This is a genomic window from Neobacillus niacini (assembly GCF_023715785.1).
In the GTDB taxonomy this organism is placed as follows: Bacteria; Bacillota; Bacilli; order Bacillales; family Cytobacillaceae; genus Neobacillus; species Neobacillus niacini_E.
The window spans coordinates 1-52,451 of record NZ_JAMBOX010000024.1; the positions used below are offsets into that span (position 1 = coordinate 1).

Sequence of the window (52,451 nt, forward strand, 5' to 3'; positions counted from 1 at the left end):
CCTGATATTGAATTTTGGTACAGCTTGTACAGGATAGGTAGGAGCCTGAGAAGCCGGAGCGCCAGCTTCGGTGGAGGCGTCGGTGGGATACTACCCTGGCTGTATTGAAATTCTAACCCGCACCCCTGATCGGGGTGGGAGACAGTGTCAGGTGGGCAGTTTGACTGGGGCGGTCGCCTCCCAAAGAGTAACGGAGGCGCCCAAAGGTTCCCTCAGAATGGTTGGAAATCATTCGTAGAGTGTAAAGGCACAAGGGAGCTTGACTGCGAGACCTACAAGTCGAGCAGGGACGAAAGTCGGGCTTAGTGATCCGGTGGTTCCGCATGGAAGGGCCATCGCTCAACGGATAAAAGCTACCCCGGGGATAACAGGCTTATCTCCCCCAAGAGTCCACATCGACGGGGAGGTTTGGCACCTCGATGTCGGCTCATCGCATCCTGGGGCTGTAGTCGGTCCCAAGGGTTGGGCTGTTCGCCCATTAAAGCGGTACGCGAGCTGGGTTCAGAACGTCGTGAGACAGTTCGGTCCCTATCCGTCGTGGGCGCAGGAAATTTGAGAGGAGCTGTCCTTAGTACGAGAGGACCGGGATGGACGCACCGCTGGTGTACCAGTTGTCTTGCCAAAGGCATCGCTGGGTAGCTATGTGCGGACGGGATAAGTGCTGAAAGCATCTAAGCATGAAGCCCCCCTCAAGATGAGATTTCCCATAGCGTCAAGCTAGTAAGATCCCTGAAAGATGATCAGGTTGATAGGTCAGAGGTGGAAGCGTGGCGACATGTGGAGCTGACTGATACTAATCGATCGAGGACTTAACCAAATCATATTTTATGAATAAGCGAAACTCGTTTTTACTACTTCTTCTGCATTATCTAGTTTTGAGGGAATGAACCCTTTAAAATAAATAGTCCGGTAACTATGGCGAGAAGGTCACACCCGTTCCCATCCCGAACACGGAAGTTAAGCTTCTCAGCGCCGATGGTAGTTGGGGCGAAAGCCCCTGTGAGAGTAGGACGTTGCCGGGCCAGCGAAAGACAACCTGAAAAATGGTTGTCTTTTTTGCGTTTTTAAAAGGGTCATTGGCTTTAAAAATGGGGCATCGCAGATATATTGGGATGATCGCAGATATAATTAATTTATCGCAGATATAACTCAAATTACCGCGGATATATCCGGATTATCGCAGATATATAGTGAAACACCGCAGATATAATTTTCTTAGGGCCAAATTGGTGAACAGAATGCCGAAAATTCACCATAAAACTACGCCAATGGGATCCATTTGAGCAGTAAATGCCGAAATTTCGTCCGAAAACCACGCCAATACGGCCGATTCGAACAGTAAACCACTAATTTTCAGCCTCAAACTGCGTCAGTCGGCCATATTGGAGCAGTAAAGTGCAGATTCCACGTTCTCACCACGCCAATCCAGTCAATGAAAGCAGTCCCACCCCGAAATTCACGTTTCCATTGCGCCAATCCACCTCATTGAAACAACAGCCCCCAAATTTCCACCCTACCGACTGCCCTAATCCCGAAAAAAGTACGAATTGTTCGCAAAGAATTCACCAATAGACATACACCCAAACGAAAATAGGAACATAAAATATAACTGAGGCCGAGACGAAAATTCTAAAAATTGTATACAAATGGTATTTGTCGGACAGAATGGGTGTATGGAGGTGGAGAGACTTGAGTTTGTATGCACATAATCATTTTGAAGAAAAATGCGTGATCTGTGAGAATCTTAAACCAAAAGGCATACATCTATACACTTCTTTTATTTGTACGGAGTGTGAACATGATTTAATCCAAACCGAAACAAGTGACCCTAGGTATAAATACTTTTTAAAACAACTAAAAAAAATTACTACACCGGAAATTTTTTCATGATAAGTCCTTTAAGGGCTTTATTTTTTTTGCTTAAAACGAGAAAATAGATAAGACTCTTAAAAGGATGTATTTACATGAATAAGCAAATAAATGTACCTTTATATAATGCCTTGGCAGAACACGCCCGAAAGGAGCCAATCTCGTTCCATGTCCCCGGACATAAATATGGACGTGTTATGGACGCTAGTGAGGATGGCTTTTTTCAAAATATCTTGATGCTTGATGCGACCGAGTTATCAGGTTTAGATGACCTTCATTCGCCGGAAGGGGCGATTTTAGAGGCCCAAACTCTTTTGGCTGGACTATACCAGGCAGCCAAAAGTTATTTCCTGATCAATGGCTCCACCGTTGGTAATTTGGCAATGATCATGGCTGTCTGTTCCGAAGATGACATAGTGCTGGTTCAAAGAAATTGTCACAAGTCAGTGTTAAATGCAGTAAGCCTGGCTAAGGCAAGGCCGATTTTCCTTGAGCCGGAATATAACGAAGAATGGAAAGTGGCCGGCGGCGTATGTCCTGCAACGGTAAAAGAGGCCATACGTCGCTATCCTGAAGCCAAAGCGGTCATAGTAACCTATCCGAATTACTATGGAATGGTTAATGACCTGCAGGCCATTGTGGAGCATGCACACCTGCATAACATTCCTGTATTGGTGGACGAAGCCCATGGTGCCCACCTCGTTATTGGCGGCCCATTCCCGGCTTCTGCCGTTTCTTTGGGCGCAGACATAGTTGTCCAATCAGCCCATAAAACGCTCCCGGCGATGACAATGGGGTCGTTTTTGCATGTTAAAAGTAGGCTGATTGATATGGACAAGCTGGGGGAGTATCTGGCGATGTTCCAGTCCAGCAGCCCTTCTTACCCCATCATGGCATCGCTTGATTTGGCAAGGGGCTATTTGGAGACATACAATGGGAATGATTTGTCCTTTATGATGGATGAAATTTCCCGCTTTAAAGAGGAATTGAACAGTATCCCGACAATTAAGGTGCTGGACTTTCCTGACGGCCGGGGCGACTTACTAAAAGTCACAATCCAATCGCGCTGCAGTTTAACCGGGTTTGAGCTGCAAAAGCGATTGGAGGATTATTCCATCTATACGGAGTTGGCTGACCCGTATAATGTCCTGTTTGTGTTGCCGTTATTACAAGCTGGGCAAGCATATCCTTTTGCTGAAACCGCAGCTAAAATAAAGCAGTCTTTAGAGACAGAAACGATTTTCAATAAAGCCGATTACGTCCGTTTGGATCCGGAGCATAAAATTTCAGGTTTGGCTCTCGGATACAAAGTAATAGATAACTTGGAAACAGAGGAAACAACCCTAGAAACAGCATTGGAACGTGTTTGTGCGGAAACAATTATTCCCTATCCGCCAGGAATCCCGTTGCTGCTAAAAGGAGAATACATAACGAGGGATAAATTGGAACAGCTGCAACTGTTGTTGACCAGGGGAGCGCGGTTTCAGGGAGGATCTATGATAAAACAAGGTTTGCTGAAAGTTTTTCGGGCACCTTAAGAAATGACAGATTTGGAGGTACATAAAATGAACGGAGTATTTATTACATTTGAAGGGCCGGACGGTGCAGGGAAAACGACCATCCTTGGCATGGTAGCGGAGCGACTGCAAAATGTCCTTGTGACAAGAGAGCCGGGTGGCATTGATATTGCCGAGCAAATCCGTCGGGTGATTCTAGCCAAGGAAAATACGGCAATGGACCCTCGCACAGAAGCATTGCTTTATGCCGCCGCCAGACGGCAGCATTTGGCCGAGCGGGTCAAGCCCGCCTTGAAAGAGGGGAAAATTGTCCTGTGTGACCGGTTTGTTGATAGTTCATTGGCCTACCAGGGCTATGCCCGCGGATTAGGGATTGAAGAGGTCTGGTCGATCAATCAATTCGCGATCGAGAATATGCTGCCTGAACTGACAGTTTATTTTGATATTGAACCGGAGCTGGGGCTGCAGCGCATCAATAAAAATAAAGGCAGAGAAATCAATCGCCTGGACCTGGAAAAGCTAGAGTTTCATCAAAAAGTGAGAGAAGGATATCATATCCTAATGGAAAGGTTTCCGGACAGAATCGTTAAAATAGATGCTTCAGGAGCAATCGATGAGGTTTTTCAAAGAACCCTGGAGCTGGTTCAAACAAAATTAGCCGAAAAAAAGCCTGCGTTGTAGGGCTTTTTTTTATAAAAATAACAATCTTCTAGTTATTGCAAATGAACGTAAGCCAAGAAACTGTTATAATATAGAAAAACACTATAGTATCGGAAAAACTCGAAGGAGAGGGTGGTTTTGATGAAGTTAATTATCGCTGTAGTTCAAGACCAGGATAGCAACCGGTTATCAAAGGCATTGGTGGAAAATAATTTTCGGGCAACGAAGCTGGCTAGTACAGGAGGGTTTCTCAAATCGGGAAACACCACATTCATTATCGGTACCGAGGACATTCGCGTCGACCGAGCCCTACAGATCATCAAGGACAACTGCAGGGCCCGCGAACAGCTGGTTTCCCCCGTATCGCCAATGGGCGGCAACGCTGACTCCTACGTCCCCTATCCTGTCGAGGTAGAAGTTGGGGGAGCAACCGTCTTCGTGTTGCCAATTGAGCAATTTTTGCATTTTTAAAATAAAGGTTAGTGAGTGATAATGCGTGGTTAAAACATGGGATCAACTTGAGGAGCTGCAGCCGGCTGTTCTCCGGATGTTAAAAAATAGCATAGTAAAAAATCGGGTGGCCCATGCCTACCTTCTTGAAGGCCAAAGAGGGACCGGCAAAAAGGAAATAGCGTTATTGCTCACACGCGCCCTGTTTTGCCAATCTCGAATCGACGGCTATAAACCGTGCGAAGCCTGCCATAATTGCCGGCGGATTCAAAGCGGGAATCATCCTGACGTCCATCTTGTCGAGCCTGACGGACAATCCATCAAGGTGGATCAAATTCGTGCCCTGCAGGCGGAGTTTTCCAAAAAAGGTGTAGAATCTTTACGTAAGGTTTACCTGCTGGTTCATGCTGATAAAATGAGCATAAGTGCCTCCAACAGTTTGCTAAAGTTCTTGGAGGAACCTAATGCGGAAACAACAGCTTTTTTATTGACCGAGCAGCCGCAGCAGATGCTGCCGACCATTCTATCAAGATGTCAAACCTTATCGTTTCAGCCGCTCCCGCCACAAAAATTGGTAAAACAATTAATTGAAAACGGTGTGGAGCCAAAAAAGGCGCCGCTCTTGGCGCAATTGACCAACAGTCTCGATGAAGCGCTCGCATTAAATGTCGATGAATGGTTTGCACAAGCCCAAAAAATAGTGGTAAAATTATATGAGGTGTTGGAAAAGAATCATCTTGAGGCGTTGGTCATGCTTCAGACGGAATGGTTCCAGCATTTTAAAGAGAAAGAACAGCAATATCGTGGTTTAGATCTATTACTTCTTATTTTTAAAGATTTACTATATATTCAACTGGATAAAGAGGAGCAAATTGTTTTTAAGGGAGAGAGCGATCGGTTAAAGCAATTTGCCCTGCGAACATCTGGACGGCGCCTAACGGCTCAAATGTCAGCTATTCTTGACGCAAACAAGAAGCTTTCAGCGAACATGAATCCTCAGCTGATGATGGAACAGCTTGTGTTAAAATTGCAGGAGGGATCTTGAATTTGTATGATGTTGTAGGAGTACGCTTTAAAAAAGCGGGGAAAATCTATTATTTCGATCCCGGAGACCTCCCAATTCAAAAGGATGACTTTGTCATTGTCGAAACCGTTCGCGGCGTGGAATACGGCAGAGCTGTGGTTGCCAAAAAACAGGTAGCCGAGAACGATGTTGTCCTGCCGTTAAAAAAGGTTGTCAGAATTGCGGATCCAAAGGATCGGATGATTGTTGAGGAAAATAAGCAGGCGGCCCGGGAAGCATATGAAGTATGCAATGAAAAAGTAATGGAACATCAACTGGATATGAAACTGGTGGATGTTGAGTATACATTTGATCGAAATAAAATAATCTTCTACTTTACAGCGGACGGAAGGGTGGATTTTCGCGAGCTTGTAAAGGATCTGGCGGCGATTTTCCGCACGAGGATTGAGTTGCGGCAAATCGGTGTCCGCGATGAGGCAAAAATGCTCGGCGGTATCGGCCCATGTGGGAGAATGCTATGCTGCTCCACGTTTTTGGGTGACTTTGACCCGGTTTCAATCAAAATGGCGAAGGACCAAAATTTATCGCTTAACCCTACGAAAATCTCTGGTTTATGCGGCAGGCTGATGTGTTGCTTAAAGTATGAAAATGATGAATATGAATCTGCCAAAGAGCAGCTGCCTGATTTGGGAGAGATACTCGAAACACCAAATGGGATGGGAAAAGTAGTGGGCTTAAATATTTTGGAGCGTGTTCTGCAAGTGGAACTAGTAGGACAAGATCGGGTTCTGGAGTATACTTTGGATGAAATCATTAAAGAAGGTGCCTTTTCGATCCAATCCACAGATTAAGAGGTGTTAGACGTGGATAAAAAAGAAATATTTGAATCAGTAAGTAATATGGAAACACAAATTGGCCATCTTTACCAACAGCTCGGGGAATTAAAGGAGCATTTAGCCGAAATACTAGAAGAAAATCATAGTTTAAAGTTGGAAAATGAACATTTAAGGCGCCGTTTAGATGTAACCACGGAAGTAGACAGGAAGGATGGCAAGAAAAAACTTGGGCAAGGCACCGGGGAAACCGCAAGTCAAGCTCCTGGCGCCAAACCGTTTGATGTCGGTGAAGGCTATGACAATTTGGCCCGCCTGTATCATGAGGGTTTCCATATTTGCAATCTGCATTTCGGAAGCTTGCGCAAGGAAGGCGATTGTTTATTTTGTTTATCTTTTCTAAATAAAAAATAATCTGAGGAGGCTGATGACGTCAGCCTCCATTTTCATACATATTGGTAAAGGGGCGGAGCAATAGTGGTCAACTTGAAGGGTGATGAGCGGCTTGATTACCTACTGGCGGAAAATTTGCGGATTATCCAGAGCCCGTCTGTGTTTGCTTTTTCGCTTGATGCCGTTTTGCTGGCAAGGTTTGTTTATGTTCCAATTCAAAAAGGCAATTTAATCGACCTGTGCAGCGGAAATGGGGTCATACCGTTATTTTTAAGTGCAAGGACAAAAGGGAATATTACTGGAGTCGAAATCCAGGAACGACTTTACGATATGGCTGTTCGCAGCATTGAATACAATGGGCTGGAAAACCGCCTGATGATGATCCATGGAGACATTAAAGAGATGCCGAAGAGGTTAGGCTATGGCAAGTTTGACGTGGTCACCTGCAATCCGCCTTACTTTAAAACGCCGGAAAAAAGCGAAATGAATCCAAATGAACATCTGGCCATCGCCCGCCATGAAATTCTCTGTACACTGGAGGATGCCATCAAGGCTTCCAGTGATTTAGTGAGACAGGGGGGGAAGGTCGCCTTCGTGCACCGTCCGGGCAGGCTGCTCGATATTATCACGTTAATGCGCCAGTACCGGCTCGAACCAAAGCGCATTCAATTTGTTTACCCAAAGCTTGGGAAGGAAGCCAATACGATATTGGTTGAGGCGATCAAGGACGGTAATCCGGATATAAAGATTCTTCCACCGATCATTGTCTATAATGAAGATGATGAATATACAAAACAGATCAGAGAGATTTTATATGGAGAGTAGCGGACATTTTTTCTATGTATTGACCTGTGCAGACGGCAGCCTTTACGGCGGCTACACAAATAATCTCGACCGAAGAATCAAACTGCATAATGAAGGCAAGGGTGCCAAGTATACACGAGGCAGAGGCCCGGTTAAACTGACCTATTATAAAAGTTATGATAACAAAAGCGAAGCGATGAGTGCGGAGTACCACTTCAAACGGCTGCCCCGCAAGCAGAAGCTGGAATTTATTGCAATGGAAAAAGGTGATGACGATGTGGCAGCAAAAGAGCTTTGAGAATGAGGAACAAAAGGGGATTCTTTATCTTGTCCCGACGCCGATTGGCAATTTGGAGGATATGAGCTTCCGGGCGGTCCGAATTTTGAAGGAAGCCGACCTGATTGCTGCCGAGGACACAAGGAACACCAAAAAGCTGTTAAATTACTTTGAAATTGACAATCCCATTGTCAGCTATCATGAACATAATAAAGCGAGCAGCGGGGAAAAACTACTGCAAAAATTGCGGGATGGCCAAAAAATTGCCTTGGTCAGCGATGCTGGGACACCGGCGATCTCAGATCCCGGGTACGAGCTTGTTTCCCAGGCGATTCAAGAGCAGTTAACAGTAGTTCCGCTGCCCGGAGCCAATGCGGCACTGACAGCCTTAATTGCTTCTGGTCTTGTTTGTCAGCCGTTTTATTTTTACGGCTTCCTCCACCGCAATAAAAAGGATAAGCGTGAAGAATTGGAGGGATTGAAGCATGAAACGGCGACGATGATTTTTTATGAATCACCCCATCGCCTAAAGGAAACCTTGACCTTGATGGCAGAGGTACTAGGGAACCGCAGGATTGCGTTATGCCGGGAATTGACAAAGAAATTTGAAGAGTTTATCAGATGCAGTCTTGAGGAAGCTGTTTTATGGGCAAGCCAGGAGGAAATCCGCGGTGAGTTTTGCCTCATTGTCGAAGGAGGCGAGGCCAAGGACGAGGACACCGAAAACTGGTGGACTCCAATGACAGTGGAAGAACATGTTGCCCATTATATTTCCGAAAAGAATATGGCCTCAAAAGACGCCATCAAACAAACCGCCAAAGACCGGGGCCTCAATAAACGTGATGTATACCAGGCATACCATATTGATTAGCCAAAAAAAGAGGACTCCGAGAGCCCTCTTTTTTTTATATATCTATCATTACTTTGCAGTTTCAAAATTGCTTTGGATTTCCTTGATTAATTGCTCTGCACCTTCACGGCTAAGAATTAATTTCCCGCCTGCAAGTGCCAAGTTATCATCAGAAACTTCGCCAGTGATAGCGCAAGTCATATTTGGCTTATATTTTTTTAAGATAATGCGATCGTCATCAACATAAATTTCAAGCGCATCTTTCTCAGCGATTCCAAGAGTACGTCTTAATTCAATCGGAATAACCACGCGTCCTAATTCATCAACTTTACGAACAATACCAGTAGATTTCATTTTAAAATCTCCTCTCATAAATTATCTTTCTTTATCTCTATTATAATTCGCCATTATTCGACAAATTTCTTAATCCTAATAATACCAGCCTTTCCCATATTCGTCAATTATTTTATTTTGAAAAATAATTGATAATTTTTTCCTGGGACTAAACTACTGATTAGATAGCGTTTTCTTCTTAAAATCCCAATAAAAACAGGTTTTTAATATTATTGTAATGTTAACTATTAAATCAAGGTTTTGTCGGTGGATTCGACAAATTTCTACATCAATATTTGTTTTTATCCAAAATATAGTTCGAGAGATGATTGTCATTTATGGGTGTAAAAGGTAAAAATTTTTAAAAACTGGAACCCGAAAAAGGTGGTTTCTTGCACTTAAACGCAATTTTAGGTATATTTTGATGATATAGGAGGGAAAAAAACAGGCAATACTGTTTAGGTGGGATTGCTTGCGAATTGCCTTAAGGGAGGGCTTAAAGATGGCAGAAAACGCTAAGACTTTTTACATTACCACACCGATTTATTATCCTAGTGGAAATTTACATATTGGACATGCCTATACAACCGTGGCAGGCGATGCGATGGCCCGATATAAGCGAATGCGCGGGTTTGATGTCCGCTATTTGACAGGAACGGACGAGCATGGGCAAAAAATTCAGCGCAAAGCCGAAGAAAAAGGGGTAACGCCTCAAGCCTACGTCGATGAAATTGTCTCAGGAATCAAGGAACTTTGGAACAAGCTGGAGATTTCCTATGACGATTTTATTCGGACTACCGAGGACAGACATAAACACGTTGTTGAAAAAATCTTTGCGAGGCTTCTGGAGCAGGGTGATATTTATCTTGATCAGTATGAAGGCTGGTATTGTACGCCATGTGAATCGTTTTATACCGATCGACAGCTTGTTGAAGGAAATTGTCCCGATTGCGGCCGCCCGGTAGAAAAGGTAAAAGAAGAGTCCTATTTTTTCAAAATGAGCAAATATGTGGATCGTCTCCTGCAATATTACGAGGAAAATCCTGAATTCATTCAACCGGAGTCACGCAAAAATGAGATGATCAATAACTTTATTAAACCGGGACTGGAAGATTTGGCTGTATCCCGGACAACATTTGACTGGGGAATCAAGGTGCCGGGAGATCCGAAGCATGTTATCTATGTGTGGATTGACGCATTATCCAATTATATTACGGCCCTTGGGTACGGTACAGAGGATGACTCCAACTATTTAAAATACTGGCCGGCCGATGTTCATCTGGTAGGGAAGGAAATCGTTCGCTTCCACACAATTTATTGGCCGATTATGTTAATGGCTCTCGATGTGCCGCTGCCAAAGAAAGTGTTTGCCCATGGCTGGCTGTTGATGAAGGATGGGAAAATGTCGAAGTCCAAGGGCAACGTTGTTGACCCGGTAACATTAATCGACCGCTATGGCCTGGATGCATTGCGCTATTACTTGTTAAGAGAAGTGCCATTTGGGGCCGACGGTGTGTTCACTCCGGAAGGATTTGTTGAAAGAATCAATTTTGACCTTGCCAATGACCTCGGAAACCTATTAAACCGTACTGTTGCAATGATTGAAAAGTATTTTGCCGGCGTGATTCCCGATTATGCCGGTTCACTCGGTGAATTTGACGAATTGCTCCTTGCGGTAAATCGGGAAACCATCACAAAGTATGAGGAAGCAATGGAGAAAATGGAATTTTCCGTTGCCTTGACGGCAATTTGGCAGTTAGTTAGCCGAACCAATAAGTATATTGATGAAACACAGCCATGGACGTTGGCCAAGGATGAGGCTCGTAAAGCTGAATTGGCCAGCGTGATGGTCCATTTGGCTGAATCGTTGCGACGGATTGCGATTCTGCTACAGCCGTTCCTAACGAGAACCCCAAATGGGATCTTTCAACAATTAGGTGTTCAGGATGAAGCATTAAAGACTTGGGAAAGCCTTGAAACCTTTGGTGCGATTCCAAGCGGAACAAAGGTGGAAAAATCTGCACCGTTGTTCCCAAGACTAGAAATTACTGATGAAGTAGAGTTTATTAAAACAAAAATGCAAGGGGGCAGCGCTCCAGTGGAAACGCCGGCAGTGGAAGAAAAGCAGGATGAAAAACGGGAGGAACTCGCGGAAATTTCCATTGATGATTTCATGAAAATTGATTTGCGGGTGGCTGAGGTCGTGGAGTGCGAGCCGGTCAAGAAAGCAGATAAATTGTTAAAGCTGCAGCTTGATCTTGGTTACGAGAGACGTCAGGTAGTTTCCGGGATTGCCCAATACTATAAGCCGGAGGAGCTGGTCGGCCGCAAAGTCATCTGTATTACGAACCTCAAGCCGGTTAAGCTTCGCGGCGAATTGTCGCAAGGAATGATCCTTGCCGGTTCAAAAGACGGTAAGCTTTCTGTGGCAACAGTGGACCAATCGCTTCCGAACGGATCAAAAGTGAAATAGGACGAAAGGGGAATGTTCCACGTGTAACAATTTTCGTGGAATTTCCCCTTTTTTTGTGTAGATTTTTTAAAATATGTAATACCATGAAGAAAAAGAAAGAAGGTTAGGATATGTTATTCGACACCCATGTGCATTTAAATGCGGAGCAGTATAATGATGACCTGGAAGAGGTGATCGAAAGGGCGCAGAATGAGGGAGTGTCCCATATGGTTGTGGTCGGTTTTGACCGGCCGACCATCGAAAAAGCGATGGAGTTGGCTGAAACATACGAGTTTATTTATGCTTGCGTCGGTTGGCACCCTGTCGATGCCATCGACATGACGGATGAGGATTTGCTCTGGATTGAAGAGTTGGCGGCACATCCGAAGGTAGTGGCGCTGGGCGAAATGGGACTTGACTATCATTGGGACAAGTCGCCAAAGGAGATTCAAAAAGAGGTATTTCGCAGGCAAATCCGGCTGGCCAAAAAAGTGCAGCTGCCGATTGTCATTCATAATCGGGAAGCGACGGCAGATATCGTGGAGATACTCAAAGAAGAGGGTGCAGAAGAAGTGGGAGGAATCATGCATTGCTTCAGCGGCAGTCCCGACACAGCGAAGGAATGCGTGAAAATGAATTTCTATATTTCTCTTGGCGGTCCGGTAACCTTTAAAAATGCCAAAAAACCGAAAGAGGTTGCAGCTGAAGTACCATTGGACAAGCTGTTAATTGAAACAGATTGCCCGTATCTGGCACCGCATCCTTATCGCGGAAAGCGGAATGAGCCAAGTTATGTAAAGCTCGTGGCTGAGCAAATTGCCGAAATAAAGGGATTAACGTATGAAGAGGTAGCGGAAGCCACGACACGAAATGCTAAAAATTTATTCGCCATAAACTGATAAAGGAATTTGTCGAAAGGCTAAGAAGCTTGTCCAAATTTTTTCTAATAACAAAAAGTTCTACATGTCTCCTTTTCAACATAGGATAACCGTGTCGATAAGTTTTTCTTTGCAAAATTTCCAGTATTGTGCATAATTAGGAATATGTTCTCAGGGTATGCAAAGGTTGACAGCCGACAGCAAGGTTATTAAATATCTCCCCTAAGAAAAGGAGGCGTTTTTCATCGTATTCAAAAACATGAAAAGCCTGTTTTTCGAGTCCTTGAGCGGAAGAAATTTGATCATTGTGTTTGCTAGTTTCGTAGTTTTGCTGACAGCTCTCGGGGTTCTTCTCTATGAGGGATCCAAGAAGACGGTAGCAATCACGCTAAACGGCGAGCCAATGGTCTATAAGACACACGCAGATACCGTAAAAGAAATATTGGATGAACAAGATGTAACCATCCGCGACCAGGACTACTTGCATCCGAAGGCCGATACCAAGGTGACAGATGACCTTGAGGTTGTTTGGAGGCAGGCGAAACAGGTAACCATTGTCAAGGACAACGAGAAGAAAACGATTTGGACAACAGCTGGGACTGTAGCAGAAGCTTTAAAGGCAGAGAATATTATCTTGAACGACCATGATAAAATTTACCCTGACCCGCAGACGGCAATAAAGGAAAAGATGAAAATCGGCATTCAATTGGCCTTTCGTCTGAGTCTTGTAGACGGTGGAAAAGAGCAAGATGTTTGGTCCACTTCGACTACGGTCGCTGACTTTTTGAAACAGCAGGGCATCGAACTCAACGAATTAGACCGAGTTGAACCGTCATTAACAGAAACCATCGCAGTGAATGGTGTAGTTAACGTCATTCGAGTAGAAAAAGTCACCGATGTAGTGGAAGAACCTGTTGAATTTGCCGTTATCACAAAAAAGGATGAAGGCTTGGAAAAAGGGAAAGAAAGAACAGTAACTCAAGGTAAACCGGGACTCATTTCCAAGCAATACGAGGTCGTGTTGGAAAATGGGAAAGAGGTCTCAAGAAAAGTAATAAGCGAACAGGTACTTAGAGAAAAGCAGGATCAGGTTGTGGCTGTCGGAACGAAAGACTTGGCGTTACAGGTATCACGCGGTGCAGAAGAAACAGGAACGGAGTATTATGTTACAGCTACGGCCTATACAGCATATTGCAACGGCTGTTCAGGGCGAACTGCCACCGGTTTCGACCTCCGTGCTAACCCAAACGCGAAGATTATTGCAGTTGATCCAAGAGTAATCCCGCTTGGAACCAAGGTTTATGTAGAAGGGTATGGCTATGCTGTTGCGGCTGATACAGGCGGTGCCATTAAAGGGAATAAAATCGATGTATTCATGTCTTCGAAAGCGGATGCATACCGTTGGGGACGAAAAAAGGTAAAAATCAAGATACTTCAATAGCAATTTTGTCATGCAGGGGGCGTACCTCTGCATTTTGCTTTTTTGCAAAATTTCTTTATACTTAACAGCAAATACATACTTGCTCTTTACCATTAATGTATGAGTGTGTTTGTTAATATAGACGATGAAGATTACAAAAATGTTTCAGTTTTTTTTCAGATTTATTTTAAAAGTATTTGGAGGAGCAATGAGAATTAAAGAATTTATTGTTGTTGAAGGCAAGGACGATACAACGGCCATTAAGCGGGCAGTCGATGCCGATACAATTGAGACAAACGGGTCCGCCGTGAATCAGGCTACAATTGAAAAAATAAAGCGGGCTCATAGTACAAGAGGCGTGATCATTTTTACGGATCCCGATTATCCGGGGGAAAAAATCCGGAAGACAGTCGCAGCAAGCGTCCCCGGCTGCAAGCATGCTTTTTTGACAAAAGAAGCGGCATTGGCCAAAGGCGATAAAGGAATCGGCGTCGAGCATGCCAGTCCGGATGCCATCAGGGAAGCGCTAAAGGATGCCCAGTTCATGCAAGAGACGCTTATGGAAGAAATCACCCAAGAGGATTTACTTGATGCCGGACTGATTGGCGGCAGCGGCGCGAAGGAAAGGCGGTCTCGACTGGGTGAGCTTTTAAAAATTGGCTATACAAATGGAAAACAGCTGCATAAACGTCTGATGATGTTTCAAATCGGCAAACAGGAGTTTGCTGAAGCGCTAGCTGTTGTCCTTCAGGAGGAAAACCATGAATAAAGATATAGCGACCCCGGTGCGAACCAGGGCCATTCTGGAGAAATACGGTTTTTCATTTAAGAAAAGCCTGGGGCAGAATTTCTTAATCGATACGAATATATTAAAAAAAATCGTCAGTTTTGCCGAATTGACCGAAGACTCTGGAGCAATCGAAATCGGGCCGGGAATCGGCGCGTTAACCGAACAACTGGCCCGTTCTAGTAAAAAGGTGATAGCGTTTGAGATCGACCAGCGGCTGTTACCGATATTGGAAGATACGCTGTCCCCTTATGGAAACGTAAAAATTATTCATAATGATGTGTTAAAAGCCGATGTCCACTCCGTAATTGCCGAGGAATTCAGCGGGTTTGACGACCTAATGGTGGTAGCCAATCTGCCTTACTATGTGACAACCCCCATCATCATGAAACTGCTTGAGGAACATTTGCCGATTAGCGGAATTGTCTGCATGCTGCAAAAGGAAGTGGCTGACCGGATTTCCGCCAAGCCGGGAACAAAGGATTACGGCTCGCTCTCGATTGCCGTACAGTATTATACCGAGGCCGAGACCGTGATGATCGTTCCAAAAACGGTATTCGTGCCACAGCCTAATGTCGATTCGGCTGTAATCAGGCTGACAAAACGGAAAGAGCCGGCAGTGACGGTGAAGGACGAGAACTTCTTTTTCCAGGTGACAAAGGCAAGTTTTGCCCAGCGCCGGAAAACCCTGCTCAACAACCTGACAAGCCAGCTTCCGGACGGAAAAGCAAAGAAAGACGAAATCCTCGCTGCCCTGGAAGCCAGCGGCATCGAGCCGTCACGGCGGGGCGAAACACTCTCAATCGAGGAATTTGGCCGGCTTAGTGATCAATTATATCCGTATTTTAAATAGACCTTTTAGGAGGTCTATTTTTTTTCACCAGGACGACCCACAATGCATAGCCTAAAAAGAAACCTATTTATAGGCCATATTTGCCGGTCTAATTGGAGTGACGACAGTGGATATAAAAATAAATGATATTGTCGGCAGGCGTTCGTATAATAGTGATATTCTTTTTCGTGTCATTGACATACAGAAACAAAACGGCCAGACGATGGCGATTCTTTTTGGCGAGGATTTTCGCCTGGTAGCGGATGCCCCTTATCAAGATCTGGTTGTCCTCGATCAAAATGAGCGCATAAAGCATTCCGAGGAGTACCGAACTCTTGAAGAACAGTCATTAAAGCTATTTACCCAGGATGTGGATTTATTGAGGGAGAGGCAGGAATACGCGGCTACAGGAGGCTATTCCAAGCCTAGCAAATATTTTCAGATACCCGGAAGAGTCCTGCATTTAGATGGCGACCCATCCTATTTAAAAAAATGCATGTCGCTTTATGAAAAAATCGGTGTTCCTGTTCTGGGCATTCATTGCAGCGAAAAGGAGATGCCGCAGAAAATTGGGGGTCTGATTGATTATTACCGCCCTGATATCCTAGTGATCACCGGCCACGATGCCTATTCAAAGGCAAAAGGGAAAATAACCGACATCAACGCCTACCGCCATTCAAAGCATTTCGTGCAAACCGTCAGAGAGGCACGGAGAAAAGTCCCTCATTTGGACCAATTGGTCATCTTCGCCGGCGCATGCCAGTCGCATTTTGAATCGCTAATTTACGCGGGGGCAAACTTTGCCAGTTCCCCATCCAGAATCAACATTCACGCCCTTGACCCGGTCTATATTGTCGCCAAAATCAGCTTTACTCCATTCATGGAACGAATTAACGTTTGGGATGTGCTGCGAAACACGTTGACAGGAGAGAAGGGTCTTGGAGGAATAGATACCAAGGGTGTCCTTAGAACCGGTATGCCTTACCCACCTGTACAGGAAGAAGAATAAGCCAATGATTCTGGGCTTATTTTTTTCCATACATATTCCCCGCCCAATAAGGCAACGCTAGAAATGTTGAAATTTAGCAAAAAAAATGGAATGAAATATATTGACAATCATTTTGTTGGACTGATATAATTTATTATTTTGTTTGACAAAACTATGTCAGTGTGATATACTTAACATAGTGAGGTGGATCGAATGACAAAATCCTTGGCGGATATTAAAAAATCCCTCGATTCAAATTTAGGGAAAAGGTTGTTACTAAAGGCAAACGGAGGTCGGCGAAAAACGATTGAGCGCTCCGGGATCCTTGCTGAGACGTACCCATCTGTTTTCGTGATTGAATTGGACCAGGACGAAAATGCATTTGAACGTGTTTCCTACAGCTATGCAGACGTACTGACAGAAACTGTGCAAATTACCTTCTATGAAGATACAGCAGGAAGTGTAGCTTTAAGCTAAATTGTTATATAGCAATAGATAGCAGTAAACCTAGGTTTACTGCTTTTTGCTGTCTTTAAAAATCTTTCCATTAATCCATACTAACGATAATGCGGTGTGGAAAGGGGTTGTTTTGATGGGTAGAAGAAGAGGAATCATGTCCAGTCAGTTTAAAGAAGAGCTTGCCAAAGATCTTGGTTTTTATGATGTCGTCCAAAAGGAAGGATGGGGCGGCATTCGGGCAAAAGATGCAGGGAACATGGTAAAGCGAGCCATAGAACTGGCGGAACAGCAATTAGCCGGCCGGGGCCGGCAATAGTTCTTAAAAGCTGATTACGCTTATGCCTTAAACAAACAATCGCCGCAGCAAAGCCGGGCAAATGACCGCGAAATGGTCAAATGTCCGGCTTTTTATCTATTTTTTAATAGAGAATCATGATAAAATTATGAAATTTGATAGGATATATTCATACCTACGTCTTACATTTATCAAATTGTGGTAAAATAGGACAATATATGAATCGGAACAGGACAGCCTGGCACTTAAAGAGGCGGGCAATGGATATTTTTAAAAGTAGGTGGACGAGCGTGAAGCTGCTAGTAAAAGCGCCGGCTAAAATTAATTTGGCCTTGGATGTTTTACATAAACGTCCCGACGGCTATCATGAAGTGGAAATGATCATGACCACCATTGATTTGGCCGATCGGGTAGAACTGACCTTATTACAGGAGGACAAAATACATATTCTTTCTCATAACCGTTATGTACCGGATGACCATCGCAATTTGGCCTATCAAGCTGCGCAGCTTTTAAAAGGGCGATTTAATGTAAAACAGGGCGTAACCATATCGATTGAAAAAACAATACCAGTAGCGGCCGGTTTGGCCGGGGGCAGCAGTGACGCAGCCGCTGCATTAAGAGGCTTAAATAAATTATGGGACCTCGGTTTGACACTGGATGAACTGGCTGAAATCGGCAGCGAGATTGGCTCGGACGTCTCCTTTTGTGTTTATGGCGGAACGGCACTCGCTAAAGGAAGGGGAGAAATGATTACTGAACTTCCGGCACCGCCGACATGCTGGGTGATTTTGGCCAAGCCGTTTATCGGCGTGTCAACAGCAGATGTCTATCGTCAGCTCAATTTATCGGGAATGCACCACCCGAACATTGGTAAAATGATTGAGGCAATCAATCACAATGACTATCAACGGGTATGCGGCAATGTAGGCAATGTCCTTGAGGACGTTACCTTAAAGCTGCATCCGGAGGTTGCCCAAATCAAAGAGCAAATGAAACGCTTTGGTGCCGATGCTGTTTTGATGAGCGGAAGCGGGCCGACCGTTTTTGGCCTGGTCCAGCATGATTCAAGGATGCACCGCATTTACAATGGGCTTAGGGGATTTTGTGATCAGGTATTTGCGGTAAGAATGCTGGGCGGCCGGCACTCTCTTGATTAAAGGCGCACATTAGTAGTATTCTTAATATAGAATATTCGGTTTTGGAGGTAATTATGAAATTTCGCCGCAGTGAACGTTTGATAGATATGACAAGTTATTTGCTGGACCATCCTCGCCAGCTTGTGCCGCTGACATTTTTCGCTGACCGGTATGACTCAGCTAAGTCCTCCATCAGTGAGGATTTGGCCATTGTCAAGGAAACCTTTGAACAACGGGGAATCGGCACCCTGCAAACCGTTCCGGGAGCAGCCGGAGGTGTAAAGTTTTTTGTCAATGTAAGCAAAGAAAAAGCCGAACCGTTTGTGAATGAACTTTGTGAACTAATAGCCGATTCGGAAAGGCTGCTGCCAGGTGGATATCTGTATTTAACGGATATTTTAGGAAGTCCGCAGATTGTTCAGAAGGCGGGAAGAATTATTGCCTCTGCTTATGCCGATGCCAAAATTGATGTGGTTATGACGATTGCCACAAAAGGGATTACGCTCGCCTATGCGGTGGCGAGCCAATTAAATGTCCCTGTTGTCGTTGTCCGGCGGGACAGCAAAGTGACGGAAGGGCCGACCGTCAGCATTAATTATGTATCAGGTTCTGCAAAGCGGATCCAGACAATGGTGCTTTCGAAACGGAGCATGAAGCAGGGGGCTAAGGTCCTGATTGTCGATGATTTTATGAAGGCGGGGGGAACCGTAATCGGCATGATCAGCATGCTGGAGGAATTTAATGCGGAGGTTGCCGGCATTGCCGTCCTTGTGGAAGCGGAAAAAACCGAAGAACGGCTTGTTGACGATTATATTTCTCTTGTAAAATTATCTAATGTAGATGTAAAGGATAAAACAATAAAAGTGGAAGTTGGAAACTATTTCCAAAAACGAGGAGGAATTTAAGTGAAAGTGGTTCAAACTAATGGGGCACCTGCGGCCATCGGCCCATACTCGCAAGGCATTGTTGTAAATAATATGTTCTACAGCTCTGGCCAGATTCCGTTAACATCCGAAGGAACGATGGTAACGGGGGATATTAAAGATCAAACACATCAGGTATTCCGCAATTTGCAGGCTGTGCTGAAGGAAGCAGGAGCATCTTTGGAAACTGTCGTAAAAGCGACCGTTTTCATTAAAAATATGGATGATTTTGCTGCCGTCAATGAAGTGTACGGCGAATATTTCTCTGTCCATAAACCGGCACGTTCCTGTGTCGAGGTAGCCCGTCTGCCAAAAGACGCATTGGTTGAAATTGAAGTAGTTGCGCTCGTTAAATGAAAACTCGCCGATTGGCAAGTCCGTTAGGACGTAGACAGAGGCGTAGTTGAATTTATGCGTTAAAAAAGTCTAAAATTGGAGACAATTTTAGACTTTTTTATTAGCCAAATAAGACGAGCAACTTTTTTACTGAAAGAAATTCACTAATTCGCCCAAATTTTTCAAAAAAGTTTTTAAATAAAGAAGGATTATGCAAAATCCTGTTGAATTATTTAACTAACATTGAAAAAAGGGTGTGAGCACATGGAAGTAACTGACGTAAGACTGCGCCGCGTCAATACCGACGGTCGAATGAGAGCGATTGCATCAATTACATTAGATAACGAATTCGTTGTCCACGACATTCGCGTTATTGACGGAAACAACGGTTTATTTGTCGCTATGCCAAGCAAGCGGACTCCAGATGGAGAATTTCGTGACATTGCGCATCCAATCAACTCCGGAACTCGCGGGAAAATTCAAGAAGCGGTATTGGCTGAGTACCACCGTTTAGGTGAATTGGAAATAGAATTTGAAGAAGCCGGAGCTTCATGAGGATTAAAACAACTAGGGCCTTTCTTCTCAGTAAGGCTCTTTTTTATTGCAAAAGAACCCCCTCATCCCCAACTAAATCCCCACTGCCCTAAAATATCCAAAATTTAGACATTAGACACAAATCCATCAATTCTTGAAATGCAACCCCATTTACGTTAATATTTTTATGGGATAGAGTGATTAAATAAATGGAGGACTGTCCATGTCTAATCGTTACGCTGTGATTTTAGCCGCCGGACAAGGAACACGGATGAAATCAAAGCTATATAAGGTACTACACCCTGTATGTGGGAAACCAATGGTTCAACACGTTGTCGACCAGGTTAACAAGCTCGATACGAAGGAAATTGTTACGATTATCGGCCACGGTGCGGAAAAGGTAAAAGCTCAGTTAGGCAATGTCTGCCACTATGCCCTTCAGGAGCAGCAGCTTGGCACTGCCCATGCGGTGATGCAGGCGAAAGAAATGCTTGAGGGCAAATCAGGTGTAACGCTTGTGGTTTGCGGGGACACTCCGTTAATTAAAGCGGAAACGATAGAAGCATTGTTTAAGCAGCATGTGGAAACAAATGCAAAAGCGACGGTACTCACGGCCAGAATTGAGAACCCTGCAGGCTATGGCCGCATTGTTCGCAATGAAGCCGGATTTGTTGAAAAAATTGTCGAGCATAAAGATGCCAGTGAAGCAGAACGGAAAATCAAGGAAATTAATACAGGAACCTACTGTTTTGATAATATTGCGTTATTTGAAGCATTGAAGAATGTTTCCAATGATAATGTTCAAGGTGAATACTACCTCCCTGATGTAATCGAAATCCTTAAAAATCAGGGTGAGATTGTCACTGCCTACCAAACGAATGATTTGGATGAAACGCTTGGGGTCAACGACCGTGTCGCATTGGCAGAAGCCGAGCGGATCATGCGCGCCCGCATAAATGAAGTACAAATGCGCAATGGTGTAACGATTATCGACCCGCAAAACACTTATATTGAAGCGGACGTTAAGATCGGGGCAGATACGATCATCCTGCCGGGAACCATGCTGAAAGGCAATACGACGATAGGTGCCGACTGTACGATTGGCCCTCATTCGGAAATTGTGTCCTGCCAAATTGGCGATGGAACGGTGGTACGGCAATCAGTCGCCCATAATAGTTCAATTGGTTCAAAGGTTAACATTGGCCCATTTGCTCATATTCGTCCGGAGTCAAATATTAATGATGATGTGAAAATCGGCAACTTCGTTGAAATCAAGAAGGCTGTCTTTGGCAAAGGAAGCAAGGCGTCGCATCTTAGCTATATCGGTGATGCTGAGGTGGGCAGCGATGTAAATATCGGCTGCGGTTCGATCACCGTGAATTATGATGGTAAAAATAAATTTTTAACAAAAATAGAAGATGAAGTGTTCATTGGCTGTAATTCCAATTTAGTTGCCCCTGTCACGATTGGAAAAGGAGCCTATGTTGCCGCCGGCTCCACGATCACGAAGGACGTACCTGGCAACGCTTTATCAATTGCGCGAGCACATCAAGTCAATAAAGAAAATTACGTCGATAAGCTTAATTTGAAAAAATAGGCGAATTTAATGGAGGGCCCTCATGTCGAATCAATATTTAGATCCTAATTTAAAAGTGTTTAGTTTAAATTCCAATCTTCCCCTTGCCCAAGAAATTGCTAAGGTCATTGGAGTCGAGCTCGGAAAATGTTCGGTCAACAGATTTAGTGACGGAGAAATTCAAATCAATATTGAAGAAAGTATCCGCGGCTGTGATGTTTTCGTGATCCAATCAACGAGCCAGCCTGTAAATGACAATATTATGGAATTATTAATCATGATTGATGCGTTGAAAAGAGCATCAGCCAAAACGATTAATATTGTCATGCCGTATTATGGTTATGCCCGTCAAGACAGAAAAGCGCGCGCCCGCGAACCTATTACCGCAAAATTGGTGGCCAACCTGCTGGAAACAGCCGGGGCAACACGTGTGCTGACCCTTGATTTACATGCGCCACAGATTCAAGGTTTCTTTGATATTCCGGTTGACCAATTAATGGGTGTTCCGATCCTTTCAGATTACTTTAAGGACAAAGCGTTGGATGGAGATATTGTCATTGTTTCCCCAGACCATGGTGGGGTTACGAGAGCCAGAAAGATGGCCGAGCGCCTAAAAGCGCCAATTGCGATTATTGATAAACGCCGTCCAAGACCGAATGTGGCTGAAGTTATGAATATCGTCGGTAATATTGAAGGAAAAGTCGCCATTTTAATCGATGACATTATTGATACAGCAGGTACAATTACCCTTGCTGCCAACGCTTTAGTGGAAAATGGGGCAAAAGAAGTGTACGCGTCCTGTACCCACCCAGTGCTATCCGGACCGGCGATTGAGCGGATTCAAAATTCCAAAATCAAAGAGTTGGTTGTAACAAACTCTATATCACTTCCGGAAGAGAAGAAAATTGAAAAAATCGTTGGCCTTTCGGTGGCACCGCTCATAGGAGAAGCGATTATCCGCATCCACGAAGAACAATCAGTCAGCACCTTATTTGATTAATAAACACCACCTGAAAAATGTTTAAACCTTCCTGTTTTAGGGCATTTTTATTACAGATGACTAAATAGGAAGGTGATCATAAATGAGTGCTGTTTTACAAGCAACGGAGCGAAAGGAAATTCCTCGCTCGGAGTTAAAAAAAATGAGGAACAATGGCCAGATCCCGGCTGTTATCTATGGGGCAAAGGTAGAGAACAGGCCGGTGTTTATCAGCTCGGCTGATTTAACCAAAACACTTCGTTCTGTCGGTAGAAATGGCGTGTTTTCGCTCGATATGGACGGCTCAAAACAGGATGTTATACTATCGGATTATCAAGAGGATGTTATGAAGAAAGAAATCATTCATGTTGATTTTCTAGCGGTTGATAAATCCTCGAAGATTACTGTTGATGTCAGACTGGCGCTAGTCGGATACGCTGCCGGCGTCAAGGACGGTGGAGTCATGCAACAGCCGCTTCATCAACTTTCGGTAACGACGACAGCGGAGAATATTCCACCCCAAATCGAAGTCGACGTGACCAATCTGCAGGTGGGCGAGACACTCTATGTTAGGGATATTCCGACAATGGGAATGACCATTAACCACGAGGAAAGCGAAGTGGTTGCCTCGATTCTGCCGCCTAAAGTTGAAGAGGAAATCAATGCAGGCGAACAGCAGGAAGGCGGCCATCCTGATAATGAAGAAGGCAGAGAAACAGAGCCCGAGGGCAAAGAATAGTATATAGACGTAACCTAGTTTGGTTACGTCTTTTATTGCATTAAAGAAAATGGGAGAAAACGATGTTTACGAAACTTTTTAAAAAGCGGGCTAAGCAAGAAGAGGAGGGCGGACCACATATGAAGGTGATTGTTGGTTTGGGAAACCCGGGGAAACAGTATGAGCACACAAGGCATAACATTGGCTTTGAAGTCGTTGACGAACTGGCCAGCCGTTGGAATGTCCCGCTGAATCAAGCAAAGCATAAAGGGGTATACGGAATCGGTTTTGCCGGCGGGGAAAAGGTCCTGCTGCTAAAGCCCCTAACCTATATGAATTTATCCGGGGAGTCCATCCGGGCGGTAATCGATTATTATCAAATAGACTTGGAGAATCTGGTTGTCATCTATGACGACCTTGACTTACCAGTCGGAAAAATCCGGCTGCGTCAGAAGGGAAGTCCCGGCGGCCACAATGGGATAAAGTCAACCGTCCAGCATCTGGGTACACAGGAGTTTAACCGGATCCGAATCGGAATCGACCGGCCTAATCCGCCGGGTATGAGTGTTCCTGACTATGTACTTGGCAAATTTCGCCCTGACGAACAGGAGCCGGTAAAAGAAGCGGTGTTGAAGAGTGCTGATGCTTGTGAGGCATGGTTAAAAAAGCCATTCTTACAAGTAATGAACGAATATAATCAGTAATGATACAGGCTTATGCTTAATAGACTAAAGGAAAGTAACTTCTAAGCAGGTCGTCATGAATAAGTTCCCTTGCTGCGGTTCATACTAATAATGAATTGCAAACTAGGGAGGGACAGGCGTGGCCATCCATTATCATTGCCGTCATTGTGGCACCAAAATTGGCTCTATTGAGGAAGCATCCATTCATGCGGAGGCACTCGGCCTTCACAAATTATCCGATCAGGAAAGACAGGATATGGTTTCCTATGAGACCACAGGGGATATTAATATTAAGGCGATTTGTGAAGATTGCCAAGAAGCATTGGAACGGAATCCGGATTATCATCAATACGATTTTTTGATCCATTAAGTGCGCTTTGGAATGACTCCAAAGCATTTTTCTGTTTAAAAAATGCAGCAATATAAAAATAAAGCTTTAAAGGGAGGAGGAGAAGCCTTGAATGGTTTAAAATCGTTATTCCTGCAGCAGGAAGATGTCCAGTCCGTTCTGGCTGGAATTAACGAAAATTTGCGGGAACAGCTGATATCCGGGTTATCGGGTTCTTCAAGGACTGTTTTTACCGCGGCTATTTACGAAAAATTAAACAGGCCGATTATGGTCGTTACCCATAATCTATTACAAGCACAAAAACTCTATGATGATCTTTCCAATCTAGTAAACGAAACGGAAGTATTTCTATTTCCAGCAAACGAATTAATTGCTGCTGAACTCAGTGTTGCTAGTCCGGAATTAAAAGCCCAGCGTATGGATGCACTAAATTACTGGAGTCAGCATAATAAAGGAATTTTGATTGTGCCGATTGCCGGGTTGAAAAAAATTCTCCCTCCCAAAACGATCTGGCAGCGATACCAGCTAGCAGTAAAAATGGGGGAAGATTTGGAGATTGAGACATTCCTGAAAACATTGGTCAACATGGGCTATGTTCGCGGTGAAATGGTGACGACTCCCGGTGAGTTCAGTGTAAGAGGCGGTATTATTGATATTTACCCGCTTACTGAAGAAAACCCGTTAAGAATAGAGCTGTTTGATACCGAAATCGATTCAATCCGTTATTTCTCACTCGAAGACCAGCGTTCAAAAGGAAAGGTGACAGAGGCTGTCATCGGCCCTGCAACAGAATTCCTGCTTGAGCCGGAAAATTATCGCCAGATGGCTGAAAGATTGGAAGGCGGCTTGGCCAAAAGCTTAAAAAAATTAAAGGACGATAAGGCCAAACTGCAGCTTACACAAAATATCAGTCATGAGCTGGAACAATTAAAAAATGGCCAGAAGCCGGATGAAGTCTACAAATACCTGTCCTTAGCCTATGAATCGCCTAGCAGTCTACTAGACTATCTGCCTAAAGACGGCTTGGTGTTTATTGATGAAATCAGCCGGGTTCAAGAAATGAATGAATCGCTTGTAAAAGAGGAGGCAGAATGGTATACCGCCTTGCTTGGCGAAGGGAAGATCATCCATGATTTGCATATTTCTCATGACTTGCAGGCGTTTTTAATCAAAAAGGAGTTTCCGATTATATATATGTCGTTGTTCTTGCGGCATGTAGCCAATACCAATCCTCAGAACATCATTAATGTTTCCTGCAAGCCGATGCAGAACTTCCACGGACAAATGCATCTGCTAAAAGCGGAGATTGACAGATGGAAAAAAAGCAATTATTGTATTCTATTTTTAGGGCCGGACGGGGAAAGAGTCAAAAAGCTGGAACGTGTTCTAGAAGATTATGAAGTGGATGCCAGTGTCATCTCTGACCATCAGCAGCCGCTGCCAGGCAGAACCCAGATTATGAAAGGAAGCCTGCAAACCGGTTTTGAGCTGTCAATTCAAAAAATTGCCGTCATTACCGAGGAAGAGCTGTTTAATAAGCGGGTGAAAAAGTCTTCCAGCCGGCAAAAGCTCTCCAACGCCGAACGGATTAAGAGCTATTCAGAGCTAAAAACTGGCGATTATGTTGTCCATGTGAATCATGGAATCGGAAAATATTTAGGAATTGAAACCCTGGTCATTAACGGAATACATAAGGATTACCTTCATATCCGCTACCAGGGGACAGATAAGCTTTATGTGCCGGTTGAACAAATTGACCTAGTCCAGAAATATGTTGGTTCTGAGGGGAAAGAGCCGAAAATCTATAAGCTTGGCGGCAGTGATTGGAAGAAGGTCAAGAAAAAGGTCCAATCATCAGTTGAAGATATTGCCGACGACCTTATTAAGCTTTATGCCGAACGGGAGGCGGCAGTTGGTTATGCATTCTCGCCGGACGGTGACATGCAGCGGGAATTTGAAACCTCATTCGCCTACCGTGAAACGGAAGACCAGCTTCGTTCCATCCATGAAATCAAAAAGGATATGGAACAGCCGCGGCCGATGGACCGTTTGCTTTGCGGCGATGTCGGCTATGGAAAAACAGAGGTGGCAATCCGGGCGGCGTTTAAAGCAATTGCTGACGGCAAGCAGGTTGCCTTCTTGGTACCGACAACCATTTTGGCCCAGCAGCATTACGAGACCATCCGTGAGAGATTTCAGGACTTTCCAATCAATATCGGCATGTTAAGCAGATTCCGGACGAAAAAGCAGCAAACCGAAACGATCAAAGGCTTAAAGGCCGGTACGGTTGATATTGTCGTCGGAACGCATCGGCTGTTGTCCAAGGATATTGTTTACCATGATTTGGGCCTCTTAATTATTGATGAGGAGCAGCGGTTTGGCGTTACCCACAAGGAAAAAATTAAAAGACTAAAAACGAATATTGATGTGTTAACGTTGACCGCAACGCCAATACCGAGAACACTGCATATGTCGATGCTCGGGGTCCGTGATTTATCAGTCATTGAGACACCACCGGAAAACCGTTTCCCGGTGCAAACCTATGTGATGGAATACAATGGAAGCCTTGTCAGGGAGGCGATTGAGCGGGAGCTTGCCCGCGACGGACAAGTCTACTTCCTATATAACCGCGTTGAGGATATTGAGCGCAAGGCCGAAGAAATCCGCATGCTTGTGCCGGACGCACGGGTAACCTATGCTCACGGCCAAATGACGGAAAATGAATTGGAGTCCGTGATGCTCAGCTTTCTCGCGGGCGAATCCGATGTGTTGGTGAGCACGACAATTATTGAGACAGGTGTCGATATTCCTAACGTAAATACATTGATTGTCCACGATGCCGACCGCATGGGTCTGTCCCAGCTGTATCAGCTTCGCGGCCGAGTCGGCAGGTCAAATCGCGTCGCCTATGCGTATTTTACTTATCGCAAGGACAAAGTGTTAACGGAAGTGGCTGAAAAACGCCTTGAAACCATCAAGGAGTTTACCGAGTTAGGCTCAGGCTTTAAAATCGCCATGCGGGACCTGTCAATTAGAGGAGCGGGCAATTTATTGGGCGCTCAGCAGCATGGCTTTATCGATTCAGTGGGATTCGACCTTTATTCGCAAATGCTGAAGGAAGCGATTGAAGAGCGTAAGGGCGACCTTAAGGCGGCACCGAAGCCAACGGTTGAAATCGATCTGGAAATTGATGCCTACATTCCTGATACCTATATTAAAGATGGCCATCAAAAAATTGAGATGTATAAGCGGTTCAGAGGAGCCCAGACGCTCGAGGATATTGAAGAATTGCAGGCGGAAATGCTAGACCGGTTTGGTGAGTATCCTGATGAGGTCGCCTATCTGTTCCAAATTGCCGAGATGAAGGTATTTGCGATCAATAATGGCGTGGAACAAATTAAACAGGTTAAGCAGGATGTCACAATTCTATTGGATGAGGCCGTAACTAACACGCTTGATGGAAGTAAGCTTTTCCACTTAGGCAGCAAGTTTGGCCGTGCAGTCACCCCTGGCATGGAGGGGAAAAAATTAAAAATTGTCATTAAAACCAAGGACTTCGACACCTCCGCTTGGCTCAATATCATTTTTGAAATGGTCAAAGGCATTCCATTGGCGAAAAAAGAGCAAGGTAATCCAGTGAACTGATTTTTAAATAAAGAGGGAGCCTCACTTTCCAACGTTCCGGAATTGGCAGCAGTTCCTGAATATGTGAAAAAAATGTGACGTTTGTGTATAGAACTTTCCAGTTGAAAGATACTAAATTCAAAGTTGGCGAAGATTTCAATTACAGGAAAATAAGTTATTGTCGAGCTGCAGCGCCTAGGCGCTCGGGGTCATAAGCCAATCCGTCAAGAAGGCTAAAAGGCAGCCTTCTGGCCGGCTCGTCTTATGCCTGTCGCCCCTGGGCAAGGCGCTTCCGCTTTTCTATTCGCCAAGTTATTAAATCATCAGATGAAAGTGAGGCAACATTGGATGAAAGCAACTGGAATAGTTCGTCGAATCGATGATTTGGGTCGTGTTGTAATTCCTAAAGAAATACGCAGAACCCTGCGTATCCGTGAAGGGGATCCGTTAGAGATCTTTGTTGACCGGGATGGGGAAGTCATTTTAAAAAAGTATTCACCAATCAGCGAGTTAAGCGATTTTGCCAAAGAATATGCTGAAGCCCTATTTGACAGCCTCGGTAACCCTGTTCTGATTTGTGATAGAGATACTTACATTGCAGTAGCAGGTGGATCAAAAAAGGATTATTTAAATAAAAATATTAGTGAATTAGTTGAAAAAACGATGGAAGATCGCAATTCAGTGCTCATTACCCAGCAAGGCGATGTCGCCTTGGTAGAAGGCAATGATGAGACGGTGACATCTTACACAATTGGGCCGATTATCGCAAATGGTGACCCCATTGGAGCGGTGATTATTTTTTCAAAAGAGGGAACACTTGGGGAGGTCGAACAAAAGGCTGTGGAAACAGCAGCAGGCTTCCTCGCCCGACAAATGGAGCAGTAAACCGAAATGCGGAAGCCCCTAGGCGCTGAAGCTGGACAATTTTACTAAAAAGGCAGCCCTGGCTGCCTTTTTTAATGCTATAATGGAAGGCGCTTATGCGTTTCGAGGCAGGTGAACTATGTGAATCCATCAAAGGCTTTGTTTAAAGGGGCCTTTATTTTAACCATTGCAGCAATCATTACGAAGATTTTAAGTGCCTTTTACCGGATCCCCTTTCAAAATATCGTGGGCGATATCGGTTTTTACATATACCAGCAGGTGTATCCGTTTTATGGGATGGCTGTCGTGCTATCAACAACAGGCTTTCCGGTCGTGATTTCCAAGCTTTATGCGGAACAAAAGGAAAATGGAGAAGTCGGGAAATCCCGCCTGCTGCTCTTTGTGTCGTTCCTATACTTACAACTATTTGGCCTAATCTGCTTTCTGGTCCTTTATTTCGGGGCAGACCTAATCGCCAGATGGATGCACGACCCCGGCCTTTCAGTCTTAATAAGGGTAGTTTCGATCGTCTTTTTAACATTCCCGTTTATGGCCACGCTGCGCGGGTTTTACCAGGGAATCGGAGATATGACGCCAACGGCTTTATCACAAGTAGGTGAGCAGACTGTCCGGGTGTTGACGATTCTCTTCCTGTCCTATCTGCTGATGCAAAAGGGTGTCTCCTTATACCTAGTCGGCGGGGGAGCGATGTTTGGTTCCATTACCGGAAGCATCGTTTCCGGAATCATTTTGTTTATGTTTATTTGGATTCGTAAAGAATGGAGAATAATGGCGCCGGGGTATGGGCTTCTTCGAAAGGGTAAATCCTGGATAAGGCCGATTGTAAAAGCGCTCACGTTTCATGGCCTGGCGATTTGCATCAGCGGGATGCTAATGATATTTATCCAATTGGCCGACTCGTTAAATCTATATTCATTGCTTGTGAAATCAGGTATCGGACCGGACCCGGCTAAAACCCTAAAAGGGATCTATGACCGCGGGCAGCCGTTAATTCAATTGGGAACGGTTGCGGCATCGTCGATATCCCTTACACTTGTACCGTTAATTACTCGTGATCGTCTAGCAGCCAGGCCAGAATTTTTATATCATAAAATCCAACTGGCGATTAAAGTAAGCCTCGTCATTGGACTGGGTGCTGCGTTCGGGCTGGCGGCAATTATCAATCCGACCAATATTATGCTGTTTGAGAATGACCTTGGTTCCTCTGTTTTGGGCGTTCTCAGTTTTGTTATTTTGTTTACATCGATTATTTCTATTGTAATGGCAGTTTTGCAGGGACTGGGGAGTCTCATGACCCCCGCATTGGCGACGGTAAGTTTGTTCCCAGTCAAATACATGCTGAATATGGTGTTGGTTCCTGTATATGGAACAATGGGAGCTGCGATTTCAACACTTATTTCATTAGGCATTGTCACCATTATTTTGTTAGTAAAATTAAAAAAAATGGTGCCCATTTCCTTGGTGCCATTGCGGTTTTTAGCAACCGTTTCTGTTGCTGCCTTGGCGATGATTTTATCTTTAAAAGGCTATTTTTTCTTAATTGATAACCTGGCTGGCTCGCATGCTGGCAGCCGGACAGGAGCAGCGTTGCAAGCGTTATCGGCTGTTGGCTTTGGCGGACTTGTCTTTAGCTTCATTGTGATTAGAGGAAAAGTATTCAGAGAGGATGAGCTGGCACTTTTTCCGTTTGGCAGTAAATTCATCTATTTAATGGCTCGAAAGGATCGGAATTAATATGGCTAAAAAAATTGAGATTGTTGGTTTGGGTGCCGGAGACTTGGAGCAACTGCAAGTCGGTGTTTATCGAAAATTAATCAAGGCTGACCATGTCTACTTAAGAACAAAAGAGCATCCTGTTGTAGCGGACTTGGCACATGAAGGAATGACCTTTACTTCGTTTGATGATGTTTATGAACAGCATGATCAATTTGATGAAGTTTATGAGGAAATTGCCTCCATCCTGCTCGAAAAGGCGGACACTGAAGACGTCATCTATGCAGTGCCGGGTCATCCACTTGTGGCAGAGCGATCGGTCCAGCTTCTGTTTGAAAAAGGGCCAACGGCGGGAGTGAATATTGTTGTCGGCGGCGGGCAAAGCTTTATTGACGAGACCTTTGCGTCCTTAAGAATCGATCCGATCGACGGATTTCAGCTGTTGGATGGCACCTCGATTCATGCTGGCGGACTTCAAATGGACCAGCATATTATCATCAGCCAGGTATATGATCAGTTTGTTGCCTCCGATGTCAAATTAACGCTAATGGAGAGATATCCGGATGACTACGAGGTTTGGATTGTCACAGCGGCCGGCAGCAAACAGGAAGTCATCGAGAAGGTACCACTATATGAATTGGATCGCAATATATCAATTAATAATCTGACCTCTGTGTATGTTCCGCCTGTAAAGGATGAGGAGATCCTTTGGAAAACCTTTGCAAAGCTGCGCGCTATTATTGCTGAGTTAAGAGGGCCAAATGGCTGCCCGTGGGATAAGGAGCAAACCCATGAATCATTAAAAAGATATTTAATCGAAGAAACCTATGAAGTGATTGAAGCAATCAACGAAGGCGATATTGACCATTTGATCGAAGAACTTGGGGATGTTTTGCTTCAGGTGATGCTTCATGCACAAATTGGCGAGGATGATGGTTATTTTTCTATCGATGATGTAATGGAAGGGCTGTCGGCAAAAATGGTCCGCCGCCATCCGCATGTATTTGGGGAAGGCAAGGCAGCAAATGCCGAGGAGGTTGTTCAAAATTGGCAGCAGATTAAGGAGCAAGAAAAAGGCGGAAGTCATGCGCAAAACTCGCTGCTTGACGGAGTTTCCAAAGGACTTCCTAATTTGCTGAGAGCCTATGAATTGCAAAAGAAAGCGGCTAAGGTGGGCTTTGACTGGCAGGAAATTACCCCGGCTTTGGAGAAATTGAAAGAAGAGCTGGAGGAATTCACTGCTGAATTAAATGGAACCGACGGAAGCAAGGACCGGGCGGAAAAGGAATTCGGCGACTTATTATTTGCATTTGTCAATGTGGCAAGGTTCCTTAAAATTCATCCGGAAGAGGCACTTTTTCAAACAAACGAAAAATTTGTTCGCCGGTTTCACTACATTGAACAGCAGGTAAATAAGAGTGGCAAGGGCTTTGCTGACTATACGCTTGAAGAGCTTGACCATTATTGGGATGAAGCAAAACAAAAAGGATTATAGATTGGGGGAGAGCAGAAGATGCGTTTGGATAAGTTTTTAAAAGTCTCAAGATTAATTAAACGCAGAACCTTAGCTAAGGAGGTTTCCGACCAGGGCCGGATTGAGCTTAACGGCAAAGAGGCCAAGGCCAGCTCGACGGTAAAAGTGGGCGATGAACTGACACTTAGGCTTGGACAAAGGAAAGTCACCGTCAGAATCGAGCGGATTCAGGAAACGACCCGCAAGGAAGAAGCGGCGGAAATGTACACGATCGTTAAAGAGGAAAAGGTAAGTTATTCAGACGAAGGTTTATAGTAAAGCTCGTTCTATTTTTCTTGTCCCTAACATAAAAATGTTGTAGCGAGACAAATGATTGTGGGGGATGAGAATGAGCCAACAATATTACGATAATCATTCAACGAAAAGTAATATTCCAGACCATGATGTAATGATGAGAGGAAGAAAGCTTCTTGATATTACCGGCGTAAAGCAGGTGGAAAGCTTTGATAATGAGGAATTTTTGCTGGAGACATCGATGGGATTCTTGGCCATTAAGGGACAAAATTTGCAAATGAAAAACCTCGATGTCGAAAAAGGGATTGTGTCGATTAAAGGGAAAATCTTTGATCTCGTCTACTTGGATGAACATCACGGGGAGAAAGCTAAAGGGTTCTTTAGCAAGTTGTTCCGATGAGCCTTTCGACTCAATTTCTCACAATGCTTTCCATGATCGGAATGGGGTCGCTATTTGGGGCCCTTTTTGATACGTATCAAAGATTTTTGGACAGGCCCAAGCGAAAGGCCTGGATTGTATTCGTCAATGATTTGCTGTTTTGGATGATTCAGGCAATGCTTATCTTTTATGCATTGTTTTTAGTCAATAACGGCGAATTAAGGTTTTATATTTTTATTGCCCTTTTGTGCGGATTTGCCGCCTATCAAAGCTTGTTGAAAACAACGTACCTTAGGCTCCTTGAGCTAGCCATCAGGACGGTCATTTCGTTGGCGAGATTTATTAAAAGGACTTTTATGATGCTTATTTACAAACCGATTGTCGGGTTGATTCAGCTAGTTATTGTCATCGTTATGACCGTTGGCAGGGGACTGTTATCCCTGGCAAAATTTATTTGGAGTGTGATCCTATATATAATTAGGATGATTTTTGGCATAGTAAAACAGATTTTGCTAATATTGTGGAAACTTTTGCCGAAAAGCCTTAAAAAATCCGTCGAGAAGTTATATAATAAAACGGCAGGAAAATTTAAGGCAATCTGGAATTATATAAACAAGTGGATTGAAAAGTGGAAAAAAACAAAAGAGTAAGGTAGGGTATGGGAAATGGGAGCTGAACGTCAAAAAAATGTATCCAGAATCCAAACGCCGTATATCAGACAGCAGGAATATGCGGAAATCGCTTCAGCCAGGAAACGGAAGCTGTTAATTAGACGGCTGTCCTTGTTTTTTGTGTTTGCTGCTTTCCTGTCTTATTTGTTGATTTCCAGCCTGATTTCCCAAAATGCCAAGCTTGAGGCAAAAATGGCCGAGCATGAGAAGCTTAAAATCGAGCTCGCCCAACTGAAAAAGCAGGAAGATATTTTAAACGAAAATATCATAAAATTAAACGATGACGAGTATATTGCCAAGCTGGCCAGGAAAGAATACTTTTTCTCGGAGAAAAACGAAATTATCTTTAATATCCCTGAAGAAAAGAAGGAAAAATGAACCAATAGGGCGTATTATTGACACTCAAATTTCCCTTTCTGTATAATATATAGTAAGTTTGATTTTTTATATTTTTAAGGAGGAACATTTTTTTTATGTCAATCGAAGTAGGCAGCAAGTTACAAGGAAAGGTGACAGGAATTACAAATTTCGGAGCGTTTGTGGAGCTGCCGGATGGTTCAACAGGACTTGTCCACATCAGTGAGGTTGCTGACAATTATGTAAAAGATATTAATGATCATCTTAAAGTCGGCGACCAAGTTGAGGTCAAGGTTCTTAATGTTGAAAAGGATGGAAAGATTGGACTATCCATTAAAAAGGCCAAAGATAGACCAGAACAGCCGGAAAGAGAACGAAAATATTCAAACCAACGTCCTCGTCAGGGCAGATCAAACGATCGTAATCATTCTAGACCAGAGAACTTTGAAACAAAAATGGCGAAATTTTTAAAGGATAGCGAGGATCGTTTATCTTCCCTAAAGCGGCACACAGAGTCCAAGCGTGGAGGAAGAGGGGCCAGACGGGGTTAACTTGCTGCTGACTTTTACTCGGATAAAGCAGGTATCACTGTACTATCTAATAGATTAAAGACAAGTCATAATGGCTTGTCTTTTTTGTGTAAAAAAAGAAACCGACTAAACAGTCGATTTCTACTTCGCTTAATGTCTAGCTCCAGCGCCTAGGGGTTGGAGCATTTCAGTATAGCGGCGGAGGGGATCGAACCCCCGACCTTACGGGTATGAACCGTACGCTCTAGCCAGCTGAGCTACACCGCCAAATTAAAAACACAAATAATATAATACAAACACCGATATAGAAAGTCAATATAAACTTTACTTTACACAAGGCAAACGTCATCTATTCGGGATAGGTACTATTATTTGGATGAATATAGTGAAAACAGTCGAACGATTTTTTTAACTTGTTCACTAATTTGACAAACTTTTAAATCTATCAACTCTATAATAGTTTTCAACTAAAACTATCAGGGAGTGAGAAAAAATGGAGAAGCCAAACGCAAGTTTAGTAGAGCCGATCGGAGAAGTAAACCTTCACTCTCCAAAGTGGAATTTTGGAAATGGGTTAAAAAAATTTCAATTTATGCTGGAATCCTTTTTTATCAAAAAAGGGATCCTTTTATTAATTGTCGGCTTTCTGTTAGGACGTGCGTTAATCCTGGCAAAGCTGGCCCCGTTTAGTCTGCCTTTTTTTGCAGCGGTTTATTTAATTAAACGGGACCGGGCACCCATTGCTTTAATCGGGCTCATTTCGGGTGCGGCGACCCTATCGCTGGCAAACGCCGCCCTAACCTTCATCATTACCGTTTGCTTTATCATTATCTATCGAATCAGCCAAAAATGGATTGATAATGAAATGAAGGCGCTGCCATTTTTTGTCGGAGGTATCTTGGGGCTAGGAAAACTGGCGGAATCCTATTATTTTTCGGACCAGCTTACAATCTACGACGGGATGATGGTCGGTGTCCAGGCAAGTCTTGCCTTTATCCTCACGCTGATTTTCCTGCAAAGCATTCCGCTGCTAACCTTCAATAAACGCAGACAATTGCTAAAAACCGAGGAAATAGTCTGCTTGATTATTATGCTCGCCTCCATCATGACGGGAACAATTGGCTGGAAAGTCTATGACCTATCGGTGGAGCATATTTTATCCCGTTACCTTGTGTTAATATTTTCGTTTATTGCCGGAGCGACAATCGGGTCGACCGTGGGGGTCGTGACCGGGTTGATTTTCAGTCTAGCCAGTGTCTCCAGTTTTTATCATATGAGCTTGCTTGCTTTTTCAGGCGTATTAGGCGGATTGATGAAGGAAGGGAAAAAAATCGGCGTGTCCATCGGTTTGTTTATTGCCACACTATTAATCGCCATGTACGGGGAAGGCGGCGGCTCTATTAAGGTGACAATACTTGAATCGGCTGCTGCCATTTCTCTATTTTTATTAACTCCGCATATGCTGACATCGAGATTGGCCAAATATATTCCCGGCACGCCGGAGCATACGGCCGAACAGCAAAAATATATGAGGAAAATGCGCGATGTGACTGCACAGCGGGTTTCCCAGTTTTCCAGCGTGTTTCATGCCTTATCCAAAAGCTTTTCCCAGCTTGATAGAGAAGAGCCGGACGGTGAAGAGAGCATTCGCGAGATGGATTACTTTATGAGCCATGTAACCGAAAAGACATGCCAAACCTGCTTTAAGAAGGAACAATGCTGGGCGAAGAATTTTAGTACAACCTATGCCTATTTGGAAGAAATTATTCATGAAATGGATCAAAATGATGGAAATGTTTCCTTAAAACTGGCTCGGGAATGGGAAAAGCTATGTACCCGTTCGAAAAAGGTCTATGAAACGATTGGCACAGAGTTGACCTTCTATCAAGCCAATCAAAAATTGAAGAAAAAGGTTCAAGAGAGCCGGAATCTGGTAGCCGACCAGTTGATGGGCGTCTCCGAGGTGATGGATAACTTCGCCAAGGAAATTCAGCGGGAACGCGAAAATTATTACAAACAGGAAGAACAAATTATGGAAGCAATGCAGGGGTTTGGCATTCATATTGAGCAGGTGGAAATCTACAGCCTTGAACCGGGCAATGTCGATATTGAGATGTCCATCCCATATTGCAACGGGCGAGGTGAGTGTGAGAAGCTGATTGCTCCGATGTTGTCCGATATTCTAGGTGAAACGATTTTGGTGAACAGGGAGGAATGCGCTGCCTATCCAAACGGATATTGTCACGTCGTATTCAGGTCCTCCAAGGCATATACCGTTGAAACAGGAGTGGCCCATGCCGCTAAAGATGGGGGGCTTGTATCAGGTGACAGTCATTCAACGATTGAGCTCGGACTCGGCAAGTTTGCGCTAGCGATCAGCGATGGCATGGGCAATGGCGAACGAGCCCATTATGAAAGCAAGGAGACATTAAAGCTCTTGCAAAAGATTCTACAATCGGGAATTGAGGAACAAATCGCGATTAAATCGGTTAATTCGATTCTTTCTTTAAGGACGACGGACGAAATTTTCTCCACCCTGGATCTGGCGATGATTGACTTAAAAAATGCCTCAGGAAAATTCCTGAAGATCGGCTCCACCCCAAGCTTCATTAAACGGGGCAAAAAGGTAATCAAGATTCAGGCCAGCAATCTGCCGATGGGAATTCTTCAGGATTTCGAGGTTGACGTTGTCAGCGAGCAGTTAAAGGCAGGAGACCTGTTAATCATGATGAGCGATGGGGTATTTGAGGGCCCAAAGCATGTGGAAAACTACGATTTATGGATGAAACGTAAAATTCTTGAATTGGAAACGGACGACCCGCAGGATATTGCCGACTTAATTCTCGAAGAAGTGATCCGATCGAAAGGGGAAGTGATTGATGACGATATGACCATCATGGTTGCGAAAATCAAACATAATACCCCAAAGTGGGCCTCCATCCCCATGCAAAAATTAAAGAAGCGCGCCTAACCGATTATTTTAACCAGCTGAAGCATGAAATATGTATAAATACCCTCCACTCGGTCGAAAATGAAAGCTAATAAGATAAGTGGAGGGAGATCGTTATGTATACAGGGAAAATCCGCCAGATTCTTCTTATAACCGATGGCTGTTCAAATCAGGGAGAGGATCCGATTGCGATTGCCGCCCTGGCAAGGGAGCAAGGGGTAACCGTAAACGTCATCGGTGTAATGGAGCAAGATGTGATTGACGAAAAAGGAATGACGGAAATCGAAGGCATTGCCATGTCAGGCGGCGGGGTCAGTCAGATTGTCTATGCCCAGCAGTTGTCACAGACGGTGCAAATGGTTACAAGAAAAGCGATGAATCAAACGATCCAAGGGGTCGTCAATCGGGAATTGCAGCAAATTTTGGGACGCTCCAAAACAATGGAGGACCTGCCGCCGGAAAAACGGGGCGAGGTCATGGAGGTTGTCGATGAACTAGGAGAAACTGTCGAACTGGAGGTGTTGATTCTTGTCGACACCAGCGCCAGCATGAAACATAAGCTTCCGACCGTGAAAGAAGCGCTGTTTGACCTTTCTCTAAGCTTGAATGCACGTACAGGGGAAAATCAGTTCTCTGTTTACGTATTTCCCGGGAAAAGGAATGATGTCGAAAAATTGCTCGATTGGACGCCAAACCTGCAAAATTTGACAAGCGTGTTTTCCAAGCTGTCGACGGGAGGAATAACCCCCACCGGCCCGGCACTCAGGACGGCCGTATCCTCATTTAATCAAAAACCATCATTAAGGAGCTTGCTGGCAAGTGATGATGAATCATACTTGGAAGACTCAGTATAGGATTAGTCCCGGAACCGTTATAAAAGGGAAATGGCATTCTAAGCAATATGTGATTTTAAAGGAACTGGGATTTGGCGCCAATGGAGTGGTCTACCTTGCCAAGTATAACGATACTCAGATAGCGTTGAAGATGAGCGATAACAGTATGTCGATTACCTCTGAGGTAAATGTGTTAAAATCCTTTGCGAAGGTCCAGGGGCCCCCAACCCTCGGGCCTTCTTTGTTTGACGTCGACGATTGGCACAGCAGCTATGGCCGTCTGTCCTATTATGCGATGGAATATATCCACGGCCCCGATTTGCTCGCATTTATTCAGAAAAAAGGAAAAGCGTGGGTACCGGTGTTATTTTTGCAGCTGCTTAGCGATTTGGACAAACTCCATGAAAATGGCTGGGTGTTTGGCGATTTGAAACCGGAGAACCTGATTGTCACCGGACCCCCGCCGACAATCAGATGCATCGATGTCGGTGGTACGACGATTCAAGGGCGGGCGATTAAAGAGTTCACCGAGTTTTACGATCGTGGCTATTGGGGATTGGGCTCGCGGAAAGCCGATCGAGGCTATGATTTATTTGCAGTGGCAATGATGATGATTAATACCGCTTATCCTCAAAGGCTCACGAAGACAACAGGCGGGTTGACTCAGTTAAAAGAAGCAATCAGGCAAAAGCCTGAGCTGAAACGATTTGAAAAAGTCATTTTAAAAGCACTCCAGGGCCATTATCAGACAGCGGGGCAAATGAGAGTCGATTTATTGTCTGCGATGAGCGACCAAAAAAATTCACATAACAGTACCAAAACTGCAGGTGTGTCTACTGCAGGATCGAAGCGTCCAGCAATGCAGCAAGCTGCGGGAGGCGGACCGATGTCAAGGCAGCAATATCGGAAAAAGAAGAAAAAGAGCGGCTGGATGGAATTTTTCTTTATCGGCGTCGTTCTTTGCGTCCTATATAGCATGTACATTTTTTTAAAATTGCTATAAACGTTGAAACTTAATTGGTTTTCATTCGTATGAATGGAAACACCTAATGGTTAATTAAAATTCTTTAATTGGCAAGCCTATGTTTTGATAGTAATTTAACATAAGTGGTATTCTAAGTAGAAAGGCGGAAGCGCAACGGTATGGACTGTGTGCATGCGCCTGATATTCGAACTTTGTAGCAAGCAGGGTGTAATGATATGTTGGAAGTGAAGGTCGAGACCTTTCTCAAACGCCGTTCGTTCAAGCTGGAAAATAAAAAAATCGTTGTTGGGGTTTCGGGAGGGCCTGACTCTTTGGCACTGCTTCACTACCTAAACCAAACTAAAGAAAAAAGACATCTGACCATTATCGTGGCCCATGTCGACCATATGTTCCGCGGTCAAGAGTCGTTTGAGGACGCTTTGTTTGTTAAGGAATATTGTGAAAAAATGGCGGTCCCTTTTGAGATGGTGCGAATCAATGTCCCAGAAAAAATGAAGGCTGAAGGGAAAAGTTCCCAGTCTGCAGCAAGAGAGGCAAGATATGATTTCTATAGAAAAGTCATGGAGCGCTATCAAGCCCCGTATTTGGCCCTTGGCCATCATGGCGACGATCAGATGGAAACGATGTTGATGCGTTTTACCCGGGGCAGTACAGGGATGGCAAGGGCAGGGATTCCGTTCTCACGTCCCTTTGGCCAAGGAACCATTTTTCGACCATTTTTGTGTTTAACCAAAGATGAGATTCTTGAGTATTGTGAGAGGCACCGACTTACCCCGAGAATCGACCCGAGCAATAACAAGGATACTTACAGCAGAAACAGGTTCCGTCATAAGGTTCTTCCTTTTTTAAAAAATGAAAATCCTCTTGTTCATGAGCATTTTCAGCGCTTTAGCGAGGAGTTGCAAACAGACGAAGCGTTTCTGCAGGAATTAACGATCGAAAAAATGAATACAGTAGTGAAAAACAAAGAAATAGGCAAAATAACCATTGACATAGCTGAATTCCTTGAAATGCCTTTACCTTTACAAAGGAGAGGGATTCAACTAATATTAAACTATCTTTACAAGGAAAAACCGGCCGCTCTTTCCGCTGTACATATTGATCAGATTTTTTACTTAATCAACTATGGCGGACCGTCAGGAGAACTGGATTTTCCGGGTGACCTAAAGGTATATCGGTCTTATCGGGAGCTGCTGTTTCAATTTCAGCATCTCAAGGCGGAGGAGTACTTAATCCAACTCAACGGGCCGGGGTCAGTAAATCTCCCAAACGGAGTGCTTACTGCCGAATATTCAAAGGGCAATATTCAAGATACGAAGGCACATACTGCACTATTTTCTGTAGAGGCAGTCCAATGGCCGCTGATTATTCGTACCAGGCAAAGTGGGGACCGAATGACATTAAAAGGGATGACAGGTTCAAAAAAGTTAAAAGATATCTTTATCGACCAAAAGATCCCGAGGTATGACCGTGACGTCTGGCCTGTCATTACGGATAGTAACGGAAGCATTCTCTGGCTTCCAGGTTTGAAAAAATCATCATTTGAAGGAATTGAGAAAAAAGAAAAACCATATATACTACTCAAATATGTAGGTAATGATCTTCTAGGGGGCACATTGGATGATGAACCAGGATATTGAAAAGGTGTTAGTTTCGGAAGAAGAAATTCAGGAAAAGATAAGGGAACTGGCCGCACAATTAACAGAGGAATATAAGGACCGCTTTCCACTGGCCATCGGTGTCCTGAAAGGTGCAATGCCGTTTATGGCGGATTTGCTGAAACGCATGGATTGCTATTTGGAAATGGATTTCATGGATGTATCAAGTTATGGAACCGCGTTAAAATCTTCCGGAGAAGTGAAGATCCTAAAGGATTTGGATACCTCCGTCGAAGGACGGGATATCCTGATTATCGAGGATATCATCGATAGCGGGTTAACCCTTAGCTACTTGGTGGATTTATTCCGCTACCGCAAGGCCAAGTCAATTAAAATCGTCACGTTGCTCGATAAGCCAAGCGGCAGGAAAAGCGAAATCAAAGCAGATTATGTTGGTTTTATCGTACCGGATGAGTTTGTTGTTGGGTATGGCCTGGATTACATCGAAAAATACCGGAACCTTCCATATATCGGGGTTTTGAAACCCGAAGTTTACAGCAATAATCAATAACCCTTTTCAGGTTTTCCCGGTAATGCTAAACGTCCTTGCTAACGAGGGCTATTCCTTGAATTAACAAGATTTTCTATGATACTATTTAATGTAGTTTTTACCCGCGGGAGGAGGTAAGAGATGAATCGGATTTTCCGTAATACCATCTTTTATTTATTGATATTTTTAGTCATTATAGGTGTTGTCAGTTTCTTTAATGGAAACAATGAGCCAACTGACCAAATCTCATACGACAAGTTTGTTGAGCAATTGGAAAATGACGAAGTAAAGGCATTTACGATGCAGCCGGAACGGGGCGTATTTGAGATACGCGGTGAGCTGGAAGCAAATAATAAGAAATTTATCACCTATATACCAAACGGGGAGAAGATCCTTGACACCGTCCAAAATTCCAATGCAAAAGTGGACGTTATGCCGGCAAAAGAAACGAGCGGCTGGGTTACCTTCTTCACATCGATTATTCCGTTTGTGATTATCTTTATTTTATTTTTCTTCTTGCTTAACCAGGCGCAAGGCGGCGGCAGCCGGGTGATGAACTTCGGCAAGTCCAAAGCAAGACTCTATAACGATGACAAGAAAAAAGTCCGTTTCAGAGATGTCGCCGGTGCGGATGAGGAAAAGGCCGAATTGGTCGAAGTGGTTGAGTTTCTAAAAGACCCGCGGAAATTTGCTGAACTTGGCGCACGTATCCCTAAAGGTGTGCTGTTAGTCGGACCTCCGGGTACCGGTAAAACATTGCTGGCCCGTGCTGTTGCCGGTGAGGCAGGCGTACCGTTCTTCTCGATCAGCGGTTCTGATTTCGTTGAAATGTTCGTCGGGGTCGGTGCATCCCGTGTCCGTGATTTGTTTGAAAATGCAAAGAAAAATGCTCCGTGTATCATCTTTATTGATGAAATTGATGCCGTAGGGCGCCAGCGTGGTGCCGGTCTTGGCGGCGGACATGATGAGCGCGAGCAAACACTGAACCAGCTATTAGTTGAAATGGATGGATTCGGAGCCAATGAAGGAATCATTATCATTGCTGCGACAAACCGTCCGGATATTCTGGATCCAGCGTTACTGCGTCCGGGACGTTTTGACCGTCAAATTACCGTTGACCGTCCGGATGTCAATGGCCGCGAGGCGGTCTTAAAAGTACATGCCCGCAATAAGCCATTGGATGAGTCGGTAAACCTGAAAAACATTGCCATGCGAACCCCAGGATTTTCAGGTGCAGACCTTGAGAACCTGTTAAATGAAGCAGCCCTTGTGGCCGCACGGCAAAACAAAAAGAAAATTGATATGGTGGATATTGACGAGGCCACAGACCGTGTAATTGCTGGTCCGGCGAAAAAGAGCCGCGTGATCTCTGAAAAGGAGAGACGTATTGTTGCCTTCCACGAAGGCGGCCATACAGTTATTGGCTTAGTGCTGGATGAAGCGGATATGGTCCATAAGGTAACGATTGTGCCTCGCGGTCAGGCAGGCGGTTATGCTGTCATGCTTCCAAGAGAAGATCGTTATTTCATGACAAAGCCAGAACTGCTTGATAAGATTGTTGGCCTATTAGGCGGACGCGTGGCAGAGGAGATTGTCTTTGGTGAAGTTAGTACTGGGGCACACAATGACTTCCAGCGTGCGACAGGCATTGCCCGCCGCATGGTAACCGAATTCGGAATGAGCGATAAGCTTGGACCGCTGCAGTTCGGTCAACAGTCGGGCGGTCAGGTATTCCTTGGACGCGACCTTCATAATGAACAAAATTATTCAGATGCGATTGCCTATGAGATCGACCTGGAGATCCAACGGATTATTAAAGAATCCTACGAACGATGCAGACAGATTCTTACCGAGAATCGCGACAAGCTTGATTTAATTGCGAAAACGCTCCTTGAAGTGGAAACTTTGAATGCTGAACAAATTAAGTATTTAATCGATAATGGCCGTTTACCGGAAAATCCGGAGGAACTTAAATCGGTTGTAGTCGACATGAAAAAGGCCGATGATGTGAAAGTCAACATCAATGCAAAAAAAGATGAGAATTCTTCTGAGGAAAGTTCATCAGATGATACAAGCAAATAAATTCAGACAAGAGTGCTTCGAAAATGAAGCACTCTTTTTTTGCTAATAGGAAGTAAAAAATTTTTCCAATTTTATACTTCCTAATGCATAAATTCAACTACGCCTATGTCTTCGTCCTAACGGACTTGCCAATCGGCGAGTTTTCATTTATCGCAATAGGCTATATTATGTTATTATGTTTGCATGTGAGATAAGAAAAATCCGATAAAGTGAGTGATAGATGTGATTTTGGTTATTGACGTGGGAAATACTAATATTGTTTTGGGCGTATATGACAATGACGAGCTGAAATACCACTGGCGGGTCGAGACAAGCCGCAACCGAACAGAGGATGAGTTCGGGATGAACATCAAGGCGTTATTTGATTTTTCAGGACTGAAATTTACAGATGTAAACGGCATTATTATTTCTTCCGTTGTGCCGCCGATCATGTTTGCGTTGGAAAGAATGTGTCAAAAGTATTTCCATGTAAAGCCATTAGTTGTCGGACCTGGAATCAAAACGGGGTTAAACATTAAATATGAGAATCCTCGGGAAGTGGGGGCCGACCGCATCGTCAATGCCATTGCCGCGATTCACGAGTACGGCAGCCCGCTGGTAATCGTCGACTTCGGTACCGCGACCACCTATTGTTATGTAAATGAACATGGCCAATATATGGGCGGCGCGATTGCTCCCGGGATCGGCATCTCGACAGAGGCTTTATATTCAAGGGCTGCTAAATTGCCAAGGATTGAAATCGTTCGTCCGGAAGGGGTAATTGGCAAAAATACAGTAGCAGCAATGCAGGCGGGGATAGTCTATGGGTATGTCGGCCAGGTTGAGGGAATCGTCAAACGAATGATGTCTCAAAGCGAAAAAAACCCTACGGTTATTGCTACAGGCGGTCTAGCCAGTTTAATTGCGCAGGAATCAACGGTTATTGATGTTGTTGATCCTTTCTTGACATTAAAAGGGTTACAGCTAATTTATAAACGAAACGTGGACAACTTAAGAAACAGCAGTGAGAAAGGGGTTTAATATGAGCGATTATTTAGTAAAAGCACTCGGCTTTAACGGCAGCATCCGCGCCTATGCGGTCACCTCGACCGACACAGTTAGCGAAGCGCAGCGGCGCCATCAAACCTGGAGGACCGCATCGGCAGCACTAGGGCGGACATTGACAGCAGGGGTAATGATGGGGGCTATGTTGAAGGGCGATGAAATGCTGACCATCAAAATAAATGGCGACGGTCCGCTTGGGCCGATTTTGGTCGATGCCAATGCCAAGGGTGAAGTGCGAGGTTATGTCACAAACCCGCAGGTGGATTTTGAAGCTAATGAACATGGCAAGCTCGATGTCCGCCGCGCGGTCGGTACAAATGGTTTGTTAGCGGTGGTAAAGGATATTGGAATGCGTGACTTTTTCTCTGGGCAGGTTCCGCTAGTATCGGGTGAGCTTGGTGAGGATTTCACCTATTATTTTGCGACCTCGGAGCAGACTCCGTCCTCTGTTGGCGTCGGGGTTTTGGTCAATCCGGATGATTCCATTTTGGCAGCCGGCGGATTCATTATTCAAATTATGCCGGGAACCGACGAAAAAATTATCACAAAGCTCGAGGAGCGGCTAAAAACGATACCGCCTGTATCGAAACTAGTCGAGCAAGGCTTGACCCCCGAACAATTATTGGCGGAGCTTTTTGGGGATGAGCCTGTAAAAGTCCTAGAGACCCTTCCAGTCAAATTTCAATGCACCTGTTCCAAGCAGCGCTTTGCTGATGCAATTGTCGGCCTAGGTGCCCAAGAAATTACCGCCATGATTGAAGAAGACGGCAAGGCCGAGGCCCACTGCCACTTCTGCAACGAAAAATACCAGTTTTCAAAGGAAGAATTGGAAGAGCTAAGAAACGAGGCCAAATAAAAGTTTAAGAATTGTCTAGCTACAGCGCCTAGGTGCTCGAGGTCATAAGCCAATCCGTCAAGAAGGCTAAAAGGCAGCCTTCTAGCCGGCTCGTCTTATGCTTGTCGCCCCTGGGCACTAAGGAAAGCTTCTATGAGTTTTCCTCGCAGGAACAAGCTGTGCTTGTTCCGAAGGCGCTTTCGCTTTTCTTATTAAGGGGAGATCAGGTTGGGGAAGAAGCAGCTTTGGATGGTGATTGCTGGCCTTATTATGCTAAACTGTGTAACCATTGTCTTTTTTCTGTCAAAGGCGGGCGAGGTTGGCGGTGCGGCAGCTGAGGAAGCGGTGGCAACCATCGGGAAAAAGGAAATTACTAGGCAGGATTGGCTTCACGAATTGGAGACACGCTACGGCAAGGATGTCTTAAGGGACCTTATCAATCAGCAGGTCGTCCAGGAAATGGCGAAAAAAGAAAAGATAAAAATATCCGATCAAGACGTCGAACGGGAATTTCGAATGCTGCTGGCGACCAATCATTCGGTTGGCCCCAATTCCAAGCTTGATGAAAAAAAGTGGAAAGAACAAATCCGCAACAACCTGCTGCTGGAAGAGCTTTTGACAAAGGACGTCAACATTTCCGAGAAAGAAGTCAAAAGCTACTATGATAAAAATAAACATCTATTTGATGTCCCAGAAGCCTATCATGTATCGCACATCCTGGTAAGAACAAAAAAGGAAGCCGACGCGGCCTATAATGAACTGAAACAGGGCTCGAGTTTTTCCGCATTGGCAATGGAGCGGTCTGTTGATGAATTTTCCGCGAATGAAGGCGGCGATCTTGGTTATATTACAGATGGGGACGAGCAGTACCCAAGAATTTATATAGACACGGCGAAAAAGCTAAAAAAGGGCAAATATTCAAAGCCGGTTCAGGTGGACAACACCTATGTACTGCTGAAGCTGGAAGAGAAAATCAGCGGGAAAAAGTATTCCTATGAAGAAGTTAAAAGCCAAATCCGCCGGCAGATTGCCTTGGAACAAATGAAAACCCCAGCCTCTGCCACAACCTTCTGGAAGGAAGCGAAAGTGGACTGGTTTTACGGAAAAACTAAAGACGAAAACTAAAGCACAGATTCCCATTCTGTGTTTTTCTTTATACGAAAAATTTACAAATTTCCTGGGGCAAAATCATTGACAAAACGAGTTTATAACTGGTATTTTGAATATATTAATAAATCCAATAAAATTACTCGGAATAGAGTGAAATGGGGTGCCAACAAATGGTTCGTGTAGCAAATTCAATTACTGATTTAATCGGGCAAACACCGATTGTGAAGCTGAACAGAATTGTCGATGAAAATTGTGCAGAGGTTTACTTAAAGCTTGAATACTTTAACCCTGGCAGCAGCGTAAAAGACAGAATCGGTTTGGCGATGATTGAAGCAGCTGAAGAGCAAGGCCTAATCAAGCCAGGAGTCGATACCATTATTGAGCCAACCAGCGGAAATACTGGAATTGGTTTAGCGATGGTGGCAGCAGCAAAGGGCTACAAAGCCGTGTTTGTTATGCCAGAAACGATGAGCTTAGAAAGACGCAACCTGCTTCGTGCTTACGGTGCCGAGCTTGTGTTAACTCCAGGACCTGAAGGCATGAAGGGAGCAATTGCCCGGGCTGAAAGCTTAGCTGCTGAAAAGGGCTATTTCATGCCGCAGCAATTTAAAAACTTGGCAAATCCGGAAGTTCACCGCAGAACAACAGGCAAGGAAATTGTTGAACAAATGGATCAGCTTGACGCATTTGTTTCCGGAATTGGCACTGGCGGAACCATTTCAGGTGCAGGCAGTGTGATTCGCGAGAAATTTCCTAATGCAAAAATTGTTGCAGTGGAGCCAAATGATTCTCCGGTTCTATCGGGCGGCAACCCTGGCCCGCATAAGCTGCAAGGTTTGGGCGCCGGCTTTGTTCCTGATACGTTAAATACAACTATTTATGATGAGATCATTAAAATTACTACCGAGGAAGCGTTTGAAGCATCCCGCCACGCAGCTCGTGAAGAAGGAATTCTTGGCGGCATTTCTTCTGGAGCAGCCATCGCTGCAGCCTTACAGATAGCGAAGCAATTAGGGAAAGGCAAAAAGGTGTTGGCCATTATCCCTGATAACGGTGAGCGTTATTTAAGTACCCCACTTTACCAATATGATGCAGAGTAATAATGTGAAAGGGCGTCGGCCATTGCCGGCACCCTTTTTTTGTATCCAATAATGCTTTTAATGTATGATAAAGGAAGTTTAAATTTTTCTAGGGGGAAATGGGATGAATGCAGCTAATGAACCGGCAATCAAGTGCGGTCCATACACGTTAAATACGAAGAAAAAAACCATTATCATGGGAATCCTTAATGCGACTCCTGATTCCTTTTCAGATGGCGGGCGATTTAATGACATGAATCGCGCTGTTGAACATGCACAGGAAATGGTGGAAAATGGTGCGGATATAATTGATGTCGGGGGTGAATCAACCAGGCCGGGCTTTGCTGCCGTTCCTGCCGAGGAGGAGCTGGAACGGGTGATTCCGATCATACAAGCCATTGCCAAGCATGTCAAAGTACCAATCTCGATTGATACCTATAAAGCGGAAGTGGCTAGACAGGCGATTGCGGCTGGTGCTCACATTATTAATGACATTTGGGGCGCAAAGGCAGATGAGCAGATGGGAGCGGTGGCAGCTGCGGCCAACGTTCCGATTATTCTAATGCACAACCGCCGTGACCGAAACTATAATCTATTTATGAGAGACGTCCTCAATGATTTATATGAAAGCATTGCCATTGTACAAAAAGCAGGAGTGAAGGATGAAAATATCATTCTCGACCCGGGCATCGGTTTTGCCAAGGACTATCAGGAAAACCTGTTGATGATGCAAAATCTGGACAAGCTCGTCAATCTTGGTTACCCGGTTCTTTTGGCTACTTCAAGAAAAACGATGATTGGACAGGCACTAAGTCTGCCGGTCAGCGAAAGGATGGAAGGCACCGGGGCCACGATTTGTTACGGAATTCAAAAGGGATGCCAAATGGTTCGTGTTCATGATGTCAAAGAAATGAGCAGGATGGCCAAAATGATGGATGCCCTAATGGGGAAAGGTGAGCGTGATGGATAAAATATATGTGAATGGAATGCAGTTTTACGGCTACCATGGCGTTTTTCAGGAAGAAACGCGCCTTGGGCAGCGGTTTTCTGTCGATTTATCCGTTTCGCTTGATTTGAAACAGGCAGGGGAAACCGATGAACTGGAGCATTCGGTTAACTATGGGGAACTGTATCAAGTTTGCCGAGAAATTGTCGAAGGCAAGCCGTATAAGCTGGTTGAGGCCGTTGCTGAAAAAATTGCCGCAAATGTGCTGGCGGGATTTCCTTTGATTGTCGAAGTCACGGTGAAGGTAATTAAGCCGGACCCACCGATTCCCGGCCATTACAAATCAGTAGCTGTAGAAATTACAAGGGGAAGATAAAAGTGGAAAATACAGCACTTATTGCTATTGGCTCCAACATCGGAAACCGTTATGATAATATGATGAATGCCATCAAAATATTGACCGGCACGCCTAATATCCGGTTAGTAAAATGCTCCTCGATTTATGAAACCGACCCAGTCGGTTATGAGGAACAGGATTTATTTTTAAATATGGTAATTGAGGTCAACACAGCTTTAAACGCCATGGAATTGCTGGACAGATGTTTAGAGACGGAGTTGGACCTTGGCAGAAAAAGGGAAATAAGGTGGGGTCCACGGACAATTGACCTTGACATTTTGACCTTTAATCAAGAAAATATTGAAACAGAGAAGCTGATTGTTCCGCACCCACGAATGTTGGAGCGGGCATTTGTCATGATTCCACTCCATGAAATTAAGTCTGATCTTCGTATCTCGGCGATGGAAAAGCCTCTAGACGCATTAATCAACGAATTACCAGATAAAGAAGGAGTCCGAATATGGAAGCGGAGAAATGGGGAAGACGTATTCGCGCCTATCGAAAGCTAAAAGGTTATACTCAGGAAAGTTTTTCAAAGGAGCTAGGCGTCTCGGTATCGATTCTAGGAGAAATAGAGCGGGGTAATCGTATGCCTGCGGAGGACTTGCTAAAGAAAATTACCCAAAGCTTACAAATAAGCATTGATGATTTGGCACCAAAAGAATAGATTTTGAAATACTCCAGGATAGGGGGTTATACAATGCTGAAAATTGGCGAGATCGAACTGAAAAATCCTGTTGTCCTGGCGCCGATGGCCGGCGTTTGCAACTCGGCCTTTCGCCTGACGGTCAAGGAATTTGGCGCCGGATTGGTTTGTGCCGAAATGGTCAGCGATAAAGGGATCGTGTTCAAAAACGAAAAAACGATGAATATGCTATATATCGATGAACGTGAAAAGCCGCTAAGCCTGCAAATTTTTGGCGGTGAAAAAGAAACGCTTATCGAAGCTGCCCGGTTTGTAGATAAAAACACGAACGCCGACATTATCGATATCAATATGGGCTGCCCGGTTCCAAAAATCACAAAATGCGATGCAGGAGCAAAATGGCTGTTGGACCCAAACAAAATCTATGAAATGGTTTCAGCCGTGGTCGACGCGGTTGAAAAGCCAGTCACCGTAAAAATGAGGATGGGCTGGGATGAGGATCATATTTACGCAGTGAAAAACGCCCAAATGGTCGAAAAGGCCGGCGGGAAGGCGGTTGCCCTCCATGGCCGTACTCGTGTCCAAATGTACGAAGGAAAGGCGAATTGGGACATTATGCGCGAGGTTAAGCAGTCGGTAAACATTCCCGTCATCGGTAACGGTGACGTGCAAACACCTCAAGATGCAAGGCGAATGCTAGATGAAACAGGTGTCGACGGCGTGATGATCGGCCGTGCGGCACTAGGGAACCCTTGGATGATTTACCGTACTGTCCAGTATCTAGAGACGGGCAAATTAATGGGGGAACCATCCGTTCGTGAGAAAATCGATGTCTGCATCCTTCACTTGGATCGCCTGATTGCGCTTAAAAATGAAGACATTGCGGTCCGTGAAATGCGTAAGCATACGGCTTGGTACCTAAAAAGCGTCCGCGGTAACGCCAAAGTGCGCAATTCCATTAATGAATGTCAAACCCGCGACGAGCTGGTCTCCCTGCTGACGGACCTTGTCATTGAAGCGGAGGCGGAAGAGGCGAGCCAGGCAATTGTTGGCTAATATTTGACATAGACAGTGTCATTACCTATAATAATTTTGTTTACAATGCAAGCTGCCAGGGGGAAACTGGCAGTTTTTATTTTATTTTAGATGTCTGAATCTCTGAGATTGTGTAAAATAATAGAATGTAAAGACAGGTATTTTACGCAGGTTTTATAGCGTTTTACATAATATAGACAGTATTGGAGTTGATTAGTCGTGAATCATGAAGAGTTAAATGACCAATTAAGGGTCAGACGGGAAAAAATGCAAACGATGCGTGAAAATGGGCTTGATCCTTTTGGCAAGCGATTCGACAGTTCCCACAACACCCAAGAACTAGTTGAACAATATAATGAAATGGACAAAGACGAACTAGAAGCAAAGAACATTTCTGTTACGCTTGCCGGAAGAATTATGACAAAGCGCGGCAAAGGGAAGGCAGGCTTTGCCCATATCCAGGACTTAAAAGGCCAAATCCAGATCTATGTCCGCCAGGATGCAGTTGGTGAGGATCAGTATGGAGTATTTGATTCAGCGGACCTTGGCGATATTGTCGGTGTCCACGGCACTCTATTTAAAACAAAAGTAGGCGAGCTGTCTGTCAAAGTTGAAAACTTTGTATTCTTGACCAAGGCATTACGTCCGCTGCCGGACAAGTTCCACGGCTTAAAGGATGTTGAACAGCGTTATCGCCAACGCTATTTGGATTTAATCATGAGCCAAGAAAGCCGGGAGACGTTTATTAGCCGCAGCCGTATCATACAATCCATGCGCCGTTACTTGGATGACCACGGGTATTTGGAAGTGGAAACACCTATGATGCATGCCATTGCCGGCGGTGCTTCTGCTCGTCCGTTTATCACTCACCATAATGCGCTTGATATGGAATTATACATGCGGATCGCCATCGAACTGCATCTAAAGCGGTTGATTGTCGGCGGTCTTGAGAAAGTATATGAAATTGGCCGCGTGTTCCGTAATGAGGGTGTGTCAACCCGTCACAATCCTGAGTTTACAATGATTGAGCTTTATGAGGCGTATGCTGATTACCGCGATATTATGAGTTTGACAGAAAACTTGATTGCTCATATTGCCCAAGAGGTTTTAGGAACAACTACGATTCAATATGGAGATTATGAGGTAGACCTTAAGCCGGAATGGAAGAGACTCCATATGGTCGATGCGATCAAGGAATACACTGGTGTTGATTTCTGGAAGGAAATGAGCGTCGAGGAAGCACGCCAGCTTGCCAAAGACCATGGCGTTGAAATAACTGACCATATGCTTTATGGCCATATCGTCAATGAATTCTTTGAGCAAAAGGTTGAGGAAAAATTAATCCAGCCAACCTTCATTTTTGGCCATCCGGTGGAAATCTCGCCGCTTGCCAAGAAAAATGAAGAAGACCCGCGCTTCACAGATCGTTTTGAATTGTTTATTGTCGCCCGCGAGCATGCCAATGCATTCACGGAGCTAAATGATCCAATTGATCAGCGTGAGCGTTTTGAAGCGCAGCTAAAAGAGCGCGAGCAGGGCAATGATGAGGCTCATATGATGGATGAAGATTTCGTCGAAGCGCTGGAGTACGGCATGCCGCCAACAGGAGGCTTGGGAATTGGCATTGACCGTCTAGTGATGTTGCTAACCAATTCACCGTCCATCCGCGATGTATTGTTATTCCCGCTTATGCGTCATAAATAATATTTTTTTAAAAAAAGTGCCAATTGCCGGCACTTTTTTTTGTATATTTGTGATAAAAAATGAGAAAATTAAAACTTATGATTAATGAAGAAAAAACTATTGCACGAAATTATTAATGGTGGTATATTAATATTCGTTGTTGCGAGACATATTCTCTCCAACAAAAAGGAATAAAAAAAGTTGTTGACTTTCAGTCGATAACTTGTTATGATAAGAAAGTCGCTTTTACGAGCGAACATGATTGTTCTTTGAAAACTAAACAAACAAAAACGTCAACAATAAAACATTCATTTCTTTCGAAATGAAGCCAACGTAACTTTTATGAGCTAATCAACTCAACTTTATTGGAGAGTTTGATCCTGGCTCAGGACG

The 52,451-nt window shown here is 44.4% G+C and carries 53 protein-coding genes, 1 tRNA gene and 2 rRNA genes; 54 read left to right on the top strand and 2 right to left on the bottom strand.

Annotated elements, in window-relative coordinates:
• From M3234_RS26285 to rsmI, 12 genes are all read left to right on the top strand, one after another.
• Window positions 1-817: ribosomal RNA gene (locus M3234_RS26285) — 23S ribosomal RNA — on the top strand; the annotation flags it as partial.
• Window positions 818-905: 88 nt separating this feature from the next.
• Window positions 906-1,022, top strand: a 5S ribosomal RNA gene (rrf, locus tag M3234_RS26290).
• A gap of 643 nt (window positions 1,023-1,665) precedes the next feature.
• Window positions 1,666-1,890 (top strand): sigma factor G inhibitor Gin, encoded by a 225-nt coding sequence (locus M3234_RS26295; RefSeq protein WP_066321925.1) that lies wholly within the window; start codon window positions 1,666-1,668, stop codon window positions 1,888-1,890.
• A gap of 74 nt (window positions 1,891-1,964) precedes the next feature.
• A complete protein-coding gene (locus M3234_RS26300) occupies window positions 1,965-3,407 on the top strand; it encodes an aminotransferase class I/II-fold pyridoxal phosphate-dependent enzyme (RefSeq protein ID WP_262307515.1) in 1,443 nt (480 codons plus the stop codon).
• A 27-nt stretch (window positions 3,408-3,434) separates the two neighbouring features.
• Complete coding sequence (tmk, locus tag M3234_RS26305) at window positions 3,435-4,067, top strand: dTMP kinase (protein ID WP_262307516.1); 633 nt, start codon at window positions 3,435-3,437, stop codon at window positions 4,065-4,067.
• 120 nt (window positions 4,068-4,187) lie between these two features.
• Entirely contained in the window at window positions 4,188-4,517 is a 330-nt protein-coding gene (locus M3234_RS26310) for a cyclic-di-AMP receptor (protein WP_066321919.1), read from the top strand.
• 25 nt (window positions 4,518-4,542) lie between these two features.
• Entirely contained in the window at window positions 4,543-5,541 is a 999-nt protein-coding gene (gene holB / locus M3234_RS26315; protein WP_262307517.1) for a DNA polymerase III subunit delta', read from the top strand.
• Between the two features lie 2 nt (window positions 5,542-5,543).
• Window positions 5,544-6,371, top strand: coding sequence for a PSP1 domain-containing protein (locus M3234_RS26320; protein ID WP_262307518.1), 828 nt, complete (start codon window positions 5,544-5,546; stop codon window positions 6,369-6,371).
• 12 nt (window positions 6,372-6,383) lie between these two features.
• Complete coding sequence (gene yabA / locus M3234_RS26325) at window positions 6,384-6,767, top strand: DNA replication initiation control protein YabA (RefSeq protein WP_262307519.1); 384 nt, start codon at window positions 6,384-6,386, stop codon at window positions 6,765-6,767.
• A gap of 63 nt (window positions 6,768-6,830) precedes the next feature.
• Window positions 6,831-7,571, top strand: a complete 741-nt coding sequence (locus tag M3234_RS26330; RefSeq protein WP_262307520.1) for a tRNA1(Val) (adenine(37)-N6)-methyltransferase — start codon at window positions 6,831-6,833, stop codon at window positions 7,569-7,571.
• The gene (locus tag M3234_RS26335; protein ID WP_066321906.1) at window positions 7,561-7,848 is read left to right on the top strand and encodes a GIY-YIG nuclease family protein; all 288 of its coding nucleotides are present in this window, start codon (window positions 7,561-7,563) and stop codon (window positions 7,846-7,848) included. Before M3234_RS26330 ends, M3234_RS26335 begins: the two co-directional genes overlap by 11 nt.
• Window positions 7,826-8,698, top strand: coding sequence for a 16S rRNA (cytidine(1402)-2'-O)-methyltransferase (gene rsmI / locus M3234_RS26340; RefSeq protein ID WP_262307521.1), 873 nt, complete (start codon window positions 7,826-7,828; stop codon window positions 8,696-8,698). The genes M3234_RS26335 and rsmI overlap by 23 nt, the downstream gene beginning before the upstream one ends.
• A 48-nt stretch (window positions 8,699-8,746) precedes the next feature.
• Here the strand turns inward: rsmI and M3234_RS26345 are convergent, their stop codons facing one another.
• Window positions 8,747-9,031 carry an AbrB/MazE/SpoVT family DNA-binding domain-containing protein gene (locus tag M3234_RS26345; RefSeq protein ID WP_066321897.1) on the bottom strand — a complete coding sequence of 95 codons (285 nt, stop codon included), beginning with the start codon at window positions 9,029-9,031 and terminating at the stop codon, window positions 8,747-8,749.
• A gap of 481 nt (window positions 9,032-9,512) precedes the next feature.
• On the opposite strand from M3234_RS26345, the gene metG reads away from it, so the two are divergent.
• From metG to M3234_RS26475, 26 genes are all read left to right on the top strand, one after another.
• Entirely contained in the window at window positions 9,513-11,483 is a 1,971-nt protein-coding gene (gene metG / locus M3234_RS26350; protein ID WP_262307522.1) for a methionine--tRNA ligase, read from the top strand.
• A gap of 110 nt (window positions 11,484-11,593) precedes the next feature.
• Window positions 11,594-12,361 (top strand): TatD family hydrolase, encoded by a 768-nt coding sequence (locus tag M3234_RS26355; protein ID WP_262307523.1) that lies wholly within the window; start codon window positions 11,594-11,596, stop codon window positions 12,359-12,361.
• A gap of 238 nt (window positions 12,362-12,599) precedes the next feature.
• On the top strand, window positions 12,600-13,781 hold the full coding sequence (locus M3234_RS26360) for a G5 and 3D domain-containing protein (RefSeq protein ID WP_262307524.1): 1,182 nt from the start codon (window positions 12,600-12,602) through the stop codon (window positions 13,779-13,781).
• 187 nt (window positions 13,782-13,968) lie between these two features.
• On the top strand, window positions 13,969-14,529 hold the full coding sequence (rnmV, locus tag M3234_RS26365; RefSeq protein WP_262307525.1) for a ribonuclease M5: 561 nt from the start codon (window positions 13,969-13,971) through the stop codon (window positions 14,527-14,529).
• Entirely contained in the window at window positions 14,522-15,400 is an 879-nt protein-coding gene (gene rsmA / locus M3234_RS26370) for a 16S rRNA (adenine(1518)-N(6)/adenine(1519)-N(6))-dimethyltransferase RsmA (RefSeq protein WP_262307526.1), read from the top strand. Before rnmV ends, rsmA begins: the two co-directional genes overlap by 8 nt.
• Before the next feature lie 106 nt (window positions 15,401-15,506).
• Entirely contained in the window at window positions 15,507-16,388 is an 882-nt protein-coding gene (gene yabG, locus M3234_RS26375; protein WP_262307527.1) for a sporulation peptidase YabG, read from the top strand.
• Window positions 16,389-16,580: 192 nt separating this feature from the next.
• Window positions 16,581-16,844, top strand: coding sequence for a biofilm formation stimulator Veg (gene veg / locus M3234_RS26380; protein ID WP_066321881.1), 264 nt, complete (start codon window positions 16,581-16,583; stop codon window positions 16,842-16,844).
• 115 nt (window positions 16,845-16,959) lie between these two features.
• On the top strand, window positions 16,960-17,142 hold the full coding sequence (locus tag M3234_RS26385) for a small, acid-soluble spore protein, alpha/beta type (protein ID WP_066321877.1): 183 nt from the start codon (window positions 16,960-16,962) through the stop codon (window positions 17,140-17,142).
• A 269-nt stretch (window positions 17,143-17,411) separates the two neighbouring features.
• Window positions 17,412-18,281 (top strand): 4-(cytidine 5'-diphospho)-2-C-methyl-D-erythritol kinase, encoded by an 870-nt coding sequence (gene ispE, locus M3234_RS26390; RefSeq protein ID WP_262307553.1) that lies wholly within the window; start codon window positions 17,412-17,414, stop codon window positions 18,279-18,281.
• A gap of 53 nt (window positions 18,282-18,334) precedes the next feature.
• The gene (gene purR, locus M3234_RS26395) at window positions 18,335-19,165 is read left to right on the top strand and encodes a pur operon repressor (protein ID WP_262307528.1); all 831 of its coding nucleotides are present in this window, start codon (window positions 18,335-18,337) and stop codon (window positions 19,163-19,165) included.
• Window positions 19,166-19,540, top strand: coding sequence for a 2-iminobutanoate/2-iminopropanoate deaminase (gene ridA / locus M3234_RS26400; RefSeq protein ID WP_262307529.1), 375 nt, complete (start codon window positions 19,166-19,168; stop codon window positions 19,538-19,540).
• Between the two features lie 243 nt (window positions 19,541-19,783).
• Window positions 19,784-20,074, top strand: coding sequence for a septation regulator SpoVG (gene spoVG / locus M3234_RS26405; RefSeq protein ID WP_026574035.1), 291 nt, complete (start codon window positions 19,784-19,786; stop codon window positions 20,072-20,074).
• A 202-nt stretch (window positions 20,075-20,276) separates the two neighbouring features.
• A complete protein-coding gene (gene glmU / locus M3234_RS26410) occupies window positions 20,277-21,650 on the top strand; it encodes a bifunctional UDP-N-acetylglucosamine diphosphorylase/glucosamine-1-phosphate N-acetyltransferase GlmU (protein ID WP_262307530.1) in 1,374 nt (457 codons plus the stop codon).
• Window positions 21,651-21,672: 22 nt separating this feature from the next.
• Complete coding sequence (locus tag M3234_RS26415) at window positions 21,673-22,629, top strand: ribose-phosphate diphosphokinase (RefSeq protein WP_262307531.1); 957 nt, start codon at window positions 21,673-21,675, stop codon at window positions 22,627-22,629.
• 82 nt (window positions 22,630-22,711) lie between these two features.
• Complete coding sequence (locus M3234_RS26420; RefSeq protein ID WP_262307532.1) at window positions 22,712-23,347, top strand: 50S ribosomal protein L25/general stress protein Ctc; 636 nt, start codon at window positions 22,712-22,714, stop codon at window positions 23,345-23,347.
• A gap of 119 nt (window positions 23,348-23,466) precedes the next feature.
• Window positions 23,467-24,030: an aminoacyl-tRNA hydrolase gene (gene pth / locus M3234_RS26425; RefSeq protein ID WP_262307554.1), complete on the top strand. Its 564-nt coding sequence runs from the start codon at window positions 23,467-23,469 to the stop codon at window positions 24,028-24,030.
• Window positions 24,031-24,148: 118 nt separating this feature from the next.
• A complete protein-coding gene (locus M3234_RS26430; protein WP_066321862.1) occupies window positions 24,149-24,379 on the top strand; it encodes an anti-sigma-F factor Fin family protein in 231 nt (76 codons plus the stop codon).
• A gap of 87 nt (window positions 24,380-24,466) precedes the next feature.
• A complete protein-coding gene (mfd, locus tag M3234_RS26435) occupies window positions 24,467-28,003 on the top strand; it encodes a transcription-repair coupling factor (protein WP_262307533.1) in 3,537 nt (1,178 codons plus the stop codon).
• A gap of 327 nt (window positions 28,004-28,330) precedes the next feature.
• Window positions 28,331-28,867 carry a stage V sporulation protein T gene (gene spoVT / locus M3234_RS26440; RefSeq protein ID WP_285858806.1) on the top strand — a complete coding sequence of 179 codons (537 nt, stop codon included), beginning with the start codon at window positions 28,331-28,333 and terminating at the stop codon, window positions 28,865-28,867.
• A 120-nt stretch (window positions 28,868-28,987) separates the two neighbouring features.
• Window positions 28,988-30,601, top strand: a complete 1,614-nt coding sequence (locus M3234_RS26445) for a putative polysaccharide biosynthesis protein (protein WP_262307534.1) — start codon at window positions 28,988-28,990, stop codon at window positions 30,599-30,601.
• 1 nt (window position 30,602) lies between these two features.
• Window positions 30,603-32,075 (top strand): bifunctional methyltransferase/pyrophosphohydrolase YabN, encoded by a 1,473-nt coding sequence (gene yabN / locus M3234_RS26450; protein WP_262307535.1) that lies wholly within the window; start codon window positions 30,603-30,605, stop codon window positions 32,073-32,075.
• Between the two features lie 18 nt (window positions 32,076-32,093).
• Window positions 32,094-32,369, top strand: coding sequence for an RNA-binding S4 domain-containing protein (locus M3234_RS26455; RefSeq protein WP_066321855.1), 276 nt, complete (start codon window positions 32,094-32,096; stop codon window positions 32,367-32,369).
• 73 nt (window positions 32,370-32,442) lie between these two features.
• Window positions 32,443-32,748: a sporulation protein YabP gene (yabP, locus tag M3234_RS26460; RefSeq protein WP_066321854.1), complete on the top strand. Its 306-nt coding sequence runs from the start codon at window positions 32,443-32,445 to the stop codon at window positions 32,746-32,748.
• A complete protein-coding gene (gene yabQ / locus M3234_RS26465; protein WP_262307536.1) occupies window positions 32,745-33,377 on the top strand; it encodes a spore cortex biosynthesis protein YabQ in 633 nt (210 codons plus the stop codon). The genes yabP and yabQ overlap by 4 nt, the downstream gene beginning before the upstream one ends.
• A gap of 15 nt (window positions 33,378-33,392) precedes the next feature.
• Entirely contained in the window at window positions 33,393-33,776 is a 384-nt protein-coding gene (locus M3234_RS26470; RefSeq protein ID WP_262307537.1) for an FtsB family cell division protein, read from the top strand.
• A 95-nt stretch (window positions 33,777-33,871) separates the two neighbouring features.
• Window positions 33,872-34,306 carry a S1 domain-containing RNA-binding protein gene (locus tag M3234_RS26475; RefSeq protein ID WP_262307538.1) on the top strand — a complete coding sequence of 145 codons (435 nt, stop codon included), beginning with the start codon at window positions 33,872-33,874 and terminating at the stop codon, window positions 34,304-34,306.
• 172 nt (window positions 34,307-34,478) lie between these two features.
• On the opposite strand, the gene M3234_RS26480 is transcribed toward M3234_RS26475, so the two are convergent.
• Window positions 34,479-34,552: transfer RNA gene (locus M3234_RS26480), tRNA-Met, on the bottom strand.
• Window positions 34,553-34,778: 226 nt separating this feature from the next.
• Between M3234_RS26480 and spoIIE the strand changes: the two genes are divergently transcribed.
• The 16 genes from spoIIE to lysS all read left to right on the top strand — a co-directional run bounded on the left by spoIIE (window position 34,779) and on the right by lysS (window position 52,079).
• On the top strand, window positions 34,779-37,256 hold the full coding sequence (gene spoIIE / locus M3234_RS26485) for a stage II sporulation protein E (protein WP_262307539.1): 2,478 nt from the start codon (window positions 34,779-34,781) through the stop codon (window positions 37,254-37,256).
• 95 nt (window positions 37,257-37,351) lie between these two features.
• The gene (locus M3234_RS26490) at window positions 37,352-38,089 is read left to right on the top strand and encodes a VWA domain-containing protein (protein ID WP_262307540.1); all 738 of its coding nucleotides are present in this window, start codon (window positions 37,352-37,354) and stop codon (window positions 38,087-38,089) included.
• Window positions 38,058-39,071, top strand: coding sequence for a serine/threonine-protein kinase (locus tag M3234_RS26495; protein ID WP_262307556.1), 1,014 nt, complete (start codon window positions 38,058-38,060; stop codon window positions 39,069-39,071). The genes M3234_RS26490 and M3234_RS26495 overlap by 32 nt, the downstream gene beginning before the upstream one ends.
• A gap of 197 nt (window positions 39,072-39,268) precedes the next feature.
• Window positions 39,269-40,693 carry a tRNA lysidine(34) synthetase TilS gene (tilS, locus tag M3234_RS26500; protein ID WP_262307541.1) on the top strand — a complete coding sequence of 475 codons (1,425 nt, stop codon included), beginning with the start codon at window positions 39,269-39,271 and terminating at the stop codon, window positions 40,691-40,693.
• Entirely contained in the window at window positions 40,677-41,222 is a 546-nt protein-coding gene (gene hpt / locus M3234_RS26505) for a hypoxanthine phosphoribosyltransferase (protein ID WP_464515100.1), read from the top strand. The genes tilS and hpt overlap by 17 nt, the downstream gene beginning before the upstream one ends.
• Window positions 41,223-41,342: 120 nt before the next feature.
• Complete coding sequence (ftsH, locus tag M3234_RS26510; RefSeq protein WP_262307543.1) at window positions 41,343-43,283, top strand: ATP-dependent zinc metalloprotease FtsH; 1,941 nt, start codon at window positions 41,343-41,345, stop codon at window positions 43,281-43,283.
• A 222-nt stretch (window positions 43,284-43,505) separates the two neighbouring features.
• Complete coding sequence (locus M3234_RS26515) at window positions 43,506-44,303, top strand: type III pantothenate kinase (protein WP_262307544.1); 798 nt, start codon at window positions 43,506-43,508, stop codon at window positions 44,301-44,303.
• Between the two features lies 1 nt (window position 44,304).
• Window positions 44,305-45,183 carry an Hsp33 family molecular chaperone HslO gene (gene hslO, locus M3234_RS26520; protein ID WP_262307545.1) on the top strand — a complete coding sequence of 293 codons (879 nt, stop codon included), beginning with the start codon at window positions 44,305-44,307 and terminating at the stop codon, window positions 45,181-45,183.
• Between the two features lie 207 nt (window positions 45,184-45,390).
• Complete coding sequence (locus M3234_RS26525) at window positions 45,391-46,287, top strand: peptidylprolyl isomerase (RefSeq protein ID WP_262307546.1); 897 nt, start codon at window positions 45,391-45,393, stop codon at window positions 46,285-46,287.
• Window positions 46,288-46,442: 155 nt separating this feature from the next.
• Window positions 46,443-47,372, top strand: coding sequence for a cysteine synthase A (gene cysK, locus M3234_RS26530; RefSeq protein ID WP_262307547.1), 930 nt, complete (start codon window positions 46,443-46,445; stop codon window positions 47,370-47,372).
• A 103-nt stretch (window positions 47,373-47,475) separates the two neighbouring features.
• Window positions 47,476-48,321, top strand: coding sequence for a dihydropteroate synthase (folP, locus tag M3234_RS26535; protein WP_262307548.1), 846 nt, complete (start codon window positions 47,476-47,478; stop codon window positions 48,319-48,321).
• Window positions 48,314-48,673 carry a dihydroneopterin aldolase gene (folB, locus tag M3234_RS26540; RefSeq protein ID WP_262307557.1) on the top strand — a complete coding sequence of 120 codons (360 nt, stop codon included), beginning with the start codon at window positions 48,314-48,316 and terminating at the stop codon, window positions 48,671-48,673. The genes folP and folB overlap by 8 nt, the downstream gene beginning before the upstream one ends.
• 2 nt (window positions 48,674-48,675) lie before the next feature.
• Entirely contained in the window at window positions 48,676-49,203 is a 528-nt protein-coding gene (gene folK, locus M3234_RS26545; protein WP_262307549.1) for a 2-amino-4-hydroxy-6-hydroxymethyldihydropteridine diphosphokinase, read from the top strand.
• Entirely contained in the window at window positions 49,155-49,361 is a 207-nt protein-coding gene (locus M3234_RS26550; RefSeq protein WP_262307550.1) for a helix-turn-helix domain-containing protein, read from the top strand. The genes folK and M3234_RS26550 overlap by 49 nt, the downstream gene beginning before the upstream one ends.
• Window positions 49,362-49,394: 33 nt before the next feature.
• Complete coding sequence (gene dusB / locus M3234_RS26555; protein ID WP_262307551.1) at window positions 49,395-50,396, top strand: tRNA dihydrouridine synthase DusB; 1,002 nt, start codon at window positions 49,395-49,397, stop codon at window positions 50,394-50,396.
• Between the two features lie 198 nt (window positions 50,397-50,594).
• The gene (gene lysS / locus M3234_RS26560) at window positions 50,595-52,079 is read left to right on the top strand and encodes a lysine--tRNA ligase (protein ID WP_262307552.1); all 1,485 of its coding nucleotides are present in this window, start codon (window positions 50,595-50,597) and stop codon (window positions 52,077-52,079) included.
• Window positions 52,080-52,451 lie beyond the last annotated feature (372 nt).

What these genes read in the sequence shown, in the direction of transcription:
- M3234_RS26355 (WP_262307523.1), top strand. Translation starts at nt 11,594, where the DNA reads ATGTTATTCGACACCCATGTGCATTTAAATGCGGAGCAGTATAATGAT.
- yabQ (WP_262307536.1), top strand. Translation starts at nt 32,745, where the DNA reads ATGAGCCTTTCGACTCAATTTCTCACAATGCTTTCCATGATCGGAATG.
- yabP (WP_066321854.1), top strand. Translation starts at nt 32,443, where the DNA reads ATGAGCCAACAATATTACGATAATCATTCAACGAAAAGTAATATTCCA.
- hpt (WP_464515100.1), top strand. Translation starts at nt 40,677, where the DNA reads ATGAACCAGGATATTGAAAAGGTGTTAGTTTCGGAAGAAGAAATTCAG.
- M3234_RS26415 (WP_262307531.1), top strand. Translation starts at nt 21,673, where the DNA reads ATGTCGAATCAATATTTAGATCCTAATTTAAAAGTGTTTAGTTTAAAT.
- yabN (WP_262307535.1), top strand. Translation starts at nt 30,603, where the DNA reads ATGGCTAAAAAAATTGAGATTGTTGGTTTGGGTGCCGGAGACTTGGAG.
- cysK (WP_262307547.1), top strand. Translation starts at nt 46,443, where the DNA reads ATGGTTCGTGTAGCAAATTCAATTACTGATTTAATCGGGCAAACACCG.
- metG (WP_262307522.1), top strand. Translation starts at nt 9,513, where the DNA reads ATGGCAGAAAACGCTAAGACTTTTTACATTACCACACCGATTTATTAT.
- M3234_RS26295 (WP_066321925.1), top strand. Translation starts at nt 1,666, where the DNA reads ATGGGTGTATGGAGGTGGAGAGACTTGAGTTTGTATGCACATAATCAT.
- M3234_RS26455 (WP_066321855.1), top strand. Translation starts at nt 32,094, where the DNA reads ATGCGTTTGGATAAGTTTTTAAAAGTCTCAAGATTAATTAAACGCAGA.
- rnmV (WP_262307525.1), top strand. Translation starts at nt 13,969, where the DNA reads ATGAGAATTAAAGAATTTATTGTTGTTGAAGGCAAGGACGATACAACG.
- tilS (WP_262307541.1), top strand. Translation starts at nt 39,269, where the DNA reads ATGTTGGAAGTGAAGGTCGAGACCTTTCTCAAACGCCGTTCGTTCAAG.
- M3234_RS26345 (WP_066321897.1), bottom strand. Translation starts at nt 9,031, where the DNA reads ATGAAATCTACTGGTATTGTTCGTAAAGTTGATGAATTAGGACGCGTG.
- rsmI (WP_262307521.1), top strand. Translation starts at nt 7,826, where the DNA reads ATGTGGCAGCAAAAGAGCTTTGAGAATGAGGAACAAAAGGGGATTCTT.
- M3234_RS26470 (WP_262307537.1), top strand. Translation starts at nt 33,393, where the DNA reads ATGGGAGCTGAACGTCAAAAAAATGTATCCAGAATCCAAACGCCGTAT.
- M3234_RS26310 (WP_066321919.1), top strand. Translation starts at nt 4,188, where the DNA reads ATGAAGTTAATTATCGCTGTAGTTCAAGACCAGGATAGCAACCGGTTA.
- purR (WP_262307528.1), top strand. Translation starts at nt 18,335, where the DNA reads ATGAAATTTCGCCGCAGTGAACGTTTGATAGATATGACAAGTTATTTG.
- ftsH (WP_262307543.1), top strand. Translation starts at nt 41,343, where the DNA reads ATGAATCGGATTTTCCGTAATACCATCTTTTATTTATTGATATTTTTA.
- M3234_RS26550 (WP_262307550.1), top strand. Translation starts at nt 49,155, where the DNA reads ATGGAAGCGGAGAAATGGGGAAGACGTATTCGCGCCTATCGAAAGCTA.
- M3234_RS26360 (WP_262307524.1), top strand. Translation starts at nt 12,600, where the DNA reads ATGAAAAGCCTGTTTTTCGAGTCCTTGAGCGGAAGAAATTTGATCATT.
- M3234_RS26300 (WP_262307515.1), top strand. Translation starts at nt 1,965, where the DNA reads ATGAATAAGCAAATAAATGTACCTTTATATAATGCCTTGGCAGAACAC.
- tmk (WP_262307516.1), top strand. Translation starts at nt 3,435, where the DNA reads ATGAACGGAGTATTTATTACATTTGAAGGGCCGGACGGTGCAGGGAAA.
- dusB (WP_262307551.1), top strand. Translation starts at nt 49,395, where the DNA reads ATGCTGAAAATTGGCGAGATCGAACTGAAAAATCCTGTTGTCCTGGCG.
- folB (WP_262307557.1), top strand. Translation starts at nt 48,314, where the DNA reads ATGGATAAAATATATGTGAATGGAATGCAGTTTTACGGCTACCATGGC.
- veg (WP_066321881.1), top strand. Translation starts at nt 16,581, where the DNA reads ATGACAAAATCCTTGGCGGATATTAAAAAATCCCTCGATTCAAATTTA.
- spoIIE (WP_262307539.1), top strand. Translation starts at nt 34,779, where the DNA reads ATGGAGAAGCCAAACGCAAGTTTAGTAGAGCCGATCGGAGAAGTAAAC.
- M3234_RS26475 (WP_262307538.1), top strand. Translation starts at nt 33,872, where the DNA reads ATGTCAATCGAAGTAGGCAGCAAGTTACAAGGAAAGGTGACAGGAATT.
- M3234_RS26335 (WP_066321906.1), top strand. Translation starts at nt 7,561, where the DNA reads ATGGAGAGTAGCGGACATTTTTTCTATGTATTGACCTGTGCAGACGGC.
- glmU (WP_262307530.1), top strand. Translation starts at nt 20,277, where the DNA reads ATGTCTAATCGTTACGCTGTGATTTTAGCCGCCGGACAAGGAACACGG.
- M3234_RS26495 (WP_262307556.1), top strand. Translation starts at nt 38,058, where the DNA reads ATGATGAATCATACTTGGAAGACTCAGTATAGGATTAGTCCCGGAACC.
- spoVG (WP_026574035.1), top strand. Translation starts at nt 19,784, where the DNA reads ATGGAAGTAACTGACGTAAGACTGCGCCGCGTCAATACCGACGGTCGA.
- M3234_RS26420 (WP_262307532.1), top strand. Translation starts at nt 22,712, where the DNA reads ATGAGTGCTGTTTTACAAGCAACGGAGCGAAAGGAAATTCCTCGCTCG.
- hslO (WP_262307545.1), top strand. Translation starts at nt 44,305, where the DNA reads ATGAGCGATTATTTAGTAAAAGCACTCGGCTTTAACGGCAGCATCCGC.
- M3234_RS26490 (WP_262307540.1), top strand. Translation starts at nt 37,352, where the DNA reads ATGTATACAGGGAAAATCCGCCAGATTCTTCTTATAACCGATGGCTGT.
- rsmA (WP_262307526.1), top strand. Translation starts at nt 14,522, where the DNA reads ATGAATAAAGATATAGCGACCCCGGTGCGAACCAGGGCCATTCTGGAG.
- pth (WP_262307554.1), top strand. Translation starts at nt 23,467, where the DNA reads ATGAAGGTGATTGTTGGTTTGGGAAACCCGGGGAAACAGTATGAGCAC.
- folP (WP_262307548.1), top strand. Translation starts at nt 47,476, where the DNA reads ATGAATGCAGCTAATGAACCGGCAATCAAGTGCGGTCCATACACGTTA.
- M3234_RS26385 (WP_066321877.1), top strand. Translation starts at nt 16,960, where the DNA reads ATGGGTAGAAGAAGAGGAATCATGTCCAGTCAGTTTAAAGAAGAGCTT.
- spoVT (WP_285858806.1), top strand. Translation starts at nt 28,331, where the DNA reads ATGAAAGCAACTGGAATAGTTCGTCGAATCGATGATTTGGGTCGTGTT.